Source organism: Snuella lapsa (assembly GCF_039539345.1).
GTDB lineage: Bacteria > Bacteroidota > Bacteroidia > Flavobacteriales > Flavobacteriaceae > Snuella > Snuella lapsa.
This window is the reverse complement of record NZ_BAABCY010000035.1, coordinates 1-57,671: the sequence shown is the minus strand read 5'-3', so window position 1 is coordinate 57,671 and position 57,671 is coordinate 1. Positions and strand designations below refer to the sequence as shown.

General features: G+C 35.6%; 52 protein-coding genes and 5 tRNA genes. 19 read left to right on the top strand and 38 right to left on the bottom strand.

What is annotated here, in order from left to right; genetic code table 11:
• Nucleotides 1–8 precede the first annotated feature (8 nt).
• Genes ABD792_RS07220 through idi form a run of 3 tightly spaced genes read right to left on the bottom strand, consistent with a single transcriptional unit; the run spans nt 9 to nt 1,932 of the window.
• Nucleotides 9–980, bottom strand: a complete 972-nt coding sequence (locus ABD792_RS07220) for a type I phosphomannose isomerase catalytic subunit (protein WP_345005201.1) — start codon at nt 978–980, stop codon at nt 9–11.
• 19 nt (nt 981–999) lie between these two features.
• The gene (locus ABD792_RS07215) at nt 1,000–1,410 is read right to left on the bottom strand and encodes a 6-pyruvoyl trahydropterin synthase family protein (RefSeq protein ID WP_345005200.1); all 411 of its coding nucleotides are present in this window, start codon (nt 1,408–1,410) and stop codon (nt 1,000–1,002) included.
• Nucleotides 1,411–1,932 (bottom strand): isopentenyl-diphosphate Delta-isomerase, encoded by a 522-nt coding sequence (idi, locus tag ABD792_RS07210; protein ID WP_345005199.1) that lies wholly within the window; start codon nt 1,930–1,932, stop codon nt 1,411–1,413.
• Between the two features lie 129 nt (nt 1,933–2,061).
• Here idi and ABD792_RS07205 point away from each other — a divergent pair, with 129 nt between their 5' ends.
• Nucleotides 2,062–3,651 carry a peptide chain release factor 3 gene (locus ABD792_RS07205; RefSeq protein WP_345005198.1) on the top strand — a complete coding sequence of 530 codons (1,590 nt, stop codon included), beginning with the start codon at nt 2,062–2,064 and terminating at the stop codon, nt 3,649–3,651.
• Between the two features lie 158 nt (nt 3,652–3,809).
• Nucleotides 3,810–4,043, top strand: a complete 234-nt coding sequence (locus tag ABD792_RS07200; RefSeq protein ID WP_345005197.1) for a (4Fe-4S)-binding protein — start codon at nt 3,810–3,812, stop codon at nt 4,041–4,043.
• 264 nt (nt 4,044–4,307) lie between these two features.
• On the opposite strand, the gene ABD792_RS07195 is transcribed toward ABD792_RS07200, so the two are convergent.
• From ABD792_RS07195 to ABD792_RS07080, 24 genes are all read right to left on the bottom strand, one after another.
• Complete coding sequence (locus ABD792_RS07195; protein ID WP_199116672.1) at nt 4,308–4,625, bottom strand: DUF3467 domain-containing protein; 318 nt, start codon at nt 4,623–4,625, stop codon at nt 4,308–4,310.
• Nucleotides 4,626–4,677: 52 nt separating this feature from the next.
• Nucleotides 4,678–8,979, bottom strand: a complete 4,302-nt coding sequence (gene rpoC, locus ABD792_RS07190) for a DNA-directed RNA polymerase subunit beta' (protein ID WP_345005196.1) — start codon at nt 8,977–8,979, stop codon at nt 4,678–4,680.
• 82 nt (nt 8,980–9,061) lie between these two features.
• The gene (gene rpoB / locus ABD792_RS07185; RefSeq protein ID WP_345005195.1) at nt 9,062–12,874 is read right to left on the bottom strand and encodes a DNA-directed RNA polymerase subunit beta; all 3,813 of its coding nucleotides are present in this window, start codon (nt 12,872–12,874) and stop codon (nt 9,062–9,064) included.
• A gap of 125 nt (nt 12,875–12,999) precedes the next feature.
• Nucleotides 13,000–13,377, bottom strand: coding sequence for a 50S ribosomal protein L7/L12 (rplL, locus tag ABD792_RS07180; RefSeq protein ID WP_345005194.1), 378 nt, complete (start codon nt 13,375–13,377; stop codon nt 13,000–13,002).
• Between the two features lie 64 nt (nt 13,378–13,441).
• On the bottom strand, nt 13,442–13,963 hold the full coding sequence (gene rplJ, locus ABD792_RS07175; RefSeq protein ID WP_345005193.1) for a 50S ribosomal protein L10: 522 nt from the start codon (nt 13,961–13,963) through the stop codon (nt 13,442–13,444).
• Between the two features lie 19 nt (nt 13,964–13,982).
• A complete protein-coding gene (rplA, locus tag ABD792_RS07170) occupies nt 13,983–14,672 on the bottom strand; it encodes a 50S ribosomal protein L1 (RefSeq protein ID WP_345005192.1) in 690 nt (229 codons plus the stop codon).
• Nucleotides 14,673–14,691: 19 nt separating this feature from the next.
• Complete coding sequence (gene rplK / locus ABD792_RS07165; RefSeq protein WP_345005191.1) at nt 14,692–15,129, bottom strand: 50S ribosomal protein L11; 438 nt, start codon at nt 15,127–15,129, stop codon at nt 14,692–14,694.
• A gap of 74 nt (nt 15,130–15,203) precedes the next feature.
• Entirely contained in the window at nt 15,204–15,758 is a 555-nt protein-coding gene (nusG, locus tag ABD792_RS07160) for a transcription termination/antitermination protein NusG (protein WP_199116666.1), read from the bottom strand.
• 17 nt (nt 15,759–15,775) lie between these two features.
• Nucleotides 15,776–15,970, bottom strand: coding sequence for a preprotein translocase subunit SecE (gene secE, locus ABD792_RS07155; protein WP_345005189.1), 195 nt, complete (start codon nt 15,968–15,970; stop codon nt 15,776–15,778).
• Between the two features lie 19 nt (nt 15,971–15,989).
• Nucleotides 15,990–16,062: transfer RNA gene (locus tag ABD792_RS07150), tRNA-Trp, on the bottom strand.
• Nucleotides 16,063–16,124: 62 nt separating this feature from the next.
• Entirely contained in the window at nt 16,125–17,312 is a 1,188-nt protein-coding gene (tuf, locus tag ABD792_RS07145) for an elongation factor Tu (RefSeq protein WP_345005187.1), read from the bottom strand.
• Between the two features lie 69 nt (nt 17,313–17,381).
• Nucleotides 17,382–17,453: transfer RNA gene (locus tag ABD792_RS07140), tRNA-Thr, on the bottom strand.
• 81 nt (nt 17,454–17,534) lie between these two features.
• Nucleotides 17,535–17,607: transfer RNA gene (locus ABD792_RS07135), tRNA-Gly, on the bottom strand.
• A 63-nt stretch (nt 17,608–17,670) separates the two neighbouring features.
• Nucleotides 17,671–17,752: transfer RNA gene (locus ABD792_RS07130), tRNA-Tyr, on the bottom strand.
• A gap of 138 nt (nt 17,753–17,890) precedes the next feature.
• Nucleotides 17,891–17,964 (bottom strand) — tRNA-Thr (locus ABD792_RS07125).
• Between the two features lie 101 nt (nt 17,965–18,065).
• Nucleotides 18,066–18,368, bottom strand: coding sequence for a ribosome hibernation-promoting factor, HPF/YfiA family (gene hpf, locus ABD792_RS07120; RefSeq protein WP_345005185.1), 303 nt, complete (start codon nt 18,366–18,368; stop codon nt 18,066–18,068).
• A 66-nt stretch (nt 18,369–18,434) separates the two neighbouring features.
• On the bottom strand, nt 18,435–19,331 hold the full coding sequence (locus tag ABD792_RS07115; protein WP_345005184.1) for a tyrosine-type recombinase/integrase: 897 nt from the start codon (nt 19,329–19,331) through the stop codon (nt 18,435–18,437).
• Between the two features lie 444 nt (nt 19,332–19,775).
• Nucleotides 19,776–19,970 (bottom strand): 30S ribosomal protein S21, encoded by a 195-nt coding sequence (gene rpsU / locus ABD792_RS07110; RefSeq protein WP_345005183.1) that lies wholly within the window; start codon nt 19,968–19,970, stop codon nt 19,776–19,778.
• A gap of 85 nt (nt 19,971–20,055) precedes the next feature.
• Nucleotides 20,056–21,222, bottom strand: a complete 1,167-nt coding sequence (locus tag ABD792_RS07105; RefSeq protein WP_345005182.1) for an acyl-CoA dehydrogenase family protein — start codon at nt 21,220–21,222, stop codon at nt 20,056–20,058.
• A gap of 104 nt (nt 21,223–21,326) precedes the next feature.
• Complete coding sequence (locus ABD792_RS07100) at nt 21,327–22,208, bottom strand: ComEA family DNA-binding protein (RefSeq protein WP_345005181.1); 882 nt, start codon at nt 22,206–22,208, stop codon at nt 21,327–21,329.
• Between the two features lie 9 nt (nt 22,209–22,217).
• On the bottom strand, nt 22,218–23,915 hold the full coding sequence (locus ABD792_RS07095; protein ID WP_345005180.1) for an alanine/glycine:cation symporter family protein: 1,698 nt from the start codon (nt 23,913–23,915) through the stop codon (nt 22,218–22,220).
• A 107-nt stretch (nt 23,916–24,022) separates the two neighbouring features.
• A complete protein-coding gene (locus tag ABD792_RS07090) occupies nt 24,023–25,045 on the bottom strand; it encodes a potassium channel family protein (protein ID WP_345005179.1) in 1,023 nt (340 codons plus the stop codon).
• A 3-nt stretch (nt 25,046–25,048) separates the two neighbouring features.
• The gene (locus tag ABD792_RS07085; RefSeq protein ID WP_199116657.1) at nt 25,049–25,276 is read right to left on the bottom strand and encodes a PspC domain-containing protein; all 228 of its coding nucleotides are present in this window, start codon (nt 25,274–25,276) and stop codon (nt 25,049–25,051) included.
• Between the two features lie 17 nt (nt 25,277–25,293).
• A complete protein-coding gene (locus ABD792_RS07080) occupies nt 25,294–26,565 on the bottom strand; it encodes a DUF2851 family protein (RefSeq protein WP_345005178.1) in 1,272 nt (423 codons plus the stop codon).
• Between the two features lie 117 nt (nt 26,566–26,682).
• On the opposite strand from ABD792_RS07080, the gene ABD792_RS07075 reads away from it, so the two are divergent.
• Nucleotides 26,683–27,993, top strand: a complete 1,311-nt coding sequence (locus tag ABD792_RS07075; protein WP_345005177.1) for a hypothetical protein — start codon at nt 26,683–26,685, stop codon at nt 27,991–27,993.
• Between the two features lie 112 nt (nt 27,994–28,105).
• On the opposite strand, the gene katG is transcribed toward ABD792_RS07075, so the two are convergent.
• Complete coding sequence (katG, locus tag ABD792_RS07070; protein WP_345005174.1) at nt 28,106–30,319, bottom strand: catalase/peroxidase HPI; 2,214 nt, start codon at nt 30,317–30,319, stop codon at nt 28,106–28,108.
• A gap of 208 nt (nt 30,320–30,527) precedes the next feature.
• Nucleotides 30,528–33,161: a valine--tRNA ligase gene (locus ABD792_RS07065; RefSeq protein WP_345005173.1), complete on the bottom strand. Its 2,634-nt coding sequence runs from the start codon at nt 33,159–33,161 to the stop codon at nt 30,528–30,530.
• Between the two features lie 335 nt (nt 33,162–33,496).
• On the opposite strand from ABD792_RS07065, the gene ABD792_RS07060 reads away from it, so the two are divergent.
• Nucleotides 33,497–33,922, top strand: coding sequence for a DUF1573 domain-containing protein (locus tag ABD792_RS07060; protein ID WP_345005172.1), 426 nt, complete (start codon nt 33,497–33,499; stop codon nt 33,920–33,922).
• A gap of 49 nt (nt 33,923–33,971) precedes the next feature.
• Here the strand turns inward: ABD792_RS07060 and ABD792_RS07055 are convergent, their stop codons facing one another.
• Nucleotides 33,972–35,309 (bottom strand): aspartyl protease family protein, encoded by a 1,338-nt coding sequence (locus tag ABD792_RS07055; protein ID WP_345005170.1) that lies wholly within the window; start codon nt 35,307–35,309, stop codon nt 33,972–33,974.
• A gap of 137 nt (nt 35,310–35,446) precedes the next feature.
• Here ABD792_RS07055 and ABD792_RS07050 point away from each other — a divergent pair, with 137 nt between their 5' ends.
• The 4 genes from ABD792_RS07050 (at nt 35,447) to ABD792_RS07035 (ending at nt 39,041) form a co-directional block, all read left to right on the top strand.
• Nucleotides 35,447–36,637 carry a pyridoxal phosphate-dependent aminotransferase gene (locus tag ABD792_RS07050; RefSeq protein WP_345005169.1) on the top strand — a complete coding sequence of 397 codons (1,191 nt, stop codon included), beginning with the start codon at nt 35,447–35,449 and terminating at the stop codon, nt 36,635–36,637.
• Nucleotides 36,637–37,650 carry a UDP-N-acetylmuramate dehydrogenase gene (murB, locus tag ABD792_RS07045; protein ID WP_345005168.1) on the top strand — a complete coding sequence of 338 codons (1,014 nt, stop codon included), beginning with the start codon at nt 36,637–36,639 and terminating at the stop codon, nt 37,648–37,650. Before ABD792_RS07050 ends, murB begins: the two co-directional genes overlap by 1 nt.
• A gap of 62 nt (nt 37,651–37,712) precedes the next feature.
• Nucleotides 37,713–38,243 carry an RNA polymerase sigma factor gene (locus ABD792_RS07040; RefSeq protein ID WP_345005167.1) on the top strand — a complete coding sequence of 177 codons (531 nt, stop codon included), beginning with the start codon at nt 37,713–37,715 and terminating at the stop codon, nt 38,241–38,243.
• Between the two features lie 12 nt (nt 38,244–38,255).
• Nucleotides 38,256–39,041 (top strand): anti-sigma factor domain-containing protein, encoded by a 786-nt coding sequence (locus tag ABD792_RS07035; protein WP_345005166.1) that lies wholly within the window; start codon nt 38,256–38,258, stop codon nt 39,039–39,041.
• Nucleotides 39,042–39,143: 102 nt separating this feature from the next.
• Here ABD792_RS07035 and aqpZ read toward each other — a convergent pair whose 3' ends face one another.
• Nucleotides 39,144–39,833: an aquaporin Z gene (gene aqpZ, locus ABD792_RS07030; RefSeq protein ID WP_345005165.1), complete on the bottom strand. Its 690-nt coding sequence runs from the start codon at nt 39,831–39,833 to the stop codon at nt 39,144–39,146.
• A gap of 126 nt (nt 39,834–39,959) precedes the next feature.
• On the opposite strand from aqpZ, the gene ABD792_RS07025 reads away from it, so the two are divergent.
• From ABD792_RS07025 to ABD792_RS06995, 7 genes are read left to right on the top strand one after another with little or no spacing between them, the layout of a single operon-like run.
• Nucleotides 39,960–40,163 (top strand): membrane or secreted protein, encoded by a 204-nt coding sequence (locus ABD792_RS07025; protein WP_199116749.1) that lies wholly within the window; start codon nt 39,960–39,962, stop codon nt 40,161–40,163.
• A 6-nt stretch (nt 40,164–40,169) separates the two neighbouring features.
• Nucleotides 40,170–41,282: a glycosyltransferase gene (locus ABD792_RS07020; RefSeq protein WP_345005164.1), complete on the top strand. Its 1,113-nt coding sequence runs from the start codon at nt 40,170–40,172 to the stop codon at nt 41,280–41,282.
• On the top strand, nt 41,273–41,821 hold the full coding sequence (locus tag ABD792_RS07015; RefSeq protein WP_345005163.1) for an RNA polymerase sigma factor: 549 nt from the start codon (nt 41,273–41,275) through the stop codon (nt 41,819–41,821). Before ABD792_RS07020 ends, ABD792_RS07015 begins: the two co-directional genes overlap by 10 nt.
• Complete coding sequence (locus tag ABD792_RS07010) at nt 41,821–43,047, top strand: Nramp family divalent metal transporter (RefSeq protein WP_345005162.1); 1,227 nt, start codon at nt 41,821–41,823, stop codon at nt 43,045–43,047. Before ABD792_RS07015 ends, ABD792_RS07010 begins: the two co-directional genes overlap by 1 nt.
• A 38-nt stretch (nt 43,048–43,085) precedes the next feature.
• Nucleotides 43,086–43,964 (top strand): lipoyl synthase, encoded by an 879-nt coding sequence (gene lipA / locus ABD792_RS07005; protein WP_345005161.1) that lies wholly within the window; start codon nt 43,086–43,088, stop codon nt 43,962–43,964.
• A 2-nt stretch (nt 43,965–43,966) separates the two neighbouring features.
• Nucleotides 43,967–44,983: a type I glyceraldehyde-3-phosphate dehydrogenase gene (gap, locus tag ABD792_RS07000; protein ID WP_345005160.1), complete on the top strand. Its 1,017-nt coding sequence runs from the start codon at nt 43,967–43,969 to the stop codon at nt 44,981–44,983.
• A 29-nt stretch (nt 44,984–45,012) separates the two neighbouring features.
• Nucleotides 45,013–47,256: an ATP-binding response regulator gene (locus ABD792_RS06995; protein ID WP_345005159.1), complete on the top strand. Its 2,244-nt coding sequence runs from the start codon at nt 45,013–45,015 to the stop codon at nt 47,254–47,256.
• On the opposite strand, the gene lpxK is transcribed toward ABD792_RS06995, so the two are convergent.
• A complete protein-coding gene (gene lpxK, locus ABD792_RS06990; protein ID WP_345005158.1) occupies nt 47,253–48,263 on the bottom strand; it encodes a tetraacyldisaccharide 4'-kinase in 1,011 nt (336 codons plus the stop codon). The two genes, ABD792_RS06995 and lpxK, sit on opposite strands and share 4 nt — an antisense overlap.
• Before the next feature lie 393 nt (nt 48,264–48,656).
• Here lpxK and ABD792_RS06985 point away from each other — a divergent pair, with 393 nt between their 5' ends.
• The 3 genes from ABD792_RS06985 to msrA all read left to right on the top strand — a co-directional run bounded on the left by ABD792_RS06985 (nt 48,657) and on the right by msrA (nt 51,466).
• Nucleotides 48,657–49,751 carry a Nif3-like dinuclear metal center hexameric protein gene (locus ABD792_RS06985; RefSeq protein ID WP_345005157.1) on the top strand — a complete coding sequence of 365 codons (1,095 nt, stop codon included), beginning with the start codon at nt 48,657–48,659 and terminating at the stop codon, nt 49,749–49,751.
• A gap of 3 nt (nt 49,752–49,754) precedes the next feature.
• Nucleotides 49,755–50,534, top strand: coding sequence for a zinc ribbon domain-containing protein (locus tag ABD792_RS06980; protein WP_345005156.1), 780 nt, complete (start codon nt 49,755–49,757; stop codon nt 50,532–50,534).
• Nucleotides 50,535–50,809: 275 nt separating this feature from the next.
• The gene (gene msrA, locus ABD792_RS06975; RefSeq protein ID WP_345005154.1) at nt 50,810–51,466 is read left to right on the top strand and encodes a peptide-methionine (S)-S-oxide reductase MsrA; all 657 of its coding nucleotides are present in this window, start codon (nt 50,810–50,812) and stop codon (nt 51,464–51,466) included.
• 9 nt (nt 51,467–51,475) lie between these two features.
• Here the strand turns inward: msrA and ABD792_RS06970 are convergent, their stop codons facing one another.
• The 4 genes from ABD792_RS06970 to gpmI all read right to left on the bottom strand — a co-directional run bounded on the left by ABD792_RS06970 (nt 51,476) and on the right by gpmI (nt 55,405).
• On the bottom strand, nt 51,476–52,240 hold the full coding sequence (locus tag ABD792_RS06970; RefSeq protein WP_345005153.1) for a class I SAM-dependent methyltransferase: 765 nt from the start codon (nt 52,238–52,240) through the stop codon (nt 51,476–51,478).
• A 164-nt stretch (nt 52,241–52,404) separates the two neighbouring features.
• Complete coding sequence (gene map / locus ABD792_RS06965) at nt 52,405–53,223, bottom strand: type I methionyl aminopeptidase (protein WP_345005152.1); 819 nt, start codon at nt 53,221–53,223, stop codon at nt 52,405–52,407.
• 203 nt (nt 53,224–53,426) lie between these two features.
• Entirely contained in the window at nt 53,427–53,837 is a 411-nt protein-coding gene (locus ABD792_RS06960; RefSeq protein WP_345005151.1) for a BT0820 family HAD-type phosphatase, read from the bottom strand.
• Nucleotides 53,838–53,887: 50 nt separating this feature from the next.
• Nucleotides 53,888–55,405 carry a 2,3-bisphosphoglycerate-independent phosphoglycerate mutase gene (gene gpmI / locus ABD792_RS06955; RefSeq protein WP_345005150.1) on the bottom strand — a complete coding sequence of 506 codons (1,518 nt, stop codon included), beginning with the start codon at nt 55,403–55,405 and terminating at the stop codon, nt 53,888–53,890.
• A 252-nt stretch (nt 55,406–55,657) separates the two neighbouring features.
• Here gpmI and ABD792_RS06950 point away from each other — a divergent pair, with 252 nt between their 5' ends.
• Nucleotides 55,658–56,050, top strand: coding sequence for an ankyrin repeat domain-containing protein (locus ABD792_RS06950; RefSeq protein WP_345005149.1), 393 nt, complete (start codon nt 55,658–55,660; stop codon nt 56,048–56,050).
• Between the two features lie 57 nt (nt 56,051–56,107).
• Here ABD792_RS06950 and ABD792_RS06945 read toward each other — a convergent pair whose 3' ends face one another.
• Both ABD792_RS06945 and ABD792_RS06940 read right to left on the bottom strand, forming a co-directional pair.
• On the bottom strand, nt 56,108–56,875 hold the full coding sequence (locus ABD792_RS06945) for a M48 family metalloprotease (RefSeq protein WP_345005148.1): 768 nt from the start codon (nt 56,873–56,875) through the stop codon (nt 56,108–56,110).
• 113 nt (nt 56,876–56,988) lie between these two features.
• Nucleotides 56,989–57,474, bottom strand: a complete 486-nt coding sequence (locus tag ABD792_RS06940; protein WP_345005146.1) for a GNAT family N-acetyltransferase — start codon at nt 57,472–57,474, stop codon at nt 56,989–56,991.
• Nucleotides 57,475–57,671 lie beyond the last annotated feature (197 nt).

The window sequence follows — 57,671 nt, the reverse complement described above, 5'->3', positions numbered from 1 at the left end:
ATTTTCAATTAAACATATACTTCTAATAGTTTAGCATATTTAGCTGTAATCTCAAAATCTTTAACAGCTGCAGGTAATAGTACAGTCTCTCCTTTCCTTAAAACCTCTGTAACCGTAGCCGTCTTTATTTCGGCTTCTCCGTCTACACACATGTAAATCATGAAAGAATCATAATTATTAGCCTTATTTAGTGTCCCAGTAACTTCAAGGTAACTGGTATTAAAATAAGGGCAACTAACCATTTGGTTAGATTTATTTTCTTCTTTAGCATAGGTTACTCTAAAATTATCTGGCATATCAAAGTCAAATGCGTCAATAGCCAAATCATTATGCAGTTCTCTTTCATTTCCCTGGTCATCTACCCTATCCCAATCGTAAACCCTATATGTAATATCACTTGTTTGCTGTATCTCGGCTACCATAACACCTGCACCTATTGCATGTACTCTTCCTACTTCTATAAAATAAGTATCACCGGCCTTCACCTTATCGAAATTCAAAATATCGGTAAGAGTTTTGTTCTCTAAATGCTCCAAATACGTTTCCCTAGTCATTTTCTGGTTAAACCCTACAATTAGGTTAGCACCTTCATCGGCTTGCATGGTATACCACATCTCCGTCTTTCCAAAGGAATTGTGTCGTTTGGCAGCTAACTCATCGTTAGGGTGCAATTGAATAGACAGGTCTTCTCTGGCATCAATGAATTTAATAAGCAGCGGGAATTTATTCCCAAACTGTTTATAGTTTTTCTCACCAACCAAGTCTGATTTAAAGGTTTCTAAAAGGTCTTTTAATGATTTTCCTGTTAAACCTCCATTAGACACAATTGATGTATCACCTTCAACATCACTTATTTCCCAACTCTCACCTATATTTGGTAAATCACTATTTTTATTTAGTATTGTTTTTAATTTTTGCCCTCCCCAAATTTTATCCTTCAAAATGGGTGTGAACTTGATGGGGTATAATTTATTCTCCATAGTTATAGTTTATCTTCATTTAGTTACCTGAATAGCTCACAAAATTGCGAGGTGTCTCAAAAAGTGTGATTTCCAATTTTAAATGAGAAGCCAAATATGGCTTTATCTTATTATAGATTACAACAGCTATGTTCTCTGCCGTTGGGTTCAAATCTTTAAAATCTAAGACATCAAGATTCAAATTCTTATGGTCGAAAGCATCCTCAACTTCTGTTTTAATTAAATCCTTAAGGATTTTCACATCAATAACATAACCTGTTTCTGGATCAATCTCACCTGTAACACTCACTATCAACTCGTAATTATGTCCATGAAAACTAGGGTTATTGCATTTACCAAAAACCGCATTGTTTTTTTCATCGCTCCAATCTTTCCTATACAACCGGTGCGCTGCATTAAAATGTGCCTTTCTGCTAACAGTGACTTCCATTTAGGCTATATTAATATGCGTATAAAACTTATCAAAAATAACCTTAAACCATTCCGTATATAGCTCGGGGTGCAAAGCAATATCAGCTTTAACTGTTTCTAATGACATCCATTTCCAATCTGCCACTTCGTCTAGATTTATTTTGGGAGCTTCGTTATACTTCCCCAATAAAACATGGTCGTATTCATGCTCTGTTAAACCATTCTCAAAAGGTGCTTTGTAAATAAAGGAAATCGATTCTGTCAAGTCAACGGTAAATCCCATTTCTTCCTGCAGACGTCTTCTCCCCGCTTCGATATTGGTTTCACCATCACGCTGATGGCTACAGCATGTATTGGTCCAAAGCCCTGGTGAATGGTACTTATTAAGAGCCCGTTGCTGCAACATCAATTCATTTTCATCATTAAAAATAAACACCGAAAAAGCTCGATGCAACAATGCCTTTTCATGAGCTTCCATTTTGGGCATTAAACCAACTTGCTCATCATTTTCATTAACAAGAATTACTTTTTCTTCTTCCATAATGACACAAAAATACCAAGTTAATTTTTAAAATTCATGATTATAGATACAAATTTAAAAACCCATATCTTCTTGTATATGTATTGCGGTTAATAATAGTATCTTTGCAACCCATTTGCACAATTATTTATGAGTTTAATAGAAGAAATACAACGCAGACGTACATTTGGCATCATTTCACACCCTGATGCAGGTAAAACAACTTTAACCGAAAAATTACTTCTTTTTGGAGGAGCTATTCAGGAAGCTGGTGCCGTAAAAAGCAATAAAATAAAAAAGGGAGCGACCAGTGACTTTATGGAAATTGAACGCCAACGTGGTATTTCGGTTGCTACTTCGGTTTTGGCTTTTGAATATAACGGCATTAAGATTAACATTCTCGACACGCCTGGACATAAGGATTTTGCGGAGGATACGTTTAGAACCTTAACAGCCGTAGATAGTGTTATTGTTGTTATTGATGTAGCCAAAGGGGTTGAAGAACAAACAGAAAAATTGGTTGAAGTTTGTCGTATGCGCAATATTCCAATGATTGTGTTTATTAATAAAATGGATAGGGAAGGTAAAGATGCATTTGATCTTTTAGATGAAATTGAGCAAAAACTTGGCTTAAATGTTGTGCCTTTAAGCTTTCCTATTGGGATGGGATACGACTTTAAAGGGATATATAATATTTGGGAAAAGAACATTAATCTCTTTAGTGGTGATAGTAGAAAGGATATTGAGGAAACTATAGAAATATCCGATTTACAATCGCCAGAGCTTAACACGCTTGTAGGTGATACCGCAGCAGAGACTCTTAGGGAGGAAATTGAACTTGTTGAAGGCATATATCCATCATTTAACAGAGACAACTATTTAAATGGGAAGATACAACCTGTTTTTTTTGGGTCTGCACTGAATAATTTTGGTGTTCGTGAGCTACTGGACTGTTTTATTAATATTGCACCAAAACCGCGGCCAAAACAAAGTGAAGAACGCATTGTGGATCCTAATGAAAATAAGTTTAGTGGTTTTGTCTTTAAAATCCATGCAAACATGGATCCCAACCATAGAGACCGTCTGGCCTTTATTAAAATTGTATCTGGTACATTTAAAAGAAACACGCCTTACTTACATGTTAGGCATAATAAAAAGCTAAAGTTTTCCAGCCCCAATGCCTTTTTTGCAGAAAAAAAGGAAATTGTCGATATATCGTATCCTGGTGATATCGTTGGACTTCACGATACTGGTAACTTTAAAATTGGGGATACACTTACCGAAGGGGAAACAATAAATTACAAAGGTATTCCTAGTTTTTCGCCTGAGCACTTTAGATACATTAATAATGCAGATCCTTTAAAATCTAAACAGCTTTATAAAGGCATTGACCAATTAATGGACGAAGGTGTAGCTCAGTTATTTACGCTTGAATTGAACGGCAGAAAAGTAATAGGAACTGTCGGAGCCTTACAATATGAAGTTATCCAATACCGATTGGAGCATGAATATGGTGCTAAATGTAGCTATGAAAACTTAAATGTTCATAAAGCTTGTTGGATAGACCCAAAAGGAGCTAACCCAGAAGAATATAAAGAATTTACCCGGGTAAAGCAACGCTTTTTAGCTAAAGATAAACAGGGACAATTGGTATTTTTGGCCGATTCACCTTTTTCGTTGCAAATGACCCAACAAAAGTACCCAAGCATAAAATTTCATTTTACTTCTGAATTTGATTAATATTTTAAAATCTAGCTTCATTTGCTAACTATTGCTTACTTTATTCTTTAATGAGCAATACAGTAGCCGTGATATTTTAAGGTTTAATCGATTAAATTGGAGTTATTTAGGATAATGATTTATCTTTATTATAATCGTAACCCCAAAATGATTAAATCATGGAAGTCAATGCCAAAGAGTTTAGTAATGAAGAAATTACTGTAACCTACGACCCTTGCAAATGTGTACTGTCCGGAGTTTGTGCTAAAGAGCTATCCAATGTGTTTAGCAAATCCATTATTCCGTGGATAAATTTAGACAATACAGAAACACAACGCATAATTAATCAAATTAAACGTTGTCCTTCAGGTGCTTTAAAATACCAATTAAACAATAAAATAAAAGCTAGCTAATAGTAGCACTATTACAAAAAAAGAAGCCATTTGAAACCATTTCAAAGGGCTTTTATATTTACTTATCCTGTGGATCCGAAATTTAAAGGTATAGGTGGTTGCTAATGAAACATTTCGAGCAACTTCTTCCATATATACTACTTAAACTCCACATCAAGCATTATGCTTGTCCAGTGGAACCGAAATTTAAAGGTATAGGTGGTTGCTAATGAAACATTTCGAGCAACTTCTTCCATATATACTACTTAAACTCCACATCAAGCATTATGCTTGTCCAGTGGGACCGAAATTTAAAGGTATAGGTGGTTGCTCGTAATCCTTGATTTCACCATGAGCACTTTCAAATCTTGCCACATTATCTCCTAATGCTTTTAACAAGCGTTTTGCATGTTGAGGTGTTAATATAATCCTAGACTTAACCTTATTTTTAGGTACTCCAGGCATAATGTTTACAAAGTCTACAACAAATTCTGAAACCGAATGATTAATAATAGCTAAGTTAGAATAAGTACCTTCGGCCACCTTTTCGTCCAATTCAATATTAATTTGACCTTGCTTTTGTTTATTATTTTCTTCTGCCATAACTACAATGTATTATAAAAAAACATTCCCGCTATTGCGGGAATGTTAACTACTAATTATAATTTAATTCCTGTTTTACTTGCATCATCTCGTCAAACTCTTCTTTTGAGCCTACAATAATATTATTGTAACGACGCATACCTGTTCCTGCTGGAATTCTATGTCCGACAATAACATTTTCCTTCAAGCCTTCTAAAGTATCCACTTTACCTGCTACAGCTGCTTCATTAAGCACTTTAGTAGTCTCTTGGAAGGAAGCCGCAGAGATAAATGATTTTGTTTGAAGCGATGCTCTCGTAATACCTTGTAATATAGGAGTAGCTGTTGCAGGTTGTGCTTCTCTTGCTACAACCAATTGCTTATCCTCTCTACGCAAAATCGAATTCTCGTCTCTCAATTCTCTTACTGAAACTATCTGACCAGCTTTAAGTTTAGAAGAATCACCTGCGTCTTCTATAACTTTCATTCCAAAGATTTCATCATTTTCTTTAATGAAATCTGCTTTATGAACTAATTGGTCTTCTAGGAAGATAGTATCTCCAGAATCAATAATACGAACTTTACGCATCATTTGTCTTACAACAACCTCAAAGTGCTTGTCATTAATCTTCACACCTTGTAAACGGTATACTTCTTGCACTTCATTTACCAAATATTGTTGAACAGCTGAAGGCCCTTTGATATTTAAGATATCGTTAGGAGTAATAGAACCGTCAGATAAAGGCATCCCAGCTTTAACATAATCATTTTCTTGTACAAGAATTTGATTTGATAATTTAACCAAGTACTTTTTAACTTCTCCTAATTTAGATTCTACAATAATTTCACGGTTACCACGCTTGATCTTTCCAAAAGAAACCACTCCATCAATCTCACTTACAACTGCTGGGTTAGAAGGATTACGCGCTTCAAATAACTCTGTAACACGTGGTAGACCTCCCGTAATATCACCTGCTTTAGCAGACTTACGAGGTATCTTCACTAAAATCTTACCTACGGTAATCTTATCGCCATCGTCTATCATTAAGTGCGCACCAACTGGAAGGTTGTATGAACGAATCACTTCTCCTTTTCCATCTTCAATATGTAAAGTTGGAATAAGTTTTTTATTTCTAGATTCAGAAATTACTTTTTCTTGGAAACCAGTTTGTTCATCTATCTCAACTTGGTAAGTAATACCTTGTTCTATATTTTCATACTTTACTTTACCAGAAAACTCAGAGATAATAACACCGTTATATGGATCCCAAGAGCAAACCACATCTCCTTTACTTAATTCAGCTCCATTTTTAATATATAAAGTTGATCCGTAAGGAATGTTATTAGTACTTAAGGTAATACCTGTTTTCTTATCTATAAGTTTAAGTTCTGAAGTACGGGAAATTACAACATCTATCTCATTTCCTTCACTATCTTGTCCTTTAACAGTCTTTAAGTCTTCTATCTCGGCAATACCGTTAAACTTAACCGCTAATTTATTCTCTTCAGAAATGTTACCTGCAATACCTCCTACGTGGAACGTACGAAGAGTTAACTGTGTACCTGGTTCTCCAATAGATTGAGCTGCAACAACACCTACAGCTTCTCCCATTTGCACCATTTTTCCAGTAGCTAAATTACGACCGTAACATTTAGCACAAATACCTTGAAGAGCCTCACAACTTAATGGCGAACGTACTTCCATAGTTTCAATTGGAGAATCTCCAATAGCCTTGGCTATATCGTCTTCAATTAATTGTCCTGAAGTTACCAATAGCTCATCTGTTAGTGGGTGGTATACATCATTTAAAGAAACACGCCCTACGATTCTTTCCTGAAGCGTTTCAACTACTTCATCATTTTTCTTCAATGGTTCAACTTCAACACCTCTTAAGGTTCCACAATCTTCACTGTTAATAATAACATCTTGAGATACGTCTACCAAACGACGTGTTAAATAACCTGCATCGGCTGTTTTAAGGGCTGTATCTGCAAGACCTTTACGTGCACCGTGTGTAGAGATAAAGTATTCTAAAATTGAAAGTCCTTCTTTAAAGTTAGAAAGAATTGGGTTTTCAATAATCTCTCCTCCACCTGCGTTCGATTTTTTAGGTTTTGCCATCAAACCACGCATACCTGTAAGCTGACGAATCTGTTCTTTCGATCCACGAGCCCCAGAATCAAGCATCATAAATACGGAGTTAAACCCTTGTTGGTCTTCACGAATACGCTTCATAGACAACTCGGTTAACTCGGCATTTGTTGATGTCCAGATATCAATAACCTGGTTATAACGCTCGTTGTTGGTAATAAGTCCCATGTTATAGTTACCTGTAATACCATCAACTAACTCATTTGCTTTATCAATCATTCCTTGCTTTTCTGGTGGAATGATAATATCTCCTAAACTAAATGACAATCCACCTTGGAATGCAAAGTTGAATCCTAGTGTTCTAATTTCATCAAGGAAATCGGCTGTTTCAGGCACTGAGGTAAACTTAAGAATTCTACCGATAATGTCTCTCAACGATTTCTTGGTTAACACCTCATTGATAAATCCGGCAGCTTGTGGTACTTTTTGATTGAATAACACACGACCTACAGTTGTATCAATAATTGTAGGAGCCAATTTACCATCTTCATTAATATCTAATGTTCTTACCTTGATAGAAGCATTTAAATCTACGCGCTTTTCATTAAAGGCAATAACAACTTCTTCTGGTGAATAGAAAACCAAACCTTCTCCTTTAACGGTAAGCTCTGGCGTCGATTTACGTAGTTTGGTCATATAGTAAAGACCAAGTACCATATCTTGAGAAGGTACTGTTACTGGTGATCCATTGGCTGGGTTTAAAATATTGTGAGAAGCCAACATTAACAATTGACACTCTAAAATAGCCTCTGGTCCTAACGGTAAGTGAACCGCCATCTGGTCACCATCAAAATCCGCATTAAATGCCGTACATACTAATGGGTGTAATTGGATAGCTTTCCCTTCAATTAATTTTGGCTGGAATGCTTGTATTCCCAATCTGTGTAACGTAGGAGCACGGTTTAGCAATACTGGATGTCCCTTAAGAACATTTTCCAAGATATCCCAAACCACTGGCTCTCTTTTATCAATAATTTTCTTAGCAGACTTTACAGTTTTTACAATACCTCTTTCAATTAATTTTCTAATTACGAAAGGCTTGTATAGTTCTGCTGCCATATTTTTTGGCAATCCGCATTCGTATAATTTTAATTCTGGTCCAACGACAATTACCGAACGTGCAGAATAATCAACACGCTTACCTAATAAGTTTTGACGGAAACGTCCTTGTTTACCCTTAAGTGAGTCGGAAAGTGATTTTAAAGGCCTGTTAGAATCTGTTTTAACAGCAGATGATTTACGTGTATTATCGAATAACGAATCTACAGATTCTTGTAGCATACGCTTTTCATTACGCAAAATAACTTCTGGTGCTTTAATCTCTACAAGACGCTTTAAACGATTGTTTCTAATTATTACACGACGGTATAAATCATTTAAATCTGACGTTGCAAAACGACCTCCATCTAATGGCACCAATGGACGCAATTCTGGAGGTATAACCGGAATAACTTTCATAATCATCCATTCTGGACGATTCTCACGGTTATTGTTAGACTCACGTAAGGCTTCAACTACCTGTAAACGCTTTAATGCCTCCGTTTTACGTTGCTTTGATGTTTCGGTGTTGGCCTTATGGCGCAATTCGTACGACAAAGACTCAAGGTCAATCCTAGACAATAATTCAATTAAACACTCAGCTCCCATTTTTGCTAGGAACTTATTAGGGTCATTATCGTCCAGATATTGATTATCTTGTGGAAGGGATTCTAAAATATTTAGATACTCTTCTTCTGTAAGGAAATCCATTTTTTGCAATGGTTCCCCTTCTTCATTTTTTGCTATGCCTGGCTGAATTATTACGTAACGCTCGTAGTAAATAATCATATCCAGTTTTTTAGATGGTAATCCTAAAATGTAACCAATCTTATTTGGTAGCGAACGGAAATACCAAATGTGGGCTACGGGTACCACTAAATTAATATGACCAACACGGTCACGACGTACTTTCTTTTCTGTTACTTCTACTCCACATCGATCACATACAATACCTTTGTAACGTATACGCTTATATTTTCCACAGGCACATTCATAATCCTTTACAGGACCAAAAATACGCTCACAGAACAAACCATCGCGTTCTGGTTTGTGAGTTCGATAATTGATAGTTTCAGGTTTTAACACCTCACCTTTAGACTCAGCCAAAATAGACTCTGGTGATGCTAAACCTATTGAGATTTTATTAAATCTCTTTACTGTATTCTTATCTTGTTTTCTTGCCATTTTCTTAAGTTTTCAGTCTCAGTCTCAGTATTCAGTATCTAGCATAAACTGCTAATTAAATACTGAGACTGCCAACTATTTTTTACTCCTCTAATCGTATGTCTAATCCAAGACCTTTTAATTCATGCATTAATACATTGAATGATTCCGGCAATCCTGGATCTGGCATTGGCTCACCTTTAACAATACTTTCGTATGTTTTGGCACGTCCAATAACATCATCAGATTTTACAGTTAAAATTTCTCTAAGCGTACTTGAAGCACCATAAGCTTCAAGAGCCCAAACTTCCATCTCACCAAAACGCTGACCTCCAAATTGTGCTTTTCCACCTAGAGGTTGTTGTGTAATTAATGAGTAAGGTCCAATGGAACGTGCATGCATTTTATCATCAACCATATGTCCTAATTTCAACATATAGATAACACCAACTGTTGCTGGCTGATCGAAACGCTCTCCTGTTCCACCATCGTATAAGTGGGTATGACCATATCTAGGAATTCCAGCTTCGTCTGTCAATTCATTAATTTGGTCTATAGTAGCTCCATCAAAAATAGGTGTTGCATACTTACGGTTTAATTTTTGACCTGCCCATCCAAGAACTGTCTCATAAATCTGACCGATGTTCATACGAGATGGCACACCAAGTGGGTTTAGCACTATGTCTACAGGTGTTCCGTCTTCTAAGAAAGGCATATCTTCCTGACGAACAATACGTGCAACAATACCTTTGTTACCGTGACGACCCGCCATTTTATCCCCTACTTTAAGTTTACGTTTTTTGGCTATATAAACTTTAGCAAGTTTAATGATTCCTGATGGCAATTCATCTCCTACAGAAATAGTAAACTTCTCGCGTCTTAAAGCACCTTGTAAATCGTTTTCTTTAATCTTATAATTATGGATTAAATCGGCTACAAGTTGATTTGTATGATCGTCGGTTGTCCATTTTCCAGATACTAAATGTGCATAATCATCAACAGCATTTAACATCTTAAGCGTGAACTTCTTACCTTTTGGCAACACCTCTTCACCTAAATCATTATAAATACCTTGAGCAGTTTTTCCATTTACGATTGCGAATAATTTTTCGATTAAGATATCTTTTAAATCGTCAAACTTTCTATCATATTGTGCTTCTAATGCTAAGATATCATCTTTGTCTTGTGCTCTCTTACGTTTGTCTTTTACAGCACGAGAGAATAATTTCTTTTCAATAACAACACCATTTAAAGATGGCGAAGCTTTTAATGAAGCATCTTTTACATCACCTGCTTTATCACCAAAGATGGCACGTAATAGCTTTTCTTCTGGTGTTGGATCACTTTCTCCTTTTGGCGTAATCTTACCAATAAGAATATCTCCTGGCTTTACTTCTGCTCCAACGCGAATCATTCCATTCTCATCCAACTCTTTGGTTGCTTCTTCAGAAACGTTAGGAATATCGTTTGTTAACTCTTCGTTACCTAATTTTGTATCACGTACTTCTAAAGAGTATTCATCAATATGAATGGATGTAAAGATGTCTTCTCTAACTACTTTTTCAGAAATTACAATAGCATCCTCAAAGTTATACCCCTTCCAAGGCATAAATGCTACTTTCATGTTTCTACCTAAGGCCAATTCACCTTTTTGAGTAGCATAACCTTCACATAAAACCTGTCCTTTACTCACTTTATCACCCTTTTCAACAATTGGCTTTAAGTTAATAGAGGTTCCTTGATTGGTCTTTCTGAATTTAACTAATTGATATATTTTAAGATCGCTATCAAAGCTCACTTTAGCTTCGTCTTCGGTGCGATCGTATCTAATTCTAATTTCATTAGAATCCACATACTCTACAACACCATTTCCTTCTGCATTAACCAAAACACGGGAATCAGAAGCTACTTGGCGTTCTAATCCTGTACCCACAATTGGTGATTCAGGACGTAATAAAGGAACTGCCTGACGCATCATATTCGATCCCATCAAGGCACGGTTAGCATCATCATGTTCTAAGAAAGGAATTAACGATGCAGAGATAGATGAAATTTGGTTAGGCGCTACATCTGTATAGTGAATGGCAGTTGGCTCGATAACTGGAAAATCACCTTCCATTCTAGCAATAACCTTATCGTGCAATATTTTACCTTCTTCATCTACTTTTACAGTAGCCTGCGCGATTAACTTTTCTTCTTCTTCTTCAGCACTTAAGTATACTGGAGCCCCTTTAATGTCTACTACGCCATTTTCAACTGGACGATATGGTGTTTCTATGAATCCCATAGTATTCACTTTTGCATACACAGAAAGTGATGAAATTAATCCAATATTTGGACCTTCAGGAGTTTCAATAGGACACAAACGACCATAATGTGTATAGTGTACGTCACGTACCTCGAAACCAGCTCTTTCACGGGATAGACCACCAGGTCCTAGGGCTGATAAACGACGCTTGTGTGTGATCTCTGCTAATGGATTTGTTTGATCCATAAACTGAGACAACTGGTTGGTACCGAAGAATGAATTGATCACAGAAGACAACGTCTTTGCATTAATCAAATCAATAGGGGTAAATACTTCATTATCCCGAACGTTCATACGCTCACGAATGGTACGCGCCATACGAGCTAAACCAACACCAAACTGCTGTGATAATTGTTCACCTACTGTACGTACACGACGGTTGGACAAGTGATCGATATCATCAATTTCTGCTTTAGAATTGATAAGCTCAATTAAATATTTTATAATGGTAATGATATCTTCTTTGGTAAGCACTTGCTTATCCATTTCAATATCAAGACCTAATTTTTTATTCATTCTATAACGTCCAACTTCTCCTAAAGAGTAACGTTGATCACTAAAGAATAACTTATCTATAATACCACGTGCTGTTTCTTCATCTGGTGGTTCGGCATTACGTAATTGTCTATAGATATGCTCAACAGCCTCTTTTTCTGAGTTTGTTGGATCTTTTTGAAGCGTATTGTGAATGATAGCATAATCACCTTGCTCTGCACTTTCTTTATGCAGAAGAATGGTTTTCACATCTGCTTCAATAATTTCTTCTATATTATCTTTATCTAAAACAGTATCACGATCAAGAATAATTTCATTACGCTCAATTGATACTACTTCTCCTGTATCTTCGTCAACAAAATCCTCATGCCATGTGTTAAGTACACGGGCAGCTAGTTTTCTTCCTAAACATTTCTTTAATCCAGATTTTGACACTTTAACTTCTTCAGCTAAATCAAAAATCTCTAAAATATCTTTATCGCGTTCAAAACCTATAGCTCTAAACAAGGTAGTAACAGGTAACTTTTTCTTTCTATCGATATAAGCATACATTACCTGATTGATATCTGTTGCAAATTCAATCCAAGATCCTTTAAAAGGAATTACCCTTGCCGAATATAATTTTGTTCCATTAGCATGGAAGGATTGGCCAAAAAATACACCAGGAGAACGATGCAACTGCGATACAACAACGCGTTCTGCTCCATTTATCACAAATGTTCCACTGGGAGTCATGTAAGGTATAGTACCCAAATACACATCTTGAACAATGGTCTCAAAATCCTCATGTTCAGGATCTGTACAGTATAACTTTAACCTTGCCTTTAATGGCACACTGTACGTTAGACCTCTCTCGATACACTCATCTATAGCATAACGTGGTGGGTCTACAAAGTAATCTAAAAACTCTAAAACAAATTGATTACGAGAATCAGTAATTGGGAAGTTTTCCATGAAGGTGTTATACAGGCCTTCATCACCTCTTTCTTCAGATTTAGTTTCTAATTGGAAAAAATCCTGAAAGGATTTAATCTGAATGTCCAAGAAATCTGGATATTCGGTTCTATTTACAATAGAGGAGAAATTTAATCTTTCAGCTTGTGTTGATAACATCAATGGACGGAATTTTGATTAAAAAAAATAATATTGGCGTATAATATTGTTATATACGCAAAATGGTTTAGGTCTTGAAGTATTAACCTTCAGACCTAAACCTTTGTATTGTTTGGTTGCTAAGCTTACTTAAGCTCAACCTCTGCTCCAGCTTCTTCTAATGATGCTTTTAAGCCTTCTGCTTCGTCTTTAGAAACACCTTCTTTAATTGCGCTAGGTGCACCATCAACTAATTCTTTAGCTTCTTTTAATCCTAAACCAGTTAATTCTTTAACTAATTTTACAACAGCTAATTTAGAACCACCAGCTGCTTTTAAGATTACATCAAATTCAGTTTGAGCTTCACCAGCATCGTCTCCACCAGCAGCAGGACCAGCAGCAACTGCTACAGCAGCAGCAGCAGGCTCGATACCATACTCATCTTTTAATATAGTAGCTAACTCGTTTACTTCTTTTACTGTTAAGTTAACTAATTGTTCTGCGAAATCTTTTAAATCTGCCATTTTCTATCGTTTTAATAAATTTTTAATTGTAATATAATTGTATAAAAGTGCGTACTATTTAATACTATCCTTCTTTTTCGGATAGTGTTTTAATGATACCAGCTAATGTTCCTCCACCTGATTTAAGTGCAGAAATGACATTCTTAGCAGGAGATTGTAGTAAGCCTACAATATCACCGATCAACTCTTCTTTAGACTTGATATCTACTAACATGTCTAGTTGGTCATCACCAATATAAACTGCTTCCTCAATAAATGCTCCTTTTAATAAAGGTTTTTCAGATTTTTTACGGAAGGTCTTAATTAATTTAGCCGGTACGTTACCTGTTTCTGAATACATCACTGATGTATTACCTTTTAAAACCGAAGGAAGATCACCAAATTCTCTATCTGATGCTTCCATTGCTTTTTCAAGTAATGTATTTTTAACAACTGCTAATTTTACGTTTGCTTTAAAACAAGCACGACGTAAGTCTGAAGTAGTTCCTGCGTTTAATCCTGAAATATCTGTTAAATAGATATTTGCATTATTGGCTAATTCTGCAGTTAACTCTTCAATTACTTGTGATTTTTCTTCTCTTGTCATAATAAAAGTTTTTAACTAATTAACCAATTTTAGGATCAACAGCAACACTTGGACTCATTGTACTTGAAAGGAAAATACTTTTCACATAAGTACCTTTTGCAGCAGTTGGTTTTAATTTAATTAATGTTTGTAATAATTCGTTTGCATTTCCTGCAATTTTATCAGCACTAAAAGATGCCTTACCTATTGCTGCATGTACGATACCTGTTTTATCAACTTTAAAGTCAATTTTACCTGCTTTAACTTCACTAACAGCTTTAGCGACATCCATGGTTACGGTTCCTGTTTTAGGGTTAGGCATTAAACCACGAGGGCCTAATATTCTACCTAATGGGCCTAATTTCCCCATAACACTAGGCATGGTAATAATTACATCTACTTCGGTCCAACCACCTTTAATTTTATCAAGGTATTCGTCTAAACCAACGTAATCTGCTCCAGCGTCTTTAGCCTCAGCCTCCTTATCGGGTGTTACCAATGCCAATACTTTCATATCTTTACCAGTACCGTGAGGAAGTGACACTACACCTCTTACCATTTGATTTGCTTTTCTAGGATCTACACCTAAACGCACAGCGATATCAACAGATGCATCAAATTTTGTATTTGTGATATCTTTTACTAATGCTGATGCTTCATCAAGAGAATATAATCTTCCCTTTTCTATTTTTGCTAAAGCTTCTTTTTGCTTTCTTGTTAATCTTGCCATTTTTAATGTCTTTAATAGATTAAGAAGGGAATTGCCCTGTTACGGTTATACCCATCGATCTCGCGGTACCAGCTACCATCTTCATAGCAGATTCAATAGTAAATGCATTTAAATCTTGCATTTTATCTTCTGCTATAGTTTTGATTTGATCCCATGAAACTTTAGCTACTTTTTTTCGGTTTGGTTCTCCTGAACCTTTCTTCACCTTGGCCGCTTCTAATAATTGTACTGCAGCTGGAGGAGTCTTGATTACAAAGTCAAATGACTTATCTTTGTAAACAGAGATAACTACTGGTAATACTTTACCAGCTTTATCTTGAGTTCTAGCATTAAACTGCTTACAGAACTCCATAATGTTAACTCCAGCAGCACCTAAAGCGGGTCCAACCGGTGGCGACGGATTCGCAGCACCTCCCCGAACTTGTAACTTAACTACTTTACCTAATTCTTTTGCCATTTTTAATAATTTAGTTTGATACGCTCTATTTTTTGGAAGCTTTAAAACGCATCATTTATATAGTGTAACAATTATTATACTTTTTCAACCTGCATATAGCTTAACTCTAATGGTGTTTTTCTTCCAAATATCTTTACCATTACTTCAAGCTTACGCTTTTCTTCATTTATATTCTCAATAGTACCATCAAATCCATTAAACGGTCCATCAATAACTTTAACAGTTTCCCCTTTCGTAAATGGTATTGCCACGTTTGTAGTTTCTTCTACAGACAACTCATCTACTTTACCTAACATTCTGTTAACTTCAGATTGTCTTAGCGGCACTGGATCACCTCCTTTAGTTTCTCCTAAGAAACCTATCACGTTCGTTACAGAACGTATTATATGAGGCACCTCACCAGTTAAATTCGCTTGAATCATTATATAACCAGGAAAATAAACTTTCTCTTTGCTTATTTTCTTTCCATTGCGGATTTGAATCACTTTTTCTGTTGGAACCAACACTTGATCCACATAATCCTGAAGACCTAAACGAGCGATTTCATTCTCTATATACGTCTTAATTTTATGTTCTTGACCACTTACAGCTCGAACAACATACCATTTTTTTCCACTTTCCTCAGACATAAATCTATTTTTAACAGTTAGTTAATCCAATCAAAGTAAAATGTTATGACTTTGCTAAAAACAGTATCTACACCCCATATAGCAAGAGAAAATATAATTGAAAACAACGCAACTAAAACAGTTAAACTTTGTCCTTCAGCCAAAGTTGGCCAAGTAACATTGTTCTTTAGTTCTCCAAATGATTCTTTTATATAATTTACAATTCCTGCCATTCTTTTTGTTCTTAATTTGCACGGGTTGCGAGACTCGAACTCACGACACCTGGTTTTGGAGACCAGTGCTCTACCAACTGAGCTAAACCCGTAAATATAAGTCAAAAGGCATCCCGATAAACGGGATACCTTAAGCTATATCATTAAACTTAATTTAGTCTAAAATTTCAGTTACCTGACCTGCTCCTACTGTTCTACCACCTTCACGGATAGCGAAACGTAAACCAACATTCATTGCAATTGGTTGGATTAATTCAACAGTAATAGTTAAGTTATCACCAGGCATAACCATTTCAACACCATCAGGAAGCGAAATGTTTCCTGTTACGTCAGTTGTACGCACGTAGAACTGTGGACGGTAGTTGTTATGGAAAGGTGTGTGACGACCACCTTCTTCTTTTTTCAAGATATAAACCTCAGCTTTGAAGTTTTTATGTGGTGTTACAGAACCTGGCTTAGTGATTACCATACCTCTAGAGATTTGAGTTTTCTCAATACCTCTTAATAAGATACCAGCGTTATCACCAGCTTCACCTCTATCTAATATTTGACGGAACATCTCGATACCAGTAATAGTAGATGTTAACTTCTCAGCTCCCATACCAATAATTTCTACAGGATCTCCTGTGTTAGCAACACCAGTTTCAATTCTACCAGTTGCAACAGTACCACGACCTGTAATTGAGAATACATCTTCAATTGGCATTAAGAAAGGCTTATCCATATCACGAACAGGCTCTTCAATCCAATTATCACATGCTTCCATTAATTCCATTACAGTATCTACCCATTTTTGCTCACCGTTAAGTGCACCTAAAGCAGAACCAGAAATTACAGGACCATTATCACCATCGTATTCATAGAAGTTTAATAAATCTCTAACTTCCATATCTACTAACTCTAAAAGCTCTTCATCATCAACCATATCTACTTTGTTTAAGAAAACAACGATACGAGGAATACCTACCTGACGACCTAATAAGATGTGCTCACGAGTTTGTGGCATAGGACCATCAGTAGCAGCAACCACTAAGATAGCACCATCCATTTGAGCTGCACCAGTTACCATGTTCTTTACGTAATCCGCGTGACCTGGACAGTCAACGTGAGCATAGTGACGATTTTGTGTTTGATATTCTACGTGAGACGTATTAATTGTAATACCTCTTTCTTTTTCCTCTGGAGCGTTATCAATTTGATCAAAATCTCTCGCCTCTGATAAACCTGCATCAGCTAATACTTTAGTAATAGCAGCAGTTAAAGTTGTTTTACCGTGATCTACGTGTCCAATTGTACCAATATTTAAGTGTGGTTTTGAACGATCGAAAGTTGCCTTTGCCATGTTTTTAAATAATTTAAATCTTAGTTATATAATAATATTAGTGTATTCTAATTTTTAGCTTCTACATAGAGCCAATGACGGGAATTGAACCCGTGACCTCTTCCTTACCAAGGAAACGCTCTACCCCTGAGCTACACCGGCTTTTTATTTACGATACCTATTTAAACCTACCTAAAGGTAGATTTACGACCATAACAGCTTAGTAATTCATAAATTCTTTAGAGCGGGAGACCGGGTTCGAACCGGCGACATTCAGCTTGGAAGGCTGACGCTCTACCAACTGAGCTACTCCCGCAATAATATAACAATTCAAAGTCAACAATTCTTAAATCCACCCGTACAGAAAAGACTTAAAAAGTGGGGAGAGCAGGATTCGAACCTGCGAAGACATAGTCAGCAGATTTACAGTCTGCCCTCGTTGGCCGCTTGAGTATCTCCCCAAGTTAACTTTTGTGTTTTATTTTCAATCCTTTAAAGAACGTATTTTTAAAAAAGAAATGTTATTAAAAGCCGCTAAATTTAAAGTTATTTCCAACTTCAACCACTTGTTATTACACTTACCTTTTCAAAATTTCAAGAGCCGATAGAGGGACTCGAACCCACGACCTGCTGATTACAAATCAGCTGCTCTAGCCAGCTGAGCTATATCGGCTTTTCTTTGCTTTTTTCCACATAAAAAAAGCCCGCTATTTCTAACGGACTGCAAATGTATATATTTATTTTTTTATTCAAAACATTTTTTAGAAATTTTTACTATAAATGCGCTCTTAATTTCTCTTTTCGCTTTTTTAACTGCCTTTCTAGTGATGCCGCTGCTATATCCGCTCCTTCTTCAAAGGTTTTACATTGTTTTTTCACCACAAAACTATCACCAGGCACACTTACTCTTGCTTCAAAAATTTTATTCTCTTTATCGCTAGTATTTTCAACTTTTAAGTAAACGTCTGATTTGATGACCTTATCATAAAATAAATCCAACTTATCCATACGTTTTTGAATAAAATCTATCAGCTTTTTATCTGCATTAAAATTAACTGATTGCATGTTTACTTTCATACTCTTCTTTTTTGGTTAGACAAAATTTTTCACTCGATAATCGAGATTTAAATGCCCCGAGGCGGTTTACTCTCTTTTTTCACTCCTTGGATGCGAGTTCACATATACTTTTTTTAGCTCAGCAATACTATTATGCGTATATATCTGTGTAGCTGCCAAGCTTGCGTGCCCCAAAAGTTCTTTAACAGCATTTAAATCGGCTCCTTGATTAAGCAAATGCGTTGCAAAAGAGTGCCTTAATATATGAGGACTCTTTTTTACCTTTGAAGATGCTTTACTAAAATAATCATTTATTATTCTGTATACAAGTGTTTCATATATTTTTACCCCCTTTTTTGTAACAAACAAATAGTCGGTGTCCAAAATAGAATTTAACTCGAGCCTTAGCTTTAAATATTTACGAATCGTTTGCCGCACTGTTTCTAATAACGGCAGAATACGTTCTTTATTTCTCTTTCCTAAAACCTTTAACGACTTATTGTCTAAATCAATATTATCTAACTTTAACTGTATCAACTCTATACGACGTATTCCAGTAGAATAAAACAATTCAACAATTAATTTATTTCGCATACTTTCGAAATCATTTTCATTTATAAAACCGTCCAAGACAGCTGTTATTTCCTCTTCGGAAAAAGGAACTTGTACTTTTTTACTTGTCTTTAAAGCCTTATGCTTAGCTAGAGGGTTTAGCTTAATAGTGTCTGTTTTTAAAAGAAATTTATAGTAGGTATTAATGGCAGATACTTTCCTGTTAGCACTCCTATTTGAAAGACCTCTTTCCACCAACCATACAATCCAAGTTCGTATTTGAGAATAATTAACATGTAGTACCTCCTCCATTTTGTATTCAAGAAAAATGAATTGGGAAAAATCTTCTAAATCTTTTAGGTACGCCTTAACAGTTAAAGCTGAGTAGTTCTTTTCTAGTAACAAATAATCTGCAAAAGACTTAAAGGACATATTGTATTAAAATTAGAGAAACCACCCATTACCCCTCCCTTTTGAATCAACACTGCATAACTTAATTTACTATGTTAAATTTCTCTTTTTAGGTTTGTGTAAATTTCAAATGAGAACCGATTTTAAAAGTACGAAGTTTTATTGAATTTTAAAATAAAGAATTTCTTGAAACGAACTATCTCCGAGGCAGATCCATAGGGGGGGGGTATTTCGCTCGTTTCATTTTGACCCCACAAGGCCAAAAACCGAAATTCTGTATTTAGATTCCCATTTTATTCATCAAAACATATTTTAAATTAAGGTATTCATGAATCTACGATTTAACGGGAATGACAATTTCAACGGAAACCCCGACGCTGAGCGTCGAGGAATTATTTTTGATTAACCACAAAAAAAATTCCCGCAAACTGCGGGAATCTATTTTGTAAATAAATAAGCTACTATTTATATATCTTCTGCATCTCTTAATGCTTGGATATATTGCGCTTTTTGAATTTGCGCTCTACGCTCAACTGATGGCTTTGTAAATTGCTTACGTGTTTGCAACTGACGCTTAACACCTGTCTTATCGAACTTACGCTTAAAACGCTTTAGCGCTCTATCTATATTTTCTCCTTCTTTAATTGGTATTATTAACATAGTGTCTTAACCTCCTCTCTTTTAGAATTTCAGGCTGCAAATATAAAAACAATTATTAATTAATAATTATTAATTGTTAATTATTTTACGTCGCTGGTTTATATTCTTTTTTATCTATGACTATTTTAGCCAAAATCTCGCGCAGTATTTCAGAAGTACCTCCTCCTATTGGCCCCAGCCTACTATCTCTTAATAGCCTAGCCATTGGATAGTCTTCCATGTAACCATAACCTCCTAAAAATTGAAGGCATTCGTAAATAACCTCATCTGCCATTTTAGTGGATTGCAACTTAGAAATAGTTGCTTCTTTTACAGCATAAATTCCTTTATCTAATTGGGAAGCCACTAAATAATTATACGCTTTGCAAACTTCCATAAAACTATAGAGATCCGAAAATTTGTGTCGCAATGCTTGGTGTTGATTTATTGCTTTGCCAAAGGTTTGTCGTTCGGACATATACTGCTTTGCATAGTCAAGGGCATATTCTGCTCGTGCATGTGCATTAACCCCCATTATTAAACGCTCTAAAGCAAAGTGCTGCATAATGTACTGAAACCCCCTATCGCGTTCTCCCATAAGATTCGCTTCGGAAACCACAACATTATTAAAAGCTATTTCAGCCGTATCTGATGCTCTCCATCCTAACTTATCCAATTTTGTGGCCGTTATTCCGGGAGCGTCTTTATCTACAACAAATATGCTTACCCCCTTGTTTCCAAGCTCAGGATTTGTTTTCGCTGCAACAATCATATAATCACAGTAAACACCATTGGTTATAAAAGTTTTTGAACCGTTAATTATATAATTACCTCCTTCTTTAACAGCTGTAGTTCGCATACCAGCCACATCACTACCACCAAAGGGTTCGGTAACACATAAGCATCCTATTTTTTCACCAGCAATACTCGGTGCCAAATAACGCTGCTTTATACTATCATTACCTTCTTTATTAAGATGCGTCATTGCTAAATAGGCATGCGCCCACATAGCCGCAGCAAACCCTCCTGAATTAATCTTTTGAAGTTCTTCTAAAAAGATAACCGTGTAAAACAAATCTAAATCCGTCCCTCCATACACTTCAGGATAAGCGATACCAAAATACCCCATATCTCCAAACTTCTTCCAAACAAACCGATCAATTATCCCTGTTTTCTCCCATGTATCTATATAAGGAACAACCTCTTTTTTTAGAAATCCCTGAAGACTCTTCCTAAAAAGATCGTGTTCCTCTGTGAAGTACATACTATGCATCTATAAAAATTTATTTGTGTTTTAGTTTAGCTTAAATTTTCCTTAGAACCTCCATTTTATCCTCCAATCACTCAATAAAGCTCTAAGCTTGTTAATTTGCAATTTTAATCAAGCGACAAATATAATTTAATTATCTCGATTTTATTTACAGGAAAGTCCTTAACTTTTGTTAATTCATCCAGTGACTTATAACTTTCCCTTAATTGCCTTTGTTCTATAATATGATAAGCTAAATCATAGTCTATGTACTGAATTGTTACTAAATTTTCTACAGTCGCCGTATTCAAGGCTATTTTCTGAATGACTCTTGGTGTTTTTACCGTAAACTCATTTGTAAGCCTATCTATAACTTCTGGTGTTAGACCATAGACATCCTTTAACTGTATATCGGCTATAAAGCCTCCCTCAAAACTATTTCTATATTTTACAATACGTTCTGAAAGCACCTTACCAATTCCATTTACCTTTTGAAGCTGTTGTGCTGTTGCTTTATTTAAATCTAATTTTTGAGCGTATGTTTTAGGGGCATAAACCTTTTTGTAACCAGCTATTTCTTTAGGGGTTGACTTTACAGCCCATTCTGGAAACTTAAAAAGTGGGATGATAACATTTAAAAGGGAATCGGATATTTGCGTAACCTCTTGAAACTGTTTAGCCGAATTAATCCATTTATTGTCTTTTCTAAATGCCAACAACCGATCAATTTCTTGATTACTCATCCCTAAAAGACTGCCTTTGTAATCGGTTAAAAAATTAGGGTTAAAGGGATATATCTTAGGTTTGTCTATCTGTTTGACATGCCGTAACGAATCAACTTCTTTGATATAGCTTTGGAGCTTAGCCTTATATTCATTTTCGTGAACCAAGCCAGAAGAAAAATCTACGTAAAGACAAAGGCTTTGCAAAACAAGAACCAGTATCATTAATAAAAAAATCCCATTTCGTTGTGCTCTGGAAAAAACGAAATGGGATTTTATATTTTTCATGATCGGTGCTTAACTTAAAGCTTCTCTTTTCATTTTAATAGCGTCTGTGTAACGTTTTAATTGTTTTTTAACAACAGGCATTAGCAAATACAATCCTACCATATTTGGGAAAACCATTGCAAAAATCATAGCATCAGAGAAGTCCCAAATAGACTTCATACTTGCCGCCGCACCTATTACTACAAAAGTTAAGAACAAAATCTTATAAGTTAGGTCTGCTTTTTTACCTCTTCCAAACAAAAACTTCCATGATTGCAAGCCATAATAACTCCAAGAAATCATGGTAGAGATAGCAAACAAGAAAACTGCAATAGTTAAAAAGACATTTGAAAACGGAATATACTCAGCAAAAGCCTTGGCTGTAATCCCTGCTCCTTCATAAGCAACACCGTCTATCATAACCGCACCTAGACCATCACCTCCATATTGAAAGAAACCGCCAAAGTTAAATATGATAATTACCAACGCTGTCATGGTGCAAATCACCACTGTATCAATAAAAGGTTCTAATAACGCCACTAAACCTTCACTTGCAGAATATTTTGTTTTTACTGCGGAATGCGCAATAGATGCCGAACCAGCTCCTGCCTCGTTCGAAAAAGCCGCTCTTTTAAATCCAACCAATAACACGCCTATAAATCCACCCACTCCTATAGCTGTAGGGTTAAACGCTTCTTCCAGAACTAATGCAATAGCATCATCTATTAAACTAAAGTTTCCTAAAATGATATATAGACAACAAATAATATACAACAGAGCCATAAACGGTACTATTTTTTCGGTAACCGATGCTATCCTCTTGATCCCGCCAATGATTATAACACCAACAATAAACGCTATAACCAAACCTATTACCGTACCTGCCATAGTACTTTCTAGTCCTAATAACTCCTTAACAACAATTGTAGCTTGATTCGACTGAGCAGCATTACCTCCTCCAAAAGAACCTCCAATACAAAATATCGCAAATAAAACCGCCGCAACTTTCCCTAAGGTTTTAAAGCCTTTTTCTTTTAATCCTTTAGTCAGGTAATACATTGGGCCACCATAAACTGTTCCGTCTGCTCCAACATCCCTATAGTGCACTCCCAAAGTACATTCAACGAATTTGGTAGACATACCTAGTAAACCACAAACAATCATCCAAAATGTTGCTCCTGGCCCACCTAATGCAATTGCCAATGCTACTCCTGCGATATTACCGTTACCAACAGTTCCTGACACTGCGGTAGCCAAAGCCTGAAAATGCGACACCTCTCCATGAGAACTTTCATCCCTAATGGTTTCTTTTATATCACCATCTATCTCTAAATCACTGTGTAAGCTTTCTAAATTCTCTATATGCTCTTCAATATCATCTACTGTATTAATATCTACTCCTTGTGCTATACCTTCTTCTCCATATAAAATCTTTGCTCCATGTTTCTCTATGTCTTCATACTTTCCTCTAACCACACTAATAGCAGTCCAAAAGTGCCTGACATTAGGAAACTTGAAATACAATGTAAAGAACGCCGCACTAAACACCAATAGTATTAATACAAACGGTGTGCCGCCAATTTGAAAAAAAATGACACTTGAGAAAAAATCCGAAACGGGTTTAAAAGCTTCATCTATTTGTTGGTCTATCCCTTTTTCGGTGGTTTCTTGTGCAAGTGTTATAAATGGAAGTACCAATGTGAATATTGAAAGAAGGTATTTCTTCATAAGGAGTTAAAATTAGTTAGTTATTGATATTTTTTACTTTAAAAGCGGCAAGATGCTAAAAAAAAATGATTTTATAAAACATATCCCGTTAAAATAGGGATGAAGTATTATTTAATATTAAACTCTGAATTAAGCTGTTGTATTTGTTCTGGACGCCCCAAAACAATAATTTTAGATTTTGCCGCCAACTCCAATTCTGCTTCAGGATTTACAATATAATCTCCATTTTCATCTTTATAACCTATAACGGAACAACCTGTTCGTTTACGTAAATCTAAATCCCTAATTGTTTTTGCTCCCTTGGTAGCGTATAATTTTTCTACAGCAATCTCTTCTATATTAATATTCGATTTCCCTACAATAGACAGATTATCCACAAACTCCATCAAGCCGGGAACAACAACTAAAGAGGCCATATGATCACCTCCTATTTTATCTGGCAGTATAACGTTGTTAGCTCCTGCCAGTTTTAATTTACTATACGAGGTTTCCAAAGATGCTCTACTAATGATATTTATATCTTTATTTATTTGTCTAGTAGACAACACAATAAATAAATTATCGGCATCATTGGGCAGTGCAGATATTAAACAAGACGCCCTTTCTACACCTGCCTGTATAAGGATTTCATCGTCACTAGCATTCCCATATACGTAAGGCATTAGCTCGCCATCTATTTTATCAAGTAATTCTTTGTTCTTTTCTATTATTACAAAGGGCCTACTATAAGCCAATAATTTAATTGCTGCTTGCCTCCCATTTCTGCCATATCCACAGATAATGACATGGTCTTTTAAACCATCTATCGTTTTTTGCATATTCTTTCGTTTTAATTCTTCAAAATCATTCTTGCTCAAAATATATTCGGTAATCACGGTTAAAGCATAACCCAAAATAAAGACACTGGCTAAAATTAAAAAAACCGTAAACACCTTAGCCATATCGTCCAATGGATGAACTTCTTGAAATCCAACGGTGGTTATTGTTATTACCGTCATATAAAGAGCATCGACCCAAGAGTAGTCTTCGTCCATCACTTTGAAACCTACTACTCCAATTACCAATAAGATCACTAACAAAAAAACAGCTGTATAGATCTTAGTCCTAAAAAATTTTATTAATGGATTCATAGTTTATAAATCGAAGACAGATGAACGTTTAGTATAAAGCAAATCCTTTATACGCATCCAAAAAGCAATAAACAAATACAATGCAAACCCAAATCCCAAGGTTACAAAGGTTAAATATATAAATGATGTTCTTACTACTTTTGCGCGAATACCAAAACGATCGGCTATACGTTGACAAACATAGTAGCCATGTTTTTGAAAAAAAAGCAATGGTTTATAAAAAATATTCATGCTGCAATTTAAGCATTTTATTTAATGATTAAAGCATTGCCAACGGCACATTGCAAGCATCTGTTTTTAGAACAATACATTTCTTTTAGCTGTATAAGCGCCTGCGACTCCATTGAGGAGCTTGCCGCAGGCCTTAAATTATTAAAGGCATTTATAATACTATTCTTTTCTGATGCAATTCTTCCAGCCAGAGTAATCAATTCTGCATCAAGTGTTTGCCCGTTATATTTTGCATAACAGAATTTAAGCGGTAAAATGGTATTTATAAATAGTAAATCCATAAATGGTTTCGTTAACATTTTCGAGGTTGCTCCAGAGGTTTTTTGAAACGTATAATGCGATTTCCAAAATGAAGAAGCTGAAACAGCAAACAAATCATAAAACGCATCTAAATCATGGAGATCCATGATTTTAGAAAATAACTGCTGGTTTTCATGGTACAAACTAGCCAACTGCGATAATCTTATGGTTGGGAAATTGTGGGGCCGCAATCTAAAAAACTGCACAGGCAACACTTTATTATTACTCAAACTGAACTTACGTTTTAAAAACTCATATTCATTTCTAAGCTTTAAATAGTAGGCTTCTTCTATATTAGAATGCAATAAACCAGCCTGCCCAAACAGTAAAGCCTCTATAGATAGTTGTTTTCCATGAACTTTTCTAATCACCGAAAAGTCAACCGATTTAGCCAAACTAAAGAAAGCTTCTCCATTTACCTTCAGCCCAAAATTTCTGGCTAACATCTTAAACAATACGGCTTCCCAATCGTTTTTTGATGCTTTTAAAAGCGTCTCTATTGTTTTCGATTTTCTTTCTAAGCGTTCAAAATACAAACGCTCCAACCAATTGGTTAGCGTAAAATGATCGACCGATGCAAAATCCTTTTCACAATTAATCCACTTATTTTTATTAGTAAGCAAACGATTATAATTATTTAATACGTCCTTAGACACATAGTGTTTTAATTCCAAAGTTGGAATGACTGAATTGTCTTTTCTAAAAATCTCGGTATCATGCTCCCAAACCACATGTAAAATTACGTTATCGTAAGCTTTATCTTGTTCATGGCCATGCAAATACCAATCAGAGGATTTAATATGAATCTCTACATTACCCGCCCATAACTGTAGGCCTATTCGAAGCTGTGCATTAAAAAAGTCGGGGCCTGCATTTGTATTATACAAACCAGTAATTATTACATTAACCACATCGCCACCTGTAGTTGTTAAATGAGTCGTTTTGAACTTTTTATGCCTCCATATATAATGTAAGAATTTTTCCTGCATTTTACTAAAATAGAAAAAAAATAAAATATTTTCCTACACAATTTATGTTTTTCAACTATTTTTGACGCCTAAACTAGAGCCTTTCATTTTCTGACAGTAAAATACCGTAGTAAACCTATGCAAAAAACAGTACACATACTAATAGCAACAATCATATTATTTTCATGCTCGCAAAATGAAGCTACGGACAATATTAATGAGCCTCAAACACTTGGCGAAAAAATCTTAAGTATTCAGCTTCCTGCTCACTTTACCAGAGCCAGTGAAAAGTTTCACATAATACTATCGGACACTATAGGCAATTTGATAGATCACAAATCATATTCAAATAGAGAGGAAACACTCTCCTTTTACTCTACAGAACATTTTTCGGACTCTACCCCATTTATTCTTACCTTTATTACAGACTATTCAAATTCGATTTTCGAGGTAACTGTTTATTCTAATCTAACAAATCATTCTTTAAACAAAAATATACTCTTAAAACCAAGAAGCTTTTCCAACAAAACACCGACAATAAATATTAAAACGCAGCAACTTAAAGATGGATTTATTTTAAATGCAATAGGTCATGGCTATTCTATGGTTAAGATCAATGATCTATTATCTGGACATTATACTTCAAATTTCAATAACAATTTGGGCTCGGAAAATATTTTTATAAAATACTACAACCCTACAAACATTACGAACAACAACTACGAATGGGCTTTAATGAATAACATATCTTCAATTAACGGCTTAGATGAAATTAATTTCAGTACAAATAATGTCAAAACAAAGCAATTAACTTTAGATGTACGCACTGAATTACCACTACTGACCATACACGGTTATGAGAACGAGCAACTTTACAATAATATTTCAGGGCACCAAATATATGATTCGCAAGTACCTGTTTATGGTTTTGGAGGTAATCATTATTATGCCTATGCAGACATCTTTGAAAATACCACTTATTCCTTATCGGTCACAAATTATTCACTGTTTGGCGCTGGCATTCCTCCTTCTGAAATATTAGTTCCGAAACACGAAATTTCTTGTTCGTTATTGGATAATAAGTTCAGTTATTCTGGAATACAAGGTTATGAAGTGGGAAGGATCAAACTTGACAATTACAATAAAAACCTTAATATAGATTTAATATTTGATGGACAATCATCTAATATCATTATCCCTAAAATCCCTACAGGCTTAGTGCCTGACGAAATAACAAATATAATAAACGAACGCAAACTAAGATTGGTTCAAGCTGTTGCTGAAAATTATTCAACTTTTTCCAGTTATAACAGTTATATTTCAAATGTATTAAAGACATCTACTCCTTTTTATCTTAAATCTCCAAAAAGAGAAAGAATATTTAAACCCTATTCTTCAAGCTCCCCTAAACCCATTTTTGAATTCCCATATTTAAACAGATTCATTTGATTTAATTCTACTTATAATCCATCGATTTATTAAATCACATCACGATAAAAAAGATAACAAAACAGACGACCTATTCTAGGTCGTCTGCCACAAAATTTGTAAAAGTAAACCATTACGCTAAATCAAACCTATCAAGGTCCATTACTTTCTCCCAAGCCTTTACAAAATCGTTAACAAATTTTTCTTTAGCATCATCACTAGCATACACTTCGGCTAGCGCTCTTAATTCTGAATTGGAACCAAATACAAGATCTGCTCGTGTACCCGTCCACCTAAGAGCACCTGTTTTCCGATCTCGACCTTCAAAAAGTTCATCTGAACCTGAACTTTTATGCCATTCGGTCTCCATATTTAATAGGTTAACAAAGAAATCATTAGTAAGTACTTCTTTTTGCTTGGTAAAAATACCATGACTAGCTCCATCAAAATTAGTATCAAGCACTCGCATTCCTCCAACAAGCACTGTCATTTCGGGTGCCGTTAAGGTTAACAATTGAGCTTTATCTACTAGCAAAGCTTCTGTAGAAACTGGAAATTTGGTTCTACGATAATTACGGAAACCATCAGCATATGGTTCGAGATAAGCAAACGATTCTATTTCTGTCTGTTCTTGTGAAGCATCCATTCTACCTGGGTTAAAAGCTATTGCTACATTATACCCAGCGCGTTCTGCCGCCTGTTCGATAGCTGCTATTCCTCCTAGCACAATGAGATCTGCAATAGAAACCTTTTTGTTTTCGTTGTTGAATTCCACCTGAATACCTTCTAATGCACGCAACACTTTAGTTAATTGCTTGGGATTATTTACTTCCCAATTTTTTTGAGGTGCCAATCGAATACGCGCTCCATTTGCACCTCCTCTCTTATCTGAACCACGAAATGTTGATGCTGAAGCCCAGGCGGTTGAAACCAATTCGGATATTGAAAGACCTGAATCTAATATTTTCCCTTTCAACGTATCGATATCATCACTGTTAATTAGTTCATGATCTACTTGTGGAATCGGATCTTGCCATAGTAATACTTCATTTGGCACTTCAGGTCCAAGGTAACGTGAAATCGGTCCCATATCGCGATGTGTTAGCTTATACCAAGCGCGCGCAAAAGCATCAGCAAAAGCATCTGGGTTTTCATAGAAATGTCTAGATATCTTCTCGTACTCTGGGTCAAATCTCAAAGACAAATCGGTAGTTAACATGGTAGGCTTATGTTTTTTAGAGCTATCGAAACCATCGGGTATAGTAGCTTCGGCTCCTTTTGCGACCCATTGCTTTGCTCCTGCTGGACTTTTAGTGAGTTCCCATTCGTAAGCAAAAAGATTTTCAAAAAAGTGATTGCTCCATTTAGTTGGTGTTTGCGTCCATATTACTTCGGGACCTCCAGTAATGGCATCGGCTCCTTTTCCTGACTTAAAAGTATTTTTCCATCCAAAGCCTTGTTCTTCTATGGGTGCTGCTTCTGGTTCTGGACCAACATAGGCTCCTGGGTCGGCAGCACCATGTGTTTTCCCAAAGGTATGTCCTCCAGCTATAAGCGCTACTGTTTCTTCATCGTTCATTGCCATACGCTTAAACGTTTCCCTAATGTCCACTGCCGCCGATAGCGGATCGCCATTGCCATTAGGCCCTTCTGGATCTACATAAATAAGTCCCATTACTACGGCTGCCAACGGATCTTCAAGATCTCTTTTTCCTGAATAGCGTTTATCTTCCAACCAAGAGGTTTCGGAACCCCAGTACACATCTTCTTCTGGTTCCCAAACATCTTCGCGTCCTGCTCCAAAACCAAAAGTTTTAAAGCCCATAGATTCAAGAGCAACATTACCTGCCAAAATCATAAGATCTGCCCATGATATCTTTTTACCATACTTCTGCTTAATAGGCCACAATAACCTACGTGCTTTATCAAGACTAGCATTATCAGGCCAACTGTTTAGTGGCGCATAACGTTGCTGGCCAGCTCCTGCACCTCCTCTACCATCACCAACACGATAGGTTCCTGCACTATGCCAAGCCATACGAACGAATAAGCCGCCATAATGACCGAAATCTGCCGGCCACCAATCTTGGGAATCGGTCATTAAATCATTAAGATCTTTTTTTAGGGCATCATAATCCAAGCTATTGAAGGCTTCTGCATAATTAAACTGTTCGCCCATTGGGTTAGACAAAGAAGCATGTTGACGTAAGATATTTACATTTAATTTGTTTGGCCACCAATCATGGTTTCTGGAACCTCCTCCTGCAGATTGTTTTGGGACACCCCCACTAAAAGGGCATTTACTTTCACTTTTTACACCATTGCTAGAATGCGGGTTATTTTCCATTGTTTAGAGATTTTAAGTTAATAAGTCCCTACAATTTACAACATTCTTAGCGATAATTTTTATTGATAGTTTTTATCTATTCATAAAAAATATTTATTTACAAGACAGAAACAACCATGGCTAAGGATTAACTATTTGATGAAAAGTTCACAAAATAAAAAAAGCGGATATCAATCCGCCTTATCTATACACATTACAATAATTATGTTCAATTCAAGCTCTCTAAACTAGCCTTAAGCATTTCAATTTTCGCCAAGGCATCTGCTTCTTTCTTTTTTTCGCTTGCTACTACCTTTTCTGGAGCTCCTGACACAAAGCGTTCATTAGACAACTTCTTTTGTACAGATTTCAGAAATCCTTCAGTATAGCTTAACTCCTCTGTTAATTTTTTAATTTCTGCTTCAACATCAATTGTTCCAACCATTGGTACAAAGTACTCATTAGACTTTACCCTAAAAGTCAAAGCTCCCTCTACCGCTTCGGATACATATTCAATACTTTCAAGATTCCCCATTTTAACAATAATCTCATCAAAAGTACCGGATACATTTTCATTATTGATTACAGAAAACCCAATAGCATCCTTAAAGGCTATATTTTTTTGTTTTCTAATGGTACGTATACCGGAAACTACTTCTGAAGCGAATTCAAATTCTGTAATCAATGCCTCGTTTACTTGTTTTGCTTCTGGCCACTTGGCTACTATTAGAGCTTCTTCTGGATTCCTTTGTGTGATATGCTGCCAAATTTCTTCTGTTAAAAATGGCATAAATGGATGCAACAGTTTCAAGTTATTCTCCAAAGCATCTATAACTGCTCTGTACGTTTTCTTATCGATAGGCTGTTGATAGGCGGGTTTAATCATTTCTAAAAACCATGAGCAGAAATCGTTCCATATAAGTTTATAGGTTTCCATAAGTGCATCACTAATACGGTACTTACTGTAATGGTCTTCAATGGCCCCTAAGGTCTTTTGAAACTTAGCTTCAAACCAATCGATGGCAATCTTAGATGATTCGGGTTGTTCTATATCGGCAACTTCCCAACCATTTATCAATCTAAAGGCATTCCATACTTTATTTGCAAATCCTTTTCCTTGCTGACACAGCGCTTCGTCAAACATTAAATCGTTTCCTGCTGCACTACTTAACAATAAACCAACACGCACTCCGTCGGCTCCATAATCGCTAATAAGTTTTAATGCATCGGGAGAGTTTCCTAACGATTTACTCATCTTTCGACGTTGCTTGTCACGTACCAACCCCGTCAAGTACACATTATTAAACGGTCTTTCGTCCTTATATTCGTAACCAGCAATTATCATACGGGCTACCCAGAAAAATAAAATATCTGGCCCAGTCACTAAATCGTTTGTTGGATAATAGTATTTTATATCATCGTTTTCTGGATTACGAATACCATCAAACACACTTATAGGCCACAACCACGACGAGAACCAAGTATCTAAGGCATCTGTTTCCTGAATTAAATCATCACTAGTCAGTTGTTGGTTATTTGTTTTTTGTTTTGCTAACTCTAAAGCCTTTTCAATAGTTTCGGCTACAACAAAATCTTCTTTACCATCACCATAATAATATGCTGGTAGTTGTTGTCCCCAAAGCAACTGACGTGAGATATTCCAATCACGAATATTTTCCATCCAATGGCGATAGGTGTTTTCGAACTTCTTTGGAAACAATTTAATTTCTGGATCTTCGCCCAAAACCGCTTGGATGGCTGGTTTTACCAAGTTTTCCATTTTTAAGAACCATTGATCACTTAATCGAGGTTCTATTGCAGCTTTTGTTCGCTCGGAAGTCCCTACTTTATTTACATGGGCCTCTATTTTTATTAAAACACCTGTTTCTTCCAACTCTTTTGCAATTGCTTTACGCACGACAAAACGATCCTGTCCCTCGTAATGCAAACCATAGCTATTTAAGGTCGCATCGTCATTAAAAATATCGACTACTTCTAAATTGTGTTTATCTCCTAAAGCCTTATCGTTTTCGTCATGAGCAGGTGTTACTTTCAAGCAACCTGTACCAAATTCCATATCGACATAGTCATCTTCTATAATAGGAACCACGCGATTACAAATAGGCACAATGGCATTTTTCCCTTTAAGGTGGAAAAAACGTTCGTCATTAGGATTGATACATATAGCGGTATCGCCAAAAATGGTTTCAGGACGTGTGGTTGCTATGGTTAGCGTGTCGTCGCTTCCTTCTATCTTATAGTTTAAATAATAAAAGTTGCCTTGTTTTTCTTCATAAACAACCTCTTCGTCAGATAGTGTAGTCTTTGCTTCCGGATCCCAATTAACCATACGATATCCTCTATAAATCAAGCCTTTGTTATACAAATCAACAAATACTTTTATTACAGCTTCACTCATATCGTCATCCATGGTAAACTTTGTACGATCCCAATCACATGAACATCCCAGTTTTTTAAGTTGCTCTAAAATCACCCCTCCATATTCGTGTGTCCATTCCCAAGCATGTTCTAAAAATGCTTCACGAGACAAGCTGTTTTTATCGATACCTTGCTCTTTTAATTTGGCAACCACTTTGGCTTCTGTAGCAATGGAAGCATGATCTGTTCCTGGCACCCAACATGCATTCTTTCCTTGCAAACGCGCTCGGCGAATTAACACATCTTGAATGGTATTGTTTAACATATGCCCCATATGCAATACGCCCGTTACATTTGGTGGCGGAATAACTATTGTATAAGGTTCTCTTTCATCTGGTTCTGAATGGAAATAATTATGGGTCATCCAGTATTCATACCATTTTTCTTCTACCTGGGCTGCATCATATTTTGATGGAACTTGCATACTTTGGAACAATTTTTGAATTTTAAAGTGCAAAAGTACTTATATTTCTGTTCCTGTGAAAGCAATAAAAAGGTTTCAAAAAAATGATTTTTCATTAATTTTTAAAACCATTAACCTAAAACTCCAGCAATGTAACATATAATTTTAGCACCAATAATTTTAGGAACATTCCTGCATTACATCTATTATTTTTGCAGATTGCTAAAAAAGTAAGTATGTTTACCTTTGAATTTTAACCTAACTTAATGAATTATACATACTAAATATTACAAAAACACTTAAGTTAATATTACTGTATAAGTTGCATTTACAATTAAAAATTAAAACATAAAAAAATGAAACATTTATTTACACTTTTATTTATCGGATTAATTAGTTTATCTGTTAGTGCGCAGAATAAAGTCGCTAAAATCGAGTTTAAAACTGAAACCATCGACTATGGCACAATTGAAAAAGGTGCTGATGGTGTAAGAGTTTTTGAATTTACCAATACAGGTGATGCTCCACTTATTATATCTGATGTAAAATCCAGCTGTGGCTGTACAGTTCCTAAAAAGCCAAAGGGTCCCATTTTACCTGGTGAAACAGGAGAAATCGAGGTAAAGTATGATACTAATAGAGTGAATCCGATCAGGAAAACAATAACTGTAATTTCTAATGCTGAAACACCAACTGTAGCATTAAAAATCAAAGGACTAGTTGTAGACCCAAGCAAGGAAAGTGTTCTACAAAAGAAACAAAAAAGCCTGGTTCAACAATAAAAGTAATATTGCTTAACTATTAAAGCCCGAACCGTACGGTTCGGGCTATTTATTTAAATGGATTTTCTAACTGAAAGCTAAAAACCAAAGTCTCTATACCCCCTCTAACTATTTTCAATTTTATACGCTTACCATCTTCATCATAAAACATGTGTATTAACTCTTGTAACGGAAGCTCGTAAGCCCGTTTACCATTAATAGCCAATACCACATCTCCTTTTTTAACACCTGCCCTATCTGCTGGCGAACCTTTTCTTAACTCAGCTACCACATAAGATGGTTTTAAAACTATGTTATAATTCTTTTTAAAATCAACAATACTATAATAGCTATTATCATCGCTATTTGCCTTCACCGTTTCTTTATTATACTTAACTTCCTTTACAATGTGCACCCCTTTATGAGCCAACTCAATCCCACTTTTATTATGACTAAATTTATCTTTAAACGATGCATTTTTTTTAAGTGTAATCAAGGCATTTCGATAATCTATGGTTGTATTAAAACGTTTTAACACACTTCCTCCTATACTACCATTACGCCCCTTAAACATTCTGGCAAATTTAATATATGCGGAATCGGGATAGGCTACATTAATATCTTTGAACACATAATTGTTTAAAGCGAACCGCTCTATTTTAGCACGTTTACCATACACACTACCATTTAGTCCATGCCCTAAAAAATCTTCAAAAAACACATCCCCCGAATTTATCCCTAACGTTTCGTCTTCAAATAACCATAACGCATCACTCCCCCCCGAATCTACCAACAATGTAACGGGTATGGTCTTTTTATTGATCTTTACTTTAGCATTTACATAAGGTTTACTATTATAGAATTCGATGTTTAATCTTTCACAATTTCTACACACCTTATACTCATATGCCTCAGGTTCGGTCAACCTAACATACTGTCTTGAATAATTTATTTCAACTACCAAATCCTTAAACAAATCGAATCCTAAAATACCATGAACAGACACTCCTAATCTGGGAGCTAAATTTAAATTAGAATCTATAACGGCATACACATCCTGATTTAACTTAACAGCTTCTCCGATCTTAAAAACATTATTTTTAGATTTGTGTACTTGAATTGAATCTCCTTCACCCAATCCCATTAAGGACATGCGCTCTGTGTCCTTAATTTTTAAAGTATCCGAAATATTCAGAAAATTAAAAATAATTGGTTTGCTTACCCCAGTATCCAATATAAAAGACAATGTTACCCCATTAACTTCTACAGGAATAACAATCAAATTGTTTATTAATTTAAATCTTATTTTATCGGTTTGCTTTTTATTTTGAATCACAAATCTATTCTGGGCAAAAGAAAGATTACCGAATAAGAGAAGGAAAAAGGTTGCAACTATTATTTTCTTCATAAACGAATATAAAACTTTTACTACATGAAATTACAACTCTTTCTGGTAAAATCCCTGTTTTCTAGTATTTTTTAGAAAAAATTTAAGATAAAGTTCCCAACTTTTTTTATCAACTTTGCATCCTAAAACTAATACTGATGCCGACAATATCCAAAAAAGGGCAATTGATGCCGCAATCTCCAATACGCAAACTGGTTCCTTATGCGGAACAAGCTGAAAAAATGGGGAAATCTATATATTATTTAAACATTGGACAACCAGACATTAAAACCCCTAAAATTGCCTTACAGGCAGTAAAAGACAGTACAATAGACGTATTAGCCTATTCCAGATCTGAAGGCTCTGAAACTTACAGACAAAAAATCGCCTCTTATTACCTTAATCATGATATACAAATACATCATGACGACATAATAGTAACAACCGGAGGCAGTGAAGCACTTCTTTTTGCCTTTGGAAGTATTATGGATGTTGATGACGAAATTATAATTCCCGAACCATTTTATGCAAATTATAATGGCTTTTCCACGGCTTCTGGCGTAAAAGTTGTTCCTGTAATCTCAAAAATTGAGGACAATTTTGCGCTCCCCCCAATTGAAGCTTTTGAAAAACTCATTACTCCTAAAACAAAGGCTATTTTAATCTGTAACCCGGGTAACCCAACTGGTTATCTATATTCGAAGGAGGAAATTGAAAAGCTTGCAGAAATCGTTAAAAAACATGACTTATTTTTAATTGCAGACGAAGTATATCGCGAATTTGCTTACGATGGTAATACACATTATTCCATTATGCAAGAAGCTGGCTTAGAAGAACACGCTATAATGATCGATTCTGTCTCCAAACGCTACAGCATGTGTGGTGCTAGAATAGGTTGCTTAGTTTCTAAAAACAAAACCGTTATAGCAACGGCCTTAAAATTTGCCCAAGCCCGTTTAAGCCCTCCAACTCTAGCACAGATTGCAAGTGAAGCTGCTCTAGAGACTCCACAGAGTTATTTTGATGCTGTTATTGAAGAATATGTAGACAGACGAAACACCTTAATTTCTGAATTACAAAAAATTGATGGTGTAAAAGTTGCAAAACCGAAAGGCGCTTTTTACTGTATTGCAGAACTCCCCGTTAAAAATTCTGATGATTTTGCCCAATGGCTTTTGGAACACTTTAGCATTGATAATGAAACCGTTATGGTAGCACCAGCAGGAGGATTCTATTCCTCTCCCGGAGTTGGCTTAAACCAAATACGAATTGCTTACGTACTTAATAAAGAAAGCCTGATTAAAGCAGTTACTATTTTACGTGAAGCATTAAAAGTTTATGAAGACTAGTGCAAATTAAACACAACATATCCTTAAAACAATTCAACACCTTTGGTATTGATGTAAAAGCAAAACACTTTACATCAATTTCCAACATTGATGACTTAAAACACGTTTTAGCCCTTAAAGACTACCCAAAAAAACTCATTTTGGGAGGAGGCAGTAATATCTTGCTAACGAAAGACCTAGAAATGTTGGTTATGCACCTTAACATAAAAGGCATTTCGATTGTATCAGAAAACGCTGATTTTGTTACCGTAAAAGCGCATGCTGGCGAAAACTGGCATGATTTTGTTCAATGGTGCCTAGCACGTGACTTTGGCGGATTGGAAAACTTGTCTTTAATTCCCGGCAATGTAGGCACAGCCCCTATTCAAAACATTGGTGCTTACGGTGTAGAGCTAAAAGACAGGTTTGTATCCTGCGAGGCCATTTCTTTAGAAACAGGAACATTTAAAACTTTTTTAAAAGCAGCATGCCATTTTGGTTACAGAAACTCTATTTTCAAAAATGAAGCTAAAGGAAAATATATAATAACTAGTGTTACTTTTAGGCTAACCAAACGCCACCACAAGATAAATATTGGCTATGGTAGCATTTCCGAAAAACTTGATACTATGGCTATTACCAAGCCAACCATACAAGATGTTGCAAAAGCTGTTATCGATATAAGAGAAAATAAACTACCAAATCCCCAAATTATCGGTAACAGTGGTAGTTTTTTTAAAAATCCGGTTATTAGCAAAAAACATTTTCAAAAATTATCCGAAAGCTTTAACAATATACCAAGTTATCCTGCATCCGATACCGAGGTAAAAGTCCCAGCCGGTTGGTTAATAGAAAAAGCTGGTTTTAAAGGCAAGCATTTTGGCAACTATGGCGTACATAAAAATCAAGCTTTGGTACTCGTTAACTATGGCAATGCCAGTGGAACAGATATCTTGAAGCTTTCAAAGCTTATTCAAAGCACTGTTAAACGCTTATTCGACATTTCTCTAGAAGCCGAAGTGAATATATTATAAAGAAATTTCTAACTTTGGAAAATTACAAGTAACTGATAATTATGATTTAAAAATACATAAACTTGGTATCTTCAATAGAAAAAGAAATAGTTCATTTATTAAAAAGTGGTAATAAAAAAGCCATCACTCTGCTATATGAAAATTATGCCGATTCACTCTATGGCGTTATTCAAAAGATAATTTCTGATGAAGATATAGCTCAAGATGTACTCCAAGAAACATTTGTTAAGATCTGGAGGTATTCTAAAAAATACGACGCAAGCAAGGCCAAATTATTCACATGGCTATACCGTATAGCCTATAACAGTGCCATAGACAAAGTACGTTCCTTAAAGAACAAAATCGAAAAAGAAGTCCAAATTGATGTTTCCCCCGTATATAAAATAACAATAAACGAACTCAATCAGGATGTTTTGGATATTAAAACGCATCTAAAGACCTTAGATGAAAAATACCAAATCGTGATTAATGCCCTCTTTTTTGAAGGGATGACCCAACAAGAAGCCAGTGAAGAATTAGACATTCCTCTTGGCACTATTAAATCGAGATTAAAAATTGGATTGCGAGAACTAAAAAAAATTTACAATCCTTAACTAAATAATGTCATGAATGCGAAAATAAATACGTTTCTAAATTCTGGCCTCTTAGAAAAATATCTATTAGGTGAAACTACTTCTGAAGAAACAGAAGTGGTGGAAGCTTTTATTTCAAAATATCCAGAAGTACAGAATACATACAACACCATGCAGTACAACCTTGAAGTGGTTGCTAAAAGCAATGCTGTTGAAGCTCCTAAAAGTGTTTTGGACAAAGTTTTAGACGAAATTAACGACACAACACCAGTTATAACACTTAAAACCAAATACAAAACTTGGTACAAATACAGTATTGCGGCTAGTATAGCAGCCTTATTTTTTGCTGGCACCTCCTATTTGTTTTACAACCAAAACAAAAAACTATCTGAGGAAAACCAAGTAGTTGTTGATGAAATTTTTGATTTACGCAGTGATATTGAAATGAACAACAAAAAGTTGGATGATATCATGTATCAATTTAAACAACTTAACGATCCGGAGACCTATAAATATATCATTCAGGGCAATAGTAGAGCCAAAAATTTAAAAACAGTGGCCTATATTAATCCCAAGGAAAAAACCTCTATGATCGATGTCGTTTCACTCCCACAGCTACCAGAAGAGCAATGTTACCAAATATGGGCGGAATTGCAAGGAAAAATGGTTAGTTTAGGAATTTTGAGTGAAACAGACCGGCAGCTCAGGGCTATTCCCTATACCGAAAATGCCCTTGGTTTAAATATCACCATAGAACCCAAAGGAGGCAACACCGTAGCATCTCTAGAAAACTCGGTAGCTGAAATCGATTTAAAATAACTAGCTCAAAATAACTCAACAAAGAAGCCTTGTAGTTTACGCAAGGCTTTCTTTATTATACTTAAAAGTTAACCAGTTGTGCATTTTGTATCAAACTAGTTTTTAATTGTCTTTATCGAACAAGGCCTTGTGTATAAAACCCGCAACCAAACCTCCTGCAATTGGCGCCACCCAGAACAACCATAGTTGACCAGTGAAGTCTCCTCCAGCAAAGAGCGCTTGACTTGTAGATCTTGCTGGGTTTACGGAGGTGTTAGATATAGGAATACTAATTAAGTGAATCAATGTTAACGCCAAACCAATGGCAATACCAGCGAAACCCTCAGGGGCTTTAGGATAAGTACTTCCTAAAATGATTAACAAGAAAAACATGGTAAGTAAAAATTCAGCAATCAAAACCGAAACCATACTGTAGCCTCCCGGGGACAAATCGCCATACCCATTGGCTGCAAAATTACCTATATCTACAAAATCGGACTTTCCAGAGACAATAAAATACAATGCTCCAGCCGCTGCAACAGCCCCAACAACCTGGGCTACTATATACCCTAGCAAGTCTTTAGCAGCAAACTTGCCTCCAGCCCATAATCCTATGGAAACCGCAGGATTAAAATGGGCACCAGATATATGTCCCACCGCATAAGCCATTGTCAAAACAGTAAGCCCAAAAGCCAAAGCTACTCCAACAAAACCAATACCCAAATCGGGGTAACCTGCAGCAAAAATAGCACTACCACAGCCTCCAAAAACAAGCCAAAACGTTCCGAAAAATTCTGCAAATAATTTTTTCATAAATAATACTTTTTAATGGTTAGATATTAAATATACTCATAATTACTAAGTTAGACGCAAAAACAAGACTTCAAGTCACATAAACTTATTTTAATAAAAAGCGTATCTTTGCATAAAATTTAACAGATGAAACTTCTTTTAATTACCATCGTTTTATTAGGATTAGGTTTTGCTGGTATTGCAATAAAAATTTGGGCTAAAAAAGACGGAAAGTTTGCTGGAACATGTGCAAGTCAAAACCCAATGCTAAACAAAGAAGGGGAAGCTTGTGGTTTTTGTGGAAAGACTCCAGATCAGTTTGCCGATTGTAATGAACCTCAACACTCTTAAGGTTTTATGACATACCTTGATTTAATTTACTACGCCTTCTTTGTTGTAGTATGTATTCAAGTTATTTTTTACGTATTTTTTTTCGGTCGGTTTGCTTTTTTCAAACAAAAAAGCAAGTCTTCAAAAAACTTAGCTGTTTCTGTTATCGTTTGTGCTAAAAATGAAGCCAGAAACCTAGAAACTTTTTTACCCTCAATACTATCCCAAGACTATCCAAATTTTGAGATTGTTCTTATTAATGATGCATCGCATGATGATACGCTAGATGTCATGGAGCGTTTCGCAAACAATCACGATAACATTAAAATTGTTAACGTTAAAAACAATGAAGCTTTTTGGGGGAATAAAAAATATGCTCTAACACTGGGCATAAAAGCTTCTAAAAATGATTTTTTACTTTTTACAGATGCCGATTGCAAACCGGTTTCCAGTAATTGGATAAAAAAAATGAGTACCCATTTCAGCAATAATAAAACCATTGTCCTAGGCTATGGAAGCTATGCAAAAATTAAGAACTCGTTGCTAAACAAACTCATTCGATTTGAAACCGTCCTAACTGCCATTCAATATTTCTCATTTGCAAAAGCTGGAATTCCCTATATGGGTGTAGGCAGGAATTTAGCTTACGCTAAGGCCACTTTTTTTAATGCCAATGGCTTTATAAACCATATAAAAGTGCGTTCTGGCGATGACGATTTATTCATTAATCAAGTAGCATCAGGCAAGAACACCACAATATGTATAGATACAGATAGTTTTACAGAATCTATCCCCAAAAAAACATTTAAAAGCTGGTTTAGGCAAAAAAGACGCCACGTATCGACAGCTAAGTACTATAAATTGAAACACAAGTTTTTATTGGGACTTTTTTACTGCTCCCAATTACTCTTTTGGGGGCTTGCAATTGTACTTCTCCTTACCATTTACAACTGGCCAATAATATGTACATTATTCGCTTTGCGTATTGGCATACAATTAATAGTTGTTGGTATTTCATCTAACAAATTAAAGGAAAAAGACCTTGTTTTTTTAATTCCTTTTTTAGAAATTTTTTTAATAATTATACAATTAACTATATTTATAAACAATCTCATATCAAAGCCTAACCATTGGAAATAAAAGAAGCTATTAAACGTGCTAAAAAAAACGACCAAAAAGCGTTTAATTTCCTGTTAGATCAGTATTGGGATGACGTTTACGGATTTCAATTAAAACGTATTCAAAATGAAAATGATGCCGAAGACGTTACGGTTCAGACATTTTCTAAAGCTTTTGACAAAATTGAAACCTTTGACGAAGGTTTCAAATTCAAAACATGGCTTATCGCCATCTCCAAAAACATTCATATTGATCTGTTAAGAAAGGAAAAAAACACGATAACCCAAATCATCTCCGATAATGATGACGATCCTGTTTTTCAAGTTCTGGATGAGTCCCCTTCACCTGAAGATATTTTAATAACCGAACAACACCTGGCAAAATTACTCAAGGACATTAAAAAGCTAAAACCACATTATCAGGAAGTAATTAACCTACGCTATTTTCAAGAATTAAGCTATAAAGAAATATCTACAGAGCTTAATGAACCCATTAACAATGTAAAAGTTAAATTACTTCGTGCTAAAAAATTATTGGCTGAAATTATTCAAGAATCTTAATGATTGGTAAACTAAAAAACTTAGGGCCAGGCTTATTATTTGCTGGTGCAGCAATTGGCGTATCCCATTTGGTACAATCTACCCGTGCTGGTGCCGATTTTGGGTTAGGACTTTTATGGGCTTTATTACTCGTTAACCTATTTAAATATCCGTTCTTTCAATTTGGACCAAGATATGCTTTGGCCACAGGTGAAAGTTTATTAGACGGTTATAAAAAATTGGGAAAAGGTATTCTTGCTATTTACTTTTTATTGAATATAGCAACTATGTTTACTATACAAACAGCGGTAACCATTGTAACTGCAGGTCTAGCTTCCACCCTGTTTGGCGATTTCATTTCCATCGAAATCTGGACCATAATTATCCTTATAGTGTGTTTAACACTATTACTGGCAGGCAGGTACAAGTTACTGGATCATTTAATGAAAGTAATCATCATTACACTTACCATTAGCACCATAATTGCCGTGAGCATGGCTTTATACCATAGTACAACCTCCATTTCCCTAAAACAAATACTACCTGTAACGCCATTAGAAATTGCATTTTTAATTGCTTTTATGGGTTGGATGCCTGCTCCTTTAGATGTATCGGTATGGCAATCGTTATGGGCCATCGAAAAGAACAAAGAATCAAAAACTTATACTACAAAAAAAGCCTTATTCGACTTTAACGTTGGCTATATAAGCACCATTTTTTTAGGCATTGGCTTTTTACTTTTAGGCACTTTAGTCATGTTTAATAGCGGAGAATCCTTTAGCAACTCTGCAAGCATGTTTTCCAGTCAATTAATAAACATGTACACTCTTAGCCTAGGTAACTGGGCTTATGTTATAATTGGTATTGCTGCTTTTACGACCATGTTCAGTACAACATTAACAACCTTGGATGCCTCACCGCGGGCCATGGCAAAAACCACGCAACTTCTTTTTAAAAAATCAAGAATCTTAGGTTACGGTTTTTGGATTGGAATGTTAACCATCGGATCTGTCCTCATTTTCATATTCTTAGCTTCAGAAATGGGATTGCTAATAAAAGTAGCGACCATCTTATCATTTATAACCGCTCCTTTTTATGCTATTATTAATTATATTTTAATTTCAAGCAAACACACACCAAAACAATGGCACCCTTCTAAACAAATACATATTTTAAGCTGGCTAGGCATTATCTTTTTAATCGGGTTCAGCATATGGTACCTCACCACATTAAAGGGGTTGTTTTAATAGAATACTTTGTATCTTTGTACTCTTATTTTTTAAGTATGAATACAGAAACTGCGTCCAATATATTACCAGAGCGTCAAGCAAAACCCAAATGGCTACGCGTAAAGCTTCCAACGGGAAAAAAATATACAGAACTTAGAGGCTTAGTCGATAAATACAAGTTAAACACCATATGCACATCGGGAAGCTGCCCCAACATGGGTGAGTGCTGGGGAGAAGGCACTGCAACATTTATGATTTTAGGCAACGTTTGTACACGTTCATGTGGTTTTTGCGGTGTTAAAACCGGACGGCCCGAAACTGTAGATTGGGACGAACCCGAAAAGGTTGCCCGCTCCATTAAAATCATGAAAATAAAACATGCCGTATTGACCAGTGTCGATAGGGATGATCTAAAGGACATGGGAAGTATTATGTGGGCTGAAACCGTGAAAGCTGTACGCAGAATGAATCCCGAAACAACACTCGAAACACTAATTCCAGACTTTCAAGGGATAGAACAGCACATAGATCGTATTATTGATGTTGCTCCTGAAGTGGTATCGCATAACATAGAAACCGTAAGAAGATTAACGCGTGAAGTTCGTATACAAGCTAAATACGATCGCAGCTTAGGTGTTTTAAAATATCTAAAACAACAAGGGCAACGCAGAACAAAATCAGGGATTATGTTAGGACTTGGCGAAACCAGGGAGGAAGTTATAGAAACCCTTCACGATTTAAAAGCCAACGATGTAGATGTTGTTACTATTGGACAGTATTTACAGCCCAGTAAAAAGCACTTACCTGTAAAACAATTTATTACACCAGATCAATTTAAAGAATATGAAGAGATAGGCCTTAGCTTAGGTTTTCGCCATGTAGAAAGCAGTGCTTTAGTGCGCTCATCTTACAGAGCAAAAAAACATATTAACTAATCATGATTCGCGTTGCAATAAATGGGTTTGGCAGAATAGGCAGACGCGTATTTAGATTACTACAAGACCATAAAGACATAGAAGTAGTCGCCATAAACGACTTAGCCGACACTAAAACATTAAGTCATTTACTAAAGTACGACAGCGTTCATGGGCTGTTTAATGGGAGTGTTTCTTATGATTTCCAAAATATTATTGTAAACAACGTCCCAATCCCTTTATGTAATTTCAAACACCCTGAAGCAATAGACTGGTCGCCATTTAACATAGATTTTGTTATTGAATCTTCTGGTAAGTTTAAAACAACCACCGACTTACAAAACCATATAAAAAATGGAGCCAAACACGTTATTTTAAGTGTACCTCCTCTAGATGAGGACATTAAAATGATTGTTATGGGAGTAAATGACCAAAGTATAGATGGTTCAGAACATATTATATCTAATGCTTCCTGCACCACCAATAATGCCGCCCCCATGATTGACATTATCAATACTCTTTGTGGCATTGACCAAGCTTACATAACAACGGTTCACTCCTTTACAACAGACCAAAGTTTGCACGACCAACCACATCGCGACTTAAGACGAGCTAGAGCAGCTGGACAATCTATAGTCCCTACCACTACTGGAGCAGCTAAAGCCCTTACCAGAATATTTCCTGACCTCTCTAATGTTATTGGTGGCTGCGGTATCCGTGTGCCGGTTATTAATGGCTCATTAACAGATATTACCTTTAACGTTAAGAAAACAGTTTCTATTACCGATATAAACAATGCTTTTAAAAGCGCCTCAGAAAATCACTATAAAGGTATCTTAGAATACACAGAGGATCCTATTGTTTCTATAGACATAATAGGAAATAAACATTCTTGCGTATTCGATTCTCAAATGACATCGGTTATTGGAAACATGGTAAAAATTATAGGTTGGTACGATAATGAAACGGGATATTCTAAAAGAATTATTGACCTAATGTGCAATTTATCGGAAAAAAAATGTATTTTGTCGACAAAATGATTATATTTGTCGGTACTAATTAAATAATAATGTCCCAAATCGATAACTACATAGTTGCATTTTTAATGCTGTTAAGTTTTAGTGTGCCTTCACAAAATTCTATTGATGAAGACCCTGAAATTCTCCAAAACAACATTGATTACCGTATTGCCCAATCGCATTCAGAATTGGAAAAATACAACTATTATAAAGCCGAAAAACACCTTAATGAAGCTCTTAATCTAGCCCAAAAGTTAGAAGATAAAAAAAGTACAGGCATAGTCTATTCCAATAAAGGAAAACTACAGCTTATTATTGAAGAAGACAACAAAGCCATAAAATCACTTAACAAAGCCATAGAGATACAACGCCTTTCCAATGATTACGTTAACCTAGCACATTCCTATAGAATTCTTGGCGAAGTCTATGCAGCCCAAAACAACCATAGCCAAGCATTAGACTATTACAGGTCATCTAAATCGCTCTTTGAACAAGAAGACATGAACGAAAATTTGGCCGAAATATATCTTTTACAGGGAAAAACCTATATAAGTCTTAATAAATATAAGGAGGCAAAAGCAGCATTCGACAAGGCAATAGCGGGTGCCTCAAAATACAATTTATTAGATATTCAAAGCAATGCTTTAATTAACCAAGCGAAAGTATACCATAAATTAGGAGATAACCTAAATGCCCTAACAACTGGAAACAATGGCCTTAAAATAGCTAAAGACAATAAGTTTTCTGTTATACTAGACGAAGCTTACATAACTCTTAGTGATATAAACGAAAATCTGGGTAACCATAAACAAGTAACCAATTATTTGAGAGCTCATATTAAACTTTCCGACTCCATAGATAATTTGAAACATGCCAATTTATCAAAAGATGAGGAAATGGAGCATTTATTGAATGAAGAAAGGGAAAAGAATAAAGAAGTTACCCAAAAATTAGAGGAATCTGAAGACAACAAAGAATTAAACACCCTAATATCCATTCTTAGTGTAGCACTTATAACGATTCTGTCCTTATTAACCCTATCACTATATAAAAACAACAATATCAGACTAAAAACCAATAATATGCTCCATAAAAAAAATGGTGAGCTTATTATTGCTAAAGAAAAGGCCGAACTGGCTTCAAAAACCAAAGCAAACTTCTTATCGACGGTAACCCACGAATTAAGAACACCGTTATACGCCGTAACGGGAATTAGTAACATGCTATTGGACGAAGACCCTAAACCAGAACAAATACAACATTTAAAATCCTTAAAGTTTTCTGGAGATTACCTCCTAACCTTTATTAATGATATTCTCCAGATAAATAAAATTGAAGCCAACAAGGTAGAGATAGAACCCGAAGCCTTCAACTTGAAAAAGAAAATCAACAATATCATTCTGGCATTAAATAATTCCGCGTTAGACAACAACATCAAAATCCATTTTGATTACGATAAAAATCTAGGCGAAAACTTCATTGCCGACCAACTAAAGATTTCCCAAATACTCATTAACTTAATAGGAAACTCTATTAAATTCACAAAAGACGGAGATATTTGGATTCGCGTTTATAAAATTCAAGAGAAGGGCAGTATCTATACACTAAGGTTCGAGGTAGAAGACAATGGCATTGGTATTAGTAAAGAGAAGCAAGACCATATGTTCGAAAGCTTCTCACAAGGCTCTATTCAAATTAACAGAAAATATGGCGGTACTGGCTTAGGCCTTTCCATTGTAAAAGGACTTATTGAAATATTAAAAGGAAAAATTTACTTAAAAAGTGAATTGGATAAAGGCACAACCTTCTTCTTTGAAATTCCTCTTGAATACACACAACAAGAAGAAAGCAAGAACGAAAAGAAAACAGCTAACTACTTTAATGGAGAAACCAACGAATTAGATCTTACTAACGTAAAAATATTGGTCGTTGAGGACAACAAAATAAACCAAATGATCACCAAAAAGATTCTAACCAAAATGAAACTTAGTTGTGATGTTGTTGATAATGGAGAAGAAGCTGTAGATATGATAAAAAACAACAAATACGACATCATTTTAATGGATATCCATATGCCAGGGATTAGTGGTATTGAAGCGACGAAAATAGTTAGAACTTTTGATAAAGAACTTACCATTTTTGCGCTTACTGCGGTAACCATTGAAGATAAAATGCATGAATTTGACGAAGCTGGATTCACTGATATCATTCCGAAACCGTTTAAACAAGAAGAGTTTGAGAAAAAACTTTTTAATGCACTATCCTCTAAAAAAACAAATTCCGCCAGTGCTTAATTTTTTTGGCCAACAAAGTTTTTGATTAATTGATTGAAATTAGAAGCGTTATCTATAGTAGCATGAATTGGCAAATAGAACAATTTATTTTTTAAAACAGCATACTGTTTCAACCGCATATAATCCTTTTCTGTGGTAATGATAAGGTCTCTGTTTGCAAAATCCTCAACATCCTGTTCAGAAAACGCATGATGGTCTTTAAAGTTTAAGTGATCAAACTTTAAACCTTTATCCTTAAGATATTGTACTAAAGGCTTTGGCTTGGCTATACCAGTCACTAATGTAAATGCGGGCAAGCTTTCAACACTCAAACTTTCTTTTTCCGACTCAACTTTACCTGCATACTGGATAGTACTAAAAAAAACCGTTTGATGTGCTCCTGGTTTAATCTCCTCTAAAATATTGCGTTTAACCGTATCAGTTATATTTTCAGGACATTTTGTAACTACAATCACATCAGCACGCCTAGCCCCTTTTCTAGGCTCCCTTAAATTACCAGCTGGCAAAACAAAATCTTTCGTGAATAGTTCACTAAAAGTTGTTAGCAATATATTAAACCCTGCCCTAACTTTTCTATGTTGAAAAGCATCATCCAATAAAATAATTTCTGGAGGATTCGCAAGTGCCCTTAATTGTTTAATTCCATTAACCCTTTTTTCATCAACCGCCACCTTAATGGTGTCTTTAAACTTGTTGTAAAATTGAAAAGGTTCATCTCCCAAAGTAGCTGCAGAAGCATTCATATCTGCTAATTGAAATCCTTTGGTTTTGCGTTTATACCCCCTACTTAAAGTAGCTACCGAATATTCATCCTTTAAAAATCGGATCAAGTACTCTATCATAGGCGTTTTTCCCGTACCTCCTACACTTAAATTTCCAACACAAATAACTGGAAAATCATACGACACAGACGATTTAACATTCAAATCATACAACTTGTTTCGCAAGCACGTAACCGAGTAATACACTGGGACAAAGGGGAAGAATATCTTTCTGTACAGCCTCAAAGCGACAAAATCAATTAAATAAACAATTACAAGCGACCAATATAGCAATTATTCCAGCATTAAAAGCCAGAAGTCACCCTGTCTTTCTTTTTTAAAAGGAAATTTATTCAAACCAATAACATTCTAAACTTTTGAAGCAATACCATTTCATTGTCAAATAAAAGCCTCCCTTTAAAAGACATAAATTTCAACTTACTGAAAATAAATCCGTTTAATTCTTAAATCTAAAAGTTAGATATCTTAAGTCAATCTTTTGGATGGCTATATTAAGGCGAAACATTTTTAAGAAATAGCAAGATCAAAAAAAGACTCCCCCACAACTATAACTAATCGGCAATAAATATTTACTGGTGAGTGTAATTTTTTATCTTTGGTCATAAACAATACGCAATTATGACTGTTCAGGATGTTATTAACTATCTGGAAGCACTAGCACCACTAAACTACGCAGAAGATTTTGACAATGTAGGCCTTTTGGTAGGCAACAAAAACATACCCATAAAAGGCATCCTCGTTACCCTAGACACACTTGAGTCCGTTGTAGATGAAGCCATACAAGAAAACTGTAACCTAATTGTTAGTTTTCACCCTATCATTTTTAAGGGCTTAAAAAAGCTAACGGGCAAAACTTACGTAGAGCGCACTGTTATGAAAGCTATCAAGTATGATATTGCCATTTACAGTATGCATACCGCCCTTGATAACGCATTTCAAGGTGTAAACAGTATGATTTGCAACCAATTGGAATTAACCAACAAACGTATTTTAATTCCCCAAAAGCAAACTATAAAAAAACTTACCACATATGCCCCGATAGACGAGGCCGAGACACTTAGAGCTGCTTTATTTAATGCCGGAGCTGGTCGCATTGGGAATTATGACGACTGTAGTTTTAACGTAAATGGCTTTGGCACCTTTAACGCTAACGAAAATGCATCGCCAACAAAAGGAGAAATAGGCGCAATTCATAAAGAAGATGAAACCAAAATAACAGTTACATTCTCCAAACATTTGGAACAACAAATTCTAAAAACCCTATTTAAAACGCATAGCTATGAAGAAGTAGCTTACGAAGTAACAACTTTAGAAAATGTTAACCAGCACATAGGCATGGGAATGCTTGGAGAATTCAATACTGCATTATCTCCTCAAGATTTCTTAAAATATGTGAAAGACAAAATGCAAACCAATTGCATTAGGCATTCAAAATTATTGGACAACCCCATAAAAAAAGTCGCTGTTTTAGGTGGCTCTGGAAGTTTTGCAATTTCTGCTGCCAAAGCTGCTGGTGCAGATGCTCTAATAACTGCCGATCTTAAATACCATGACTTTTTTTCGGCAGAAAACAGCATTCTTTTAACAGATATTGGACATTATGAAAGCGAACAGTTCACAAAAAATCTTTTAGTTGAGTATCTTACAAAAAAAATTACTAATTTTGCAATCGTTTTATCAAAGACAAACACCAATCCTGTTAAGTATTTTTAAAGTATGGCTAAAAAGAAAGAAGTAACTGTAGAAGAGCGCTTAAGAGCTCTATACGATTTACAGCTCATCGATTCTCGTATAGATGAAATTAGAAATGTTCGTGGAGAACTTCCTTTGGAAGTTCGTGATTTAGAAGATGAAGTTGCCGGACTAAATATAAGATTAGAAAAACTTGTAGCTAATTTAGACGTTATAGATAACGATATTTTAGGAAAGAAAAATCTTATTGAAGAAGCTAAAGCTTTAATAAAAAAGTATAGCGAACAACAAAAAAATGTTAGGAATAACAGAGAGTACAATTCACTTACAAAGGAAGTTGAATTTCAAGAGTTGGAGATTGAATTGGCAGAAAAACACATTAAGGAGTTCAAAGCTCAAATAGAACAAAAGAAAGAGGTTATTGCTGAAACGAAAGAACGCTTAAAAGAGCGTGAAAACCATTTAAAGCACAAAAAAGGTGAATTAGATGCAATATTAGCAGAAACCGAAAAAGAAGAACTTGCGCTAATTGCTAAATCTGAAGAATACAAGGAGCAAATTGAAGACCGTCTGGTTTCTGCTTACACCAGAATAAGAAATAACGTAAAGAACGGTTTAGCCGTTGTACCAATTGAAAGAGGTGCTTCTGGAGGTTCTTTCTTTACCATTCCACCACAAGTACAGGTTGAAATTGCTTCTCGTAAAAAAGTTATTACCGATGAGCATAGTGGTCGTATTTTAGTTGATGCTGTTCTTGCCGAAGAGCAAAAAGCTAAAATGGAAAAATTATTTTCTAAACTATAAGTTTTATAATAACACCATTTCAAAAGCGTTCATTTTTTGAGCGCTTTTTTATTTTTAAGCAATTTTAAGCCAAATATGCTAAGGTTTTATAATTTAGTACGACTATATGTCCTAATTAATAAAACAAACCCAAATGAAACGAACATTAATAAACTTCAAGCATTTTTTCACAAAAGAGAAATGTTTAAAATTTTTAATGTGAAAGCAAAGCGGTTGCACACACTCTCAATTTTATAATCAACATAAAATCAATATATTAACTAAATTTTAAACGTATGAAACATCTGTTCGCCTCTCTTTTTCTTATCTTTTTATGCAGTTGTCAAAATACGGCACAAACCAAAAATAAAAAGCAAACGGCCACAATCCCTAAACCTGTAGAAGTACCCATACAAAAAGGAAAAGCACGCGCTTATTTTGCAAGTGGATGTTTTTGGTGCGTTGAAGCCATATACGAAAGCATAAAAGGAGTTGACGAAGTTATTTCTGGTTACTCTGGCGGACACACCAATAACCCAACCTATCAAAAGAGTAATACGGGAAAGACTGGACATGCCGAAGCCGTTGAAGTTATTTACGACCCAAAGATCATAAGCTTTGAAACCTTAGTCGATGTTTATTTTGGTTCTCAAAACCCAACACAAGTAAACGGACAAGGACCAGATAACGGTTCGCAATACCGGTCAATTATTTTTTACCAAAACAACGAGCAAAAGCAAATTATAATACAAAAAAAAGAAGCCCTTGCTAAAAAGCTAAATGCAAAGATTGCGGCAGAGGTCTATCCTTTTCAAAAATTTTGGGAAGCCGAAGCTTATCATCAAAATTACGAGCGGCTACATCCAGACAATTCGTATGTAAGACAAGTATCCATTCCTAGATTAAACAGGTTTAAAGCAAAGTTTCCAGAACTTTTAAAAGAAGAACATTAGGGGAAAGTGTTATTTATAACAAACTGGAATAATTTCATCCTTGACAAGAGAATACTTCTTAATCTCATCATCTGTTAGCGATGATGCAAAATCAACCTCATCGACTTTAAAACCTATACGCCTAAGCTTATCAAAGTAATCGCGCCCATAGACACGAACATGATCGTATTGTCCAAATATTTTGGCTCGCTCTGCTTTATCAGTAATACTATCGTCTTCAAAAGTACTTTCTCTCGACAAGTCCTGCGGAATTTGAAGTACGGCCATTCCCCCCAGCTTTAAAACCCTATATAACTCCGACATAGCTTTAGTATCATCTGGAATATGCTCTAACACGTGGTTACACAAAATCACGTCAAAAATACCGTCATCAAAAGGAAGGTCACAAATATCCGCTTTCACATCCGCTAGAGGTGACTTTAAATCGGTAGTTGTATAATCCAAATTATCCATGCGCCTAAAACGCTTATAAAAAGCCTGTTCCGGGGCAAAATGTAATACTTTATGATCTTTAGTGAAGAAATCCGTTTTTCTTTTCAAATACAACCACAATAACCTATGACGTTCTAAACTCAGTGTAGATGGCGACAACACATTGTTACGTTGCTTACCATAGCCATAAGGCAGGAATGCCCTAAAACTTTTACCGTCTATTGGATCAGTATAAGTGTCACCCTTTAGGAAGAACTCCAGAAAAGGGCGTACTATATAACTCAACCTAATTAAAAAGGGCCTGGGAATAACATTCAATATCAGTTTGAAAAGGCTTTTCAAAAGATCACATTTTTTTATAGTTGTCCCTTGTTGAACAAAAACACTGGTAACTACAGTTGGTTAACACTTGAGCTATATAGGCTATCATATTGGTCTGTAACAAAACGCCTTTTATAGCTTTTAGAAGTACGTCTTGCCAGACTCAAAACGTAATTACACATGGCTTACAGCATGAGGGCTTTCTTACGAAACTCATCTTCTTCATTACTCTCAATGTTCAAAGCATCATATATATAGGCAAAGGTAGACAAGAGCTCTGGTTTTCCATCTACTATAGCCACATCGTGCTCAAAGTGCGCACTTGGTTTATTATCCTGTGTCGTTATAGTCCAACCATCCCTATGCTGTTTAATACGGTGTGTCCCCATATTAATCATGGGTTCTATAGCTACTACCATACCTTCCACAAACTTTTTGCCTCGTCCGCGTTTTCCATAATTAGGCATTTCTGGATCTTCGTGCATTTTCCTTCCCAATCCATGACCTACCAATTCCCTAACCACTCCATAGCCATGATTTTCACAGTGTTTTTGTATAGCATAGCCTACATCGCCAACACGATTGTTTAGTTTAAATTCCCTAATGCCCACATATAAGGATTCTTTAGTTACCTTCAGTAATTTTTCGGTTTCCTTATCTATTTCACCTACTGCAAATGTATAGGCATGATCCCCATAAAATCCATTCTTTAAAGCACCACAATCAATAGAAATAATGTCTCCCTCAACCAAAGGGGTTCCGTTAGGTATACCGTGAACTACTTGTGCATTGGGACTCATACAAAGTGTATTGGGAAAATCGTATAGTCCTAAAAATCCAGGCTCTGCTCCGTGGTCACGAATGTGTTCCTCTGCTATTTTATCTAATTGCAACGTTGTAACACCTGGTTTTATTTCTTTTGCCAATACGCCTAGTGTTTTAGATACTATTAAAGCACTTTCACGCATTAGTTCTATCTCTTCTTTGGTCTTTATAACAATCATATTAAAAAAATAAGGGCAAAGATACTTAAAATAAACATTTTGGATGGTCTCACGCTTTATTTCTAACCTAAAAAGACTTCAACAAAACATCTTTTACTGAAACAGGCGTACAATAAAAGCACAGAGTACGTCAAAAAAAAGGACAATTAAAGCCTGGCTTAACAACATATAGCTACCCACGCAAACATTGCATAAACTGTTTTTTAACGTCTATTAAAAAGTTTGGAAAGTACACCTTTTTTTTGATTGGGTACAGGAGTTGAATTGGTAAGCATTTGATATATTTCCCCCCAGCCAACAAAACCTCCTATGTTTCTATCATCGATAAACAAATCGGCATGGATTTTTCTACTTAAAGTATCCCCAAACTGTTCTTCTGGATAGCTTTTATTTACTGCATAGAACACAACACCATGGTCACTACAAAACCGAACTGCCTTTTCCAGTGCATCACCCGTCCTGTAGGTCCATAAAATAAGTTGATGCCCATCTTCTTGCAATCGCTTTAAGGTTTCGAATGCAAAAAGCTTGGGCTTTCCTATTTTTGGATACGCATCCTCAACAATAGTACCATCAAAATCGACAGCTATAATAAGTCTGTTTCCAATGTTCATGCAATTACCGACTTGTGTATAACACAAAAGTACAATAATTTATTTGGTGATTACACCAAACTATGCTGAGTCATGGCTTCAGGCTGCTCAACGCCCATTAATTTAAGAATAGTTGGTGCCATATCTCCCAATATACCATCCTTTATTTGTGTTAATTCATTATCGATTAAAACAACAGGCACAGGATTTGTAGTATGTGCTGTGTTAGGTGTTCCGTCTGGATTAATCATTGTTTCACAGTTCCCATGATCTGCAATAAGCAAGGTTGTATAACCATGATTTAATGCTGTTGTAACGACATCTTTAACACACGCATCGACTGCTTCACACGCCTTAATTGCTGCTTCCATAACACCTGTATGTCCTACCATATCACCATTGGCAAAATTCAAGCACACAAAATCCACTTCTTCACTTTCCAATTCGGGCACTAAAGCATCTCGTAATTCATAAGCACTCATTTCTGGTTGTAGATCGTAAGTAGCAACCTTAGGAGAATTTCTCAGGATACGATTCTCACCTTCAAAAGGCTCTTCTCTACCACCCGAGAAAAAGAACGTTACATGTGGATACTTTTCTGTTTCGGCTATACGGATTTGCTTTTTATTATGCTTTTCCAATACTTCACCCAAAGTCTCGGTTAAGTTTTCCTTATTAAAAATAACATTAATACCTTTATAGGTATCGTCATAATTAGTAAGGGTTACATAATGCAAATCCAGCTTATGCATGTTTTGCTCGTGGAAATCTTTTTGCGACAACGCTTCGGTTAGCTCACGTCCGCGATCGGTCCTAAAGTTAAAAAAGATAACAACATCACCATCTTTAACTTGTGCTACAGGTGTTCCCGACGCATCTGTCATAATTATTGGTTTGATAAACTCATCGGTAATATCATTATCGTAACTATCTTGAATTGATTCTGTAGCATTGGTAGTTTTTGCCCCTATACCATTCACAATTGCATCGTAAGCCAATTTTATACGCTCCCATCGCTTATCCCTATCCATTGCATAATAACGTCCTGTAACAGTTGCTAATTTTGTATTTGTAGCACCTATATGCTCTTCCAACTCGGTTATAAACCCAAATCCTGATTTTGGATCAACATCGCGGCCATCGGTAAACGCATGTACAAATGTATTTTTAAGACCAAAATCATTTGCTGCATCTATTAATCCTAATAAATGATTAATATGGGAGTGCACACCGCCATCGCTCAACAAACCTAAAAAGTGCACGTCTTTGTTATTTTCTTTGGCATAATTAAACGCATCAACCAAAACAGCTTCGTTGTTTAACGTTTTGTTTTTAACTGCTAGGTTAACTTTAACCAAATCTTGGTATACAATTCGGCCAGCCCCTAAGTTCATGTGTCCTACTTCACTGTTTCCCATTTGCCCTTCGGGTAATCCCACGTGCAAACCATCGGTTCTTAAGGTTGCATAAGGATACTTTTGATAAAGAGAATCTATAAAAGGGGTATTGGCATGATCGATTGCTGATACTTTTGGATCTGGTGAATTTCCCCATCCATCAAGAATCATTAAGATGACTTTTTTGTTCATTTTTTATGACGATTTTAATAGAGTTCAAAGATAACGAAGTTTATCAAAAAAAAGCAGCTAACACTCCTTAAAAGACCTTATTTTATTAGCTTTTTTTGAGTTTGCAAAAATCACTTCGAACTCCTAATGATTTCTAAAAAAAACGTTAAAAATATGTTATATAACATTTCCTTGTGTAACAGTTTAAAGTTTTTATCGTCTCTTTATTATATCAAAAAAACAAATCAATTAATCAAATTAAAACCTTTCATCATGAAAAAAACAATCATTCTTTCAGCAATCGCATTATGTTTCTCTATTGTAACGGCACATGCAACCCCAGTAAAAAGTACTCCTGTTAACAATTCAAAAACTGTTTTTAAAGTAAGCCCTTTCTGTGTATCGATTGCCAAAGGGGACTTAGAAACGGTATCTAAACTTATCAACCTTGGAGCTGATGTTAACCAGAAATCTAATGGTATGACACCTGCTATGTACGCGGCTAAGTACAACAGAACAAAAATTTTAAAGCTATTGATTGCTAAAGGAGCCAATTTAAAGACTAAATCGGACAAAGGAATGACAGCAAAAAAATATGCCAAATTACACAAAGCCCATGAAAGCTTCGCTATCATTGAAGAAGCTCTTGCTAAAAAGAAAAAATAATTAAGTAATAATTATTTTGAGTTAGTCACTAAAAAGAGCCTTGGAAACAAGGCTCTTTTATTTGTTTTTATATTTTTTGATAGACGCCTTAATCTTTTCGATTCTGTTATCTGGATCGGGGTGTGTGCTTTGAAATTCAGGAACACGATTGGGCCCTGCTGCTGCTTTCAATATTTCCATAACCCCTATCATTTCGTTAGGGTCATACCCCGATTTTATCATAAAACGCACACCTAAATCATCACTTTCCAACTCGTCACCACGTCCGTTACGTAATAAGGTTTGTTGACCAATATTCCCTACTAGGCCTCCCATGTCGGCACCAACCGATGCGCCCGTTGTAACAGTTTGCCAAAAATCACTTTCTGCAATACGCTCTGCCGAGTGTCGCCCGAGCACATGGCCTATTTCGTGCCCTAAAACACCAGCTAACTGATCTTCGTTTTCTAATTTAGAAAACAACGCATAAGTAATAAATATTTGACCTCCAGGTAAGGCAAAAGCATTTATTGTTTTTTCATCTGCCAACAAGTGAAACTCATAATTATAGGGTGTCTCTTTGGCCATACTGTTATTAACTAACTTACTCCCTACTTGATCTACCAAAGCCTGGTATGTATTATTAGGGTGCAAACCTCCATGCTGCTGCGCCATCTGGTCTCTATTATCGATACCAATAGCTATTTCCTGCTCCGAGGTCATGTTAATGGTTTGCACACGCCCTGTATAAGGGTTAACTTCTTTGCTATTACATCGTTTTATAAAAGCAAATGCTACTATTGCCAAACCAATCAGCAAACGAAGTTTTAATTTTGTTCCTCTCATTGACATTTATAACGATACTAAAATTACAAAAAAACGACGGTCTTCATTTTTACCAAAAATACTAATAACCAAACGCTATTACTTTAGACACAAAATTACATTTGAGTCACTGCTTAAATCAAAAATTTCCTCATGGTGTAGTGCGAACCAATACCTTTTATATCAAATGGTTCTCCAACAATGGTATACCCTTGCTTTTTATAAAAGTTCAGTGCCACTTCCCTTGCATTACACCAAATAACATCTGTCAATTTATTTTTTAACAACTGCTCTCCGTAATTTAACATAATACCTCCCAATCCTTTATTTTGAAAACTTTCCAAAACAGCCATACCTCTTAATTGGTATTGACAATCACTTAAAACCTTATCATGTTTGTTCTTTAAAAAAGAACTAACCGCAACTAGCTCGCCAGCTATAAATACACCTACATGTACGGTTGTTTCCAATTCGTCGCCTTCAAAAACACAGGACTCTATAGGCCTTCCCTTTCTCAAAACAGGCTGTCTCACTTTATAAACACTAATGGTATCTATTAGGCGAATCACATATTCTAAATGGCTATTTTTTCCCAAACCATATTGTTTTAGCTCTTTCAAACTTAACAAAATTTAGAGACTGTTTACATAAATTATTTATCTTCATTCAAAAAATAAACGCATGGCTTTCTCTTTTAAAATTATTGAAAAAGAACAGATTAATTCTGTAATCCCCTTGGTTAGTAAATTAACGTGAATCTCGGATAAGAAAAAAGTGTTTTTATTTTAGTTTATTATATTGATATTCAGTATATTAA

Coding starts and splice junctions, on each gene's coding strand:
- ABD792_RS07205 (WP_345005198.1), top strand. CDS start 2,062: ATGAGTTTAATAGAAGAAATACAACGCAGACGTACATTTGGCATCATT.
- ABD792_RS07065 (WP_345005173.1), bottom strand. CDS start 33,161: ATGCAAGTTCCATCAAAATATGATGCAGCCCAGGTAGAAGAAAAATGG.
- ABD792_RS07075 (WP_345005177.1), top strand. CDS start 26,683: ATGCAAAAAACAGTACACATACTAATAGCAACAATCATATTATTTTCA.
- gap (WP_345005160.1), top strand. CDS start 43,967: ATGATTCGCGTTGCAATAAATGGGTTTGGCAGAATAGGCAGACGCGTA.
- rpoC (WP_345005196.1), bottom strand. CDS start 8,979: ATGGCAAGAAAACAAGATAAGAATACAGTAAAGAGATTTAATAAAATC.
- rpsU (WP_345005183.1), bottom strand. CDS start 19,970: ATGTTAATAATACCAATTAAAGAAGGAGAAAATATAGATAGAGCGCTA.
- rplK (WP_345005191.1), bottom strand. CDS start 15,129: ATGGCAAAAGAATTAGGTAAAGTAGTTAAGTTACAAGTTCGGGGAGGT.
- idi (WP_345005199.1), bottom strand. CDS start 1,932: ATGGAAGAAGAAAAAGTAATTCTTGTTAATGAAAATGATGAGCAAGTT.
- ABD792_RS07215 (WP_345005200.1), bottom strand. CDS start 1,410: ATGGAAGTCACTGTTAGCAGAAAGGCACATTTTAATGCAGCGCACCGG.
- rplA (WP_345005192.1), bottom strand. CDS start 14,672: ATGGCAAGATTAACAAGAAAGCAAAAAGAAGCTTTAGCAAAAATAGAA.
- lipA (WP_345005161.1), top strand. CDS start 43,086: ATGAATACAGAAACTGCGTCCAATATATTACCAGAGCGTCAAGCAAAA.
- secE (WP_345005189.1), bottom strand. CDS start 15,970: ATGGCAGGAATTGTAAATTATATAAAAGAATCATTTGGAGAACTAAAG.
- ABD792_RS06950 (WP_345005149.1), top strand. CDS start 55,658: ATGAAAAAAACAATCATTCTTTCAGCAATCGCATTATGTTTCTCTATT.
- ABD792_RS06980 (WP_345005156.1), top strand. CDS start 49,755: ATGGCTAAAAAGAAAGAAGTAACTGTAGAAGAGCGCTTAAGAGCTCTA.
- ABD792_RS06945 (WP_345005148.1), bottom strand. CDS start 56,875: ATGAGAGGAACAAAATTAAAACTTCGTTTGCTGATTGGTTTGGCAATA.
- ABD792_RS07060 (WP_345005172.1), top strand. CDS start 33,497: ATGAAACATTTATTTACACTTTTATTTATCGGATTAATTAGTTTATCT.
- ABD792_RS07115 (WP_345005184.1), bottom strand. CDS start 19,331: ATGTCCTTTAAGTCTTTTGCAGATTATTTGTTACTAGAAAAGAACTAC.
- rpoB (WP_345005195.1), bottom strand. CDS start 12,874: ATGTTATCAACACAAGCTGAAAGATTAAATTTCTCCTCTATTGTAAAT.
- ABD792_RS06995 (WP_345005159.1), top strand. CDS start 45,013: ATGTCCCAAATCGATAACTACATAGTTGCATTTTTAATGCTGTTAAGT.
- nusG (WP_199116666.1), bottom strand. CDS start 15,758: ATGTCTGAGGAAAGTGGAAAAAAATGGTATGTTGTTCGAGCTGTAAGT.
- ABD792_RS07200 (WP_345005197.1), top strand. CDS start 3,810: ATGGAAGTCAATGCCAAAGAGTTTAGTAATGAAGAAATTACTGTAACC.
- ABD792_RS06985 (WP_345005157.1), top strand. CDS start 48,657: ATGACTGTTCAGGATGTTATTAACTATCTGGAAGCACTAGCACCACTA.
- ABD792_RS07095 (WP_345005180.1), bottom strand. CDS start 23,915: ATGAAGAAATACCTTCTTTCAATATTCACATTGGTACTTCCATTTATA.
- ABD792_RS07080 (WP_345005178.1), bottom strand. CDS start 26,565: ATGCAGGAAAAATTCTTACATTATATATGGAGGCATAAAAAGTTCAAA.
- ABD792_RS07090 (WP_345005179.1), bottom strand. CDS start 25,045: ATGAATCCATTAATAAAATTTTTTAGGACTAAGATCTATACAGCTGTT.
- ABD792_RS07220 (WP_345005201.1), bottom strand. CDS start 980: ATGGAGAATAAATTATACCCCATCAAGTTCACACCCATTTTGAAGGAT.
- ABD792_RS07105 (WP_345005182.1), bottom strand. CDS start 21,222: ATGCATAGTATGTACTTCACAGAGGAACACGATCTTTTTAGGAAGAGT.
- hpf (WP_345005185.1), bottom strand. CDS start 18,368: ATGAAAGTAAACATGCAATCAGTTAATTTTAATGCAGATAAAAAGCTG.
- tuf (WP_345005187.1), bottom strand. CDS start 17,312: ATGGCAAAGGCAACTTTCGATCGTTCAAAACCACACTTAAATATTGGT.
- msrA (WP_345005154.1), top strand. CDS start 50,810: ATGAAACATCTGTTCGCCTCTCTTTTTCTTATCTTTTTATGCAGTTGT.
- rplL (WP_345005194.1), bottom strand. CDS start 13,377: ATGGCAGATTTAAAAGATTTCGCAGAACAATTAGTTAACTTAACAGTA.
- ABD792_RS07035 (WP_345005166.1), top strand. CDS start 38,256: ATGAATGCGAAAATAAATACGTTTCTAAATTCTGGCCTCTTAGAAAAA.
- ABD792_RS07050 (WP_345005169.1), top strand. CDS start 35,447: ATGCCGACAATATCCAAAAAAGGGCAATTGATGCCGCAATCTCCAATA.
- ABD792_RS07020 (WP_345005164.1), top strand. CDS start 40,170: ATGACATACCTTGATTTAATTTACTACGCCTTCTTTGTTGTAGTATGT.
- ABD792_RS07085 (WP_199116657.1), bottom strand. CDS start 25,276: ATGAATATTTTTTATAAACCATTGCTTTTTTTTCAAAAACATGGCTAC.
- ABD792_RS07010 (WP_345005162.1), top strand. CDS start 41,821: ATGATTGGTAAACTAAAAAACTTAGGGCCAGGCTTATTATTTGCTGGT.
- ABD792_RS07195 (WP_199116672.1), bottom strand. CDS start 4,625: ATGGCAGAAGAAAATAATAAACAAAAGCAAGGTCAAATTAATATTGAA.
- map (WP_345005152.1), bottom strand. CDS start 53,223: ATGATTGTTATAAAGACCAAAGAAGAGATAGAACTAATGCGTGAAAGT.
- ABD792_RS07100 (WP_345005181.1), bottom strand. CDS start 22,208: ATGAAAAATATAAAATCCCATTTCGTTTTTTCCAGAGCACAACGAAAT.
- aqpZ (WP_345005165.1), bottom strand. CDS start 39,833: ATGAAAAAATTATTTGCAGAATTTTTCGGAACGTTTTGGCTTGTTTTT.
- ABD792_RS07025 (WP_199116749.1), top strand. CDS start 39,960: ATGAAACTTCTTTTAATTACCATCGTTTTATTAGGATTAGGTTTTGCT.
- katG (WP_345005174.1), bottom strand. CDS start 30,319: ATGGAAAATAACCCGCATTCTAGCAATGGTGTAAAAAGTGAAAGTAAA.
- ABD792_RS07055 (WP_345005170.1), bottom strand. CDS start 35,309: ATGAAGAAAATAATAGTTGCAACCTTTTTCCTTCTCTTATTCGGTAAT.
- rplJ (WP_345005193.1), bottom strand. CDS start 13,963: ATGACAAGAGAAGAAAAATCACAAGTAATTGAAGAGTTAACTGCAGAA.
- gpmI (WP_345005150.1), bottom strand. CDS start 55,405: ATGAACAAAAAAGTCATCTTAATGATTCTTGATGGATGGGGAAATTCA.
- ABD792_RS06960 (WP_345005151.1), bottom strand. CDS start 53,837: ATGAACATTGGAAACAGACTTATTATAGCTGTCGATTTTGATGGTACT.